The following is a 55437-nucleotide window of genomic DNA, read 5'->3' as shown; positions in this document are numbered from 1 at the left end:
CAGATGGCGTGGTAGAGCAGCTAAACGGTGCCGCCAGCCCTACGAGGCGGATTGGCGGGCAAGCCGTGCGGGATCCAACCGTTAGCGACGTGCATGCCAGTACGTGCAAACTCCTTGGGCACGGAAGGTTGCCCGTCGGGGGGCCAGTAGCAACATCAGGATCGTGGAGGTCCGTTGCCCATCCAGCCCGGAACACGGTCAACCTCCGCCAGGACCGGAGAACTGACCTGAGCCGAGTGCTGGGGCATCTCAACTTTTCACCGCCCGCGCCGGGGACTGACCGTCCCGGCTCTGTAACCCTCAGTGGGGCCCGGTGTTGTGCTAGTTGATCATCTCATCCTGTGCTGGCGGACGGTATGCGTACTCGGTTGGGAACAGATCGTCCGGGCTGATGGCCCAAGGCCACAACCACCGCCCTTTGCCACCTAACGCGATGACGCCGTTGTCATGGCTGATCCGAATCTCCGATGCGATAAAGAGCGCGTGCTCGGCCTCGCAGCCCGTTGCAGGTTCGGTGTGCCGCACCTCTTTTGGGGTGAGCACCACTTCGTCACCCAGCGACTGGGTACCCTTTACCTCGACGTGCAGCGTGTGCCCGTCCGGGTGTCGGCATTCGAGGTCGTAACCGCGGTTGTAGGTTCCTACGCGTTCGACCTTCCACCCGCGCCTGCGCAGGTCCGTTTCGGCCAGATCTTCGGCGCAGACCTCGATCGCCTTACGAACGACGGGGTCGAGTAGGCGTCCCTGCCGCAGTCGGGCCACGCCTCGGCCCGCTCTGGCGGTTGCATGGTAGGGGCCGGGTCCAGTGGGCCTCGTAGCTTCAGCGGCATGTTCGTTAACCGGCTCGTGGTAGAGGGACGCCAGCAGGGGCAGCAAGTCGACGATGTCCTGAAGGAGTTGGCTGTCGGATGGCAGTTTCCGACTGACATAGGGGAGAGCCACCACAGTGCCGTCCTCATAGTTGCGAATGCGCTTGCGGCTCTCCGTACCAGACGACAGCTTCCTCCAAGCCAGATCGATTCCGCCGCCGTCCACTTCGTCGACTAACGTTCCCGCGACGTTTCGCAGCAGGCTCCGTGCTTCCGCCGAGCGCGCGACGAGCACTTTGCTGTCCGCGACTGGGCGAAGCTTCCCGGCACGGAACTCGCTTGTCCCTTGCATCAGGGAGAGGTAGGCCCGTGAGCCATCAGCCGCGAACAGGTACACCAGGTAGAAGCCCTCGTGCGCTCTCGGGGCATGATGCCTTGAGAAAATCCGCACCCAGGGGACAGGACCGTAGCTTCCATGGCGGCCTCCAAGCTCGACGTCAAGGTCTAGGTGCTCAAGACCTAGGGACGATGCGACCGACCGGAGTAGGGCCTTCAGAGCCTCAGCGATTTCTTTCGTTGCCCTGTCCCTGGCTTGCATCGCAGGACAGCTATCGCGCGAGTACTGGTAGGCCAAGTCCAAGACCTCTTGGAGCAGGTGCCGCAGTCCGTGCTCGTCCTCCGTCATGCCGGAGTCGGCGTCGAGGTCATGCGGGAGAGACATGACCGAGAGCATAGAGATCCTCCGCAAGCGCCAAGACCTAGCAGCTTTTCCCCGACCGCCCGCCCTCGCTAAGGCAGACATCCCAGCCGTCTTCCTGCAGCACCTCGATCAGCTCGCCAATGCCCAGCACAGCGAGACCAGCGCAGACGACCAGAGACAACGCTCCCGGCTGAGTCGTACCAGCAGCCTGACTTGCTTGGCCGGCCGTCAGGCGGTTCCATTGGCGGCTTGCCCTAAGGCAGTCCGGGCGGTGCCTAAGCCGTCGGGCGGATCACTGAACGACCTCTACCGTCGAAGCCGCCTTCCGGTAGGCAGCGAGCACAGCCCCGGCGAGCGCAGGCGTTGCTGCGAGCGTCACGGCGGAGTTGACGTCGTGGTAGGCACCGTCTTGATCGATAACAGCGGCTCCCGATTCCCGCGCAATGACGACCCCGGCCGCCATGTCCCACGCATGGTTGGACAAGGTCAGCGCCGCGTCGAGCCGGCCCTCCGCCAGCCACGCCAAATCGAGTGCGGCGCTCCCAGTCATGCGTACGCGCTGCACCTCGGCGGCGAGCTGGGCGGTCAGGGCGAGGCGCAACCGGTTTCTTGCCTCGGCGTCCGGACCTACGGCGTAGTCCCCGATGGCAACGATCGCCATGCCAAGATCCCTGGTGCTGCTGGCTCTGATCTCCTGTCCGTTCGCGGCGGCGCCATCGCCCTTGGCCGCGGTGTACCGCGATGCCAGGAAGGGTAAGTCGATAACGCCGAGTACGGCCTCGCTCCTGTGGACGAGCGCAAGCGAGACGGCGCACAAGGGCAGACGCCGAACGAAGTTCGCCGTGCCGTCGATCGGATCGAGGATCCACTGCATCTCGGCCGAGCCGGTGCGCCCTTCCTCCTCGCCGAGGAATCCGATGTCAGGCGTTTCGGCGCTGAGGAACGCCCGCATGTCGCGTTCGATCGCGTAGTCCAGCTCCGAGGCGAAGTCGCGGTCACCCTTCACCGTCAACGCGCCTGGGAACCTGTGCCGCATCGCCTCCGCGGCGCGGTTCACGGCCTCGACTGCGATCGGCAGCAGCTCCCGGTATTCGCTCACAGCCGCCGCCCGCGCTGCCATTGCGACTCGAAGACCTGCTCGAATACCGGGTACAGCCCCCTGCCTCGCGGGTCTCGGTGGATGACGAAGGCGGGAGAGTCCACTCCACGGCTCTCCGTCAGATACGGCTGCGCCACACACAGATCGTCCACGAGCATGATGTTGAAGCGAAGCGTCTCGTCGTACGTCGCCAGCCCCATGCTGTCCCGCAGGTCGGCGGGAAGCCGGTCGCGGACCCGAAACAGCGTCTCGATATTGACTTTGGTCAGCGCCGACAGTTGTCCGGGCGCGAAGCCTTCCTCCACCTCCCGAGCTTGGATAGCCGAGCCGGCGGGGTCGAGGAACAGGCAGCGAACCTGAGCGCCGTTCTGCAGGAGACCGTTCCAGCGCCGGTCGGCGTAGTCCTGGCAGAGCATGTTGAGGGACAGGCCAACCGCCCGAATATCCAGGGCACCGTCGAGGAGCTGGTCGGCCGGAAGGCGGGCGGAGAGCTGAGACCGGCTGGGGTAGACCGCCGTCAGGCCAGCGAGGCCATCAGAGGATGGCGGGACTGGGCCTTGGCCCAGCGCCTCGAGCGCGAGCATGACGTCCCCCGGTGGCGTCTCGCTGGTCTCCCAACGCAGCACCGCCTCGGCGCTGGGTCGCCAGCCGAGGTGCGAGGCCAGCACATCGGCGAAGCTGTCAGGGGTCAGCCCGGCAGCGGCGCGGACGGCAGCCACTCGCTGACGCGCGATCGCCCCCAGATCCGACCGAGTCGCGCCGGCCGGTGGCAGTGCCTCGCCGATGTGGAGCGCCGCGACGAACCGGTCGCGAACGTCGGTGCCCGCCTTGACTAGCGCCGTGTCGAGTGCGGCCTGCATCTCCGGACGCGGACGAACGCCATCCTGCCCGGCCTCCCACTTGGACACGGTCCGCTCAGCAACGCCCAGGTGCGCCGAGAAGTCCCGAATACTCATCCGTAGGGCTTGGCGCAGCGCTCGCGTTTCCCGGCCGGTCCACCGGTGCACGGTCGTCATCGTGCCGCCTTCGATCACGTCGAGATCGGTCATCGGGCAGCCTAGCGCCAGTGGGTGCAGCGCAGTTACCGACAAGGTGCATTGCGTAGTCATGTTCCCGCGTCGAGAGCCTGACCAGGGTGGATGCATGGCCCGGGGCGGGTGCCGGGCTCCGGCCGCGTCGACCCGAACGACGACGACCGTCCCCTCCCGCCCCGGCGCCACTCCACGCACCACGACGCCGGAGGCGCCCACCCATGTCCGCCGTACTAGCCGATTTCCCCGTCCTCACCCCGGTCACCGACGAGGACCTGGTCCTCGCCGCACGGGCGGTCCGCGTCCACGTCCCGGAGAGCTGGCCACACGGCCTGCTCTGCCGCAGCGAACGCGTCCCGTACCCGTGCCGCCTGGCCCGCTGGGGCCGCGCCACTCTCGCCGCCGCCGGCCTCACCGAGGAGGAGATGGCGTGACCGAGCCGGAGGTACGCGAGGCGGTCACCCATTGGTTGAGCCTGCTGGCGGCGGACGCGGAGCTGTCCCCGTACCTGATCGGGGTGGACCGGGACCGGCTGACGGCGCACCTGGCGCGGACGCTCACCACCGCGCCCGGCGGCGGAGCTCTGCTCGACGGGTGGGGCGGCCTGGGCTGGTCCGAGGCGCAGCACCGGCGGGCAGTCAACTACCTAGCCCGGGTGTTGGAAGCGCGTGGCCAGCCGGCAGCCGCAACCCGGGCCGCAAGCGCCGACCAGTTCTGGGAGGCGGTGGAGGACCGCTGTCCGGGCCTGCTGCCGGAGCGGGAGGCACCCCTGGTCCACGCCGCGCTGGACCGCCTCATGACCGGTGGCGACGACCGCGCCGGGCGGTTGGCGCTGCTGGCAGTGCTCGGCCGCGCGTACCGTCGTTACGGCCTGCGGCCGACGCACGCCGCCACCCTCCAAGAGGCGTTGGGAACCAGCAAAGGGTGGAGAAGGGCGTGGCGGCTGGTCGAGTGGGCCGCCGGGCGGGTGGGCGACGGCCCGGCCTGGTGGCCGGCCGAGGTGCTCGACCACGACCGGGCCTGCGACGGCCTCGCCATCCTCACGGTACGGCCCTGGCGGCGGCTGCCCTACCAGCCCGGCCAGGCGGTGCCGGTATCCACGCCGCGCCTGCCCGGCCGGTGGCGCTGGTACTGCCCGGCGAACGCGCCGCGCCCGGACGGCACCGTCGAGCTGCACGTCCGCTCGGTCCCCGCTGGCGCCGTCTCCACCAGCCTGGTCCACGAGGTACGCCCCGGCGAGCTGCTCCACCTCGGCCCGCCCATCGACACCGGCCTGTACCTGGGCGACGAGCGGGAGCTGCTGCTGGTGGCCGGCGGCACCGGCCTGGCCCCGCTTCGCGCCCTGGTCGAGCAGGTCGCCGCCGCCCCGGACGGCCGGCGGGTGACCCTGGTCGTCGGGACCCGCACGGTGGCCGACCTGTACGACGCGGTCAGCCTCGACAAGCTCGCGTGCGCCCACGACTGGCTGCGGATCGTGCCCGTGTTCTCCCACGATTCCCTCGCGGAACCGGGGGAACGGGGCGACGCCCTCACCGTCGCCCTCGACCACCTGCGCCCCGACCAGGAGGTGTACGTGTGCGGGCCGCCGGCGATGCTGGCCGGGTCGCGGCTGCGGCTGCTCGCCGCCGGGGTGCCCGCCGAGCGGATCCACCTGCCGGATCGGCTCTCCTGGCGATGACCGTCCACCGCAGCCGCCAAGCCCTGCGCGGTCCGTTCACCCCTGACCGGATCACCACTGTGCCGCTGCCGCTGACCAGGCGCGGGCGGCGTGGCTACCGCGACGTCGACGCGCTGCTGCACCGGCTCGCCTTCGAGCTGGGAAAGCGGTCCCGCCAACTCGAAGACGTACGCGCCGAGAACCAGCGCATCAAGCGGGCCCTGCGCACCTGGCAGTCCGATCACGTCGCCTGCGCTATCCGCAGTGAGGAGTGACGGCCGCAGCGGGGTGGCCTGCGATATACGACGCGGTCAACCTTGACGGCGGGGGACCCGCCGCGATGGCCGTCCAGGGTGCGCTGGTCAACCGCCCGAGCGGGACGGAGCGGGCCGTCGGTGACGCGCTCGTATTCGTGGATGGCCCGTACCGCAGCGGGAACTGACCGCCGCTACCGACGAGAGCCGTAGCAGCGGCACGTCCGTACTCAACACCGGGTGCGGCCGGCTCCACACGATGGGCGCCGGCCGCACCCCCCCGGCGGCAGTCGATCAAGACTTCGGGTTACGGGTGGCGCACGGGTCGATGTCAGTGGTGCCGGGGCGGGCGATGCCCCGCTGGTTGATGACCCGCTCCAGCCGCCTCTGCCGGTAGTGTCGACCGTCATGCGGATGGTCTACACCTCGGCACCGGACCAGATCTTCATCTCCGCCCGCGACCGGCTGGTGCGGCGGTTCGACCGTTGGGCGCGGCGGCACCGCCGGCCGGTCGACGCGTTCGTCGTCGAGTCGCTGCTCGACCACCGCTGGGCCGACGGTGACGGCCTTCTCGGACGGTGGCAACCCGAGGACCTGGACGAGGCGCTGCTCGACTGGTTCCCCCGCCAGGTGACGTTGCCGCCGGAGCAGTGGGACTCCGTCACGCCGACCGCACGCGCCTTCGTCGACTTCCTATTCGACCAGGACCTCGCCGACCGACGCTGCGCCGACCGGCACCTGCTGCACGTCGCCTTGGACAAGCTCGCCGCGCCGTTCGCCGACGCGATGGCGGACCAGAGCCGGTACGGGCTCGCGAAGTTCTGGACCAGCCGGATGCTGCACGAGGGCGTCGACCTCACCGATCAGGCGGCCGCCGAGCGGTTCATCGCGGATCTGCACGCCGGCCGGATCGCCGTCGACGAGGACCTGCTCAACCAGGTGATGGCCAACCACGTGCTCGGCGCGAATTCCGACCCTCATCCGCCGCTGCCGCTGGTGGCCGTGCCCGACGACGACACCCTCCGCGGACTGGCCGCCGAGTCGGTTGTCGTAGGCCGGCTGCGGGAGCTGCTGCGGTGGCTCGGTGACGGGCGGACCCTCACCACCACCGGCCGGCTGCGGCTGGCCGACGCGCGGGAACTCGTGGCGCTGCTGGAAACCGGCGACGTCATCGACCCCGCGATCGGCGACCGGGTCTTCAAGACCCGCAGCAGCGATGAGCTGTACGAGCTCAGCGTGCTGGTGGCCTGGGCCCGGGCGGCCCGCGTCGTACGGGCGGTGAAGGGACGGCTGGTGCCGGTCAAGAGCGCGGCGAAGGTGCTGGCGGACCCGCTCGCGCTGGCCCGGCGGGCCTTCACCGCACTGTTCGAGCTCGGCGAGGCGGTCTGCGGGAGCGGGTGGGTTGAGTCGGTGCTGCGGTGGCGGTTCGACGATGCGGTGTTCGCCGTGACCATGGCCCTGTACATCGCGCCGGAGCCTGTGGCGATCGACGAGTTGCGGCAGCTCGCTTACCAGGCGGCATGCGACGGACTGGGGCTCGACCCCGGAAGCGAGGAGCAGGAGCGGGGCTGGCGCCAGCTCGCCGACAATGACACCGATCGACTGCTCGACCAGCTGGCCATGCTCGGGGCGATCGACAAGGATGCGGCTGCCGCCGTACTGACGCCCTTGGGTGTCGGTCTGCTCGCCGGGCACCTGCGGGAGCTGGGCGTGACCGTGCCGACCCTCGACCAGATGCTGGAGGAGACAGCGGAGGTGGTGGTCGCCACCGCCACCGGGAGCCCGCCGGAAACCGCCGCCGCCCTCATGCACGCCTGGTGCGCACACCACCCCGACACCGCCTCGGGCGAGTTGCGGGCCCTGGCCGAGCGCACCGACGACCCCGAACACCGCAGCCTCGCCCTGGCATATGCCTGAACTGGCCAGCGCGCTAACGCCCTGGCCGTGCCGCTCTGTCGACCGCTGTGCCGCGTCAGGCTCCGCCCGTAGCGGGGCGGGGTCAGACGCCGTCGCTGACCGCGCTGTTCGACGGGTTCCAGCCCGTCGCGGAACGCTGCGAAACGCTCTTCGCCTCGTCGGGTTCCACCTTGGCTGGCCGCAGCGGACCTCCCCCTGCTCAGGGTCACTCTCGACCGGTCGCTGCTCTTCGACGGTGCCCGGTGGCTCCAGCTGCTGGTGCGCTGCCGGACGGAGCGGATCGAGCCGCCGGTGGCCGGGCGGATCGACCGGATCGTGCGCTCCGCGCTGCACCGGGTCGAGCAAGCGCTGACCGTCCGGGTCGTGGACCGGTTGCCCGTCGATGTCGACAGCCGGCTGCGGGCTCTGGTCGCGGCAGAGGTGCCGGGCGACGACGCCGGGTCCGTGTATCGCGGACGTATCCAAAATCGCATACGCCACCGCAACGGCCCTCCGTTTCTAATGGCGGCATGAACCACAGCGCATCCCTGTCAGCACCGCCTCGCCGCACGCGCAGGACCGTGCTTGTCAGCCTGGCGATCCTGGGCGTGGCGAGCGTCGCGTTCGCCGTGCGGCGGCCGCTCATGATGTCCGCTCCGAGGTGCATGGCCGGGAGGTGGCACGGCTGCTTCGATACGTTCAACGGGGTGCTGCTCATGGTGCTGGTTGCGCTGCCGTTGGCCGCTCTGGTGGTGTGGGCTTTGGCGCGCCGTCGGCGTGCCGCCGGCGTCACATGGGCGTGGCGGATGTCGCTGGCCGAGGTGGGCATGGTCCACGGGACGGTGCCGTTCGTTTGGATGACCATGATGCCGGGCCTTGGGGCCGGCATCGTCCCCGGTCGGGTGAGTCTGGTCCCGCTGCGGGACCTGGTCACGATGGGGCCGGTCGGGATCGTCGGCAACCTGCTGATCTTCGCGGCGCTGGGGTTCTTCGCTCCGATGCGGTTCGCGGCGCTGGCGTCCGTGCCGCGGATCCTGGCGCTCGGGGCAGGCTGCTCGGTCCTGGTCGAAACCGCACAGTACGTCCTGCGGCTGGACCGGGTGTCCTCCGTGGATGACGTACTGGTCAACGCCGCCGGCGCCGTGCTGGCCGCGCTGGCGTCGCGCCACTGGTGGCGCACGATGGCGGAGGTGCCGTCGGACCAGCCTCTCCCCGCGCCGGCATCGGCAGGCTGAGGAGCGTGTCCGGTATGCGCACGTCGGCGGTAGTTTTTGCTGACAATAGGCTTCCGGCATGCGCGTACTGATCGTGGAGGACGAGCCCTACCTGGCCGAAGCCGTTCGTGACGGTCTGCGGCTGGAGGCGATTGCCGCCGACATCGCCGGCGACGGCGACTCCGCCTTGGAACTGCTCAGCGTCAACTCCTACGACCTCGCGGTCCTCGACCGCGACATCCCCGGCCCCTCCGGCGACGAGGTCGCCCGGCGCATCGTCGCCTCCGGTAGCGGCATCCCGATCCTCATGCTCACCGCTGCCGACCGGATCGACGACAAGGCTTCGGGCTTTGAGCTCGGCGCCGACGACTACCTCACCAAACCGTTCGAGCTGCGGGAGCTCGTCCTGCGGCTGAGGGCGCTCGACCGCAGACGCGCGTACGCCCGGCCGCCGGTCCGCGAGATCGCGGGCCTGCGGCTCGACCCCTTCCGCCGGGAGGTCTTCCGCGACGAACGCTACATCGCGCTCACCCGCAAGCAGTTCGCCGTGCTGGAGGTCCTCGTCGCCGCCGAGGGCGGGGTCGTCAGCGCCGAGGAGCTGCTGGAACGGGCCTGGGACGAGAACGCCAACCCCCTCACCAACGCCGTGCGCATCACCGTCTCCGCACTGCGCAAACGGCTCGGCGAGCCATGGATCATCGCCACCGTGCCCGGCGTCGGCTACCGGATCGACAACGGCGCGGACACCACCGACCCCGACGCCGCCCGACCCGGCAGTACGCATGCATAGAAGCCGAGGGCTCAGCGCCCGATTGAAACTCACCCTCAGCTATGCCGGGTTCCTCGCCGTCGCCGTCGCTCTCCTGCTGGCCGTGGTGTGGGTGTTCCTGCTGCGCTACGTACCCGACACCTCCCAGGGCCTTCTCGGGATCTCGCCCAACCGCTACCTCCTTATACACACCTTCGCCCCCGCCGCGGCCGTGGCGATGGTCTTCCTGCTCGTGTTCGGGCTCGTCGGGGGATGGATCCTCGCCGGCCGGATGCTCGCACCACTCACACGGATCACGGATGCGGCACGGATGGCCGGGAGGGGGTCGCTGTCCCACCGGATTCGCATGAAGGGCCGCCAGGACGAATTCCGTGAACTCTCCGACGCGTTCGACTCGATGCTCGAACAACTCGAGTCCCACGTCGCCGAGCAGCAGAGGTTCGCCGCGAACGCCTCCCACGAACTGCGCACCCCGCTGGCGATCTCGCGGACACTGCTCGACGTCGCCCGCAAGGATCCCACGCGAGTCCGGGGCGAACTCATCGAACGCCTGCACGCCGTCAATCAGCGGGCGATCGACCTCACCGAGGCCCTCCTGCTGCTCAGCCGCGGCGACCGCGGAAACTTCACCCGCGAGAGCGTCGACCTCTCCCTCATCGCCGAAGAAGCCGCCGAAACGCTGCTTTCCCTTGCCGAACAGCGCCGGATCACGCTGGACGTCACCGGCGAAGCGGCCCAGACCAGCGGCTCCGCCGAACTCCTGTCGCGGATGGTGACGAACCTCGTCCAGAACGCCATCGTCCACAACCTCCCCGCCGGCGGCACCGTGACGGTCCACACCGAGGCGCACGGCGACACGAGCGTGCTGCGGGTCGAGAACACGGGTCGTCGGCTCCCACCGGAACTGGTACCGACCCTCACCGAACCCTTCCAGCGCGGAACAGAACGCGTACGCACCGACGAACACGCCGGCGTCGGCCTCGGCCTGGCCATCGTGCACAGCATCGTCCGCGCCCACGACGGGGCCCTCGACCTCGTCCCCAGCCCCGTCGGCGGTCTCCTCGTCACGGTCCGGCTTCCCGGCACGCCGTAGGCATCGTCCCCGAGCGGGGGCCCCGTTCGGTCTGGCGCCGTTCTTGGCGATCAGGTCGGGCGCCGGCATCGACCTCCAGAGTGACGCCCCGGAGCCGGAGCACCGCCGGCGGGCTCGTGCCCGCCAACGCCGCGGTCGCCGTGGTCGTCAATCATGTCGCTTTCTTGCGATGGGTTGTGGAGCGGCGTGGATCGTCGGGCGGGTCAGCCGGGGCGGCGAGCACCGCTGTACGGCATATTCGCCAGCTGGGCCATTCGGACCACGTCCCCGGTGTGCGGGGCGTGGACGATCAGCCCGTTGCCGACGTAGATACCCATGTGATGGTGATCGGAGTAGAAGAAGACGAGGTCACCCGTGCGAAGGTTTGCTCTGCTCACCGCCACACCTGAGGTCCATTGAGAACCTGTGTAATGGTCCAGCTGCACGCCGGCAGAAGCCCACGCGTACTGGGTCAGGCCGGAGCAGTCGAACGAGTCGGGACCGTTGGCCGCCCACACGTACGGCTCCCCGATCTGATTGCACGCGGTTTTCGCCGCGACGCCGCCGCTGCCCGTGCTGGGGACGGCGGGACACTTCCCACCGATGAACAGCGAACTGGTCGACGTGATGGGTGAGGTGCTGCTCGTGGTAGCGGCTGTCTGCGCGGTGGCTGCGGCTCTGGCCGCTGCGGCGTCCGCGGCCGCCTTGGCCGCTGCGGCCTTCTCCGTGGCGGCGATCTGGCTGTGTAGCGCATCCAGCCGCTTGATCTCGGCGTCGATGGCCTTCTTGCGAGCCGCCAACTGGGCCTGCTGGCGCTGCTGTATCGCGATCAGCGCGTCGACCTTCTCCTTGTCGGCGTCGTAGCTCGCCTGCTGCGCCGACAGCCCGGTGATCTGTCGCTGCTCCGAATCTGCCACCTGATTCACGAGCGCGAGCTGATCCCCCAACGCTGTCGGCGACGAGCGGCGGGACAGCAGGGCGTTGAATGTGGAAAGCGACCTTTCCCGCTTGTAGTACCCCGCCACAATCTCCTGGACCTGGGTCCTGCTGACCTCCACCGACTTGGCGAGCGGCTCGATCCTCCGGCTCAGTTCGGCCGATCTCCGCTGGTTCGCGGCCAGTTCCGACCGGACCTTGTTGTACTGCTCGATGACGGGTTCGAGCTTTTGCCACGCCGCTTCGATCTGCTGCTGTACATCGGCGGCCGACGGTGCGGCGTGTGCGGGGGCCGCTGGCCCGACGGCCACCATGGCCGCCGCCGCGACGGCGAGGATTCTGGTGAACAGACGCGATCCGGCGGGGCGGGTGCGCACGGGTGGCAACGGTTCGGCTCCTTCCACTCGAGGCCGACGCACGTCACGGTGCACCGACCTCGACCGCCTACCGGGTTAGCTGACGGGTTCGGGCGTGGAAGGCGCCCTACCGCTGATGCGGATTCACCCCGAAACCTGCGGTGGTTCCCCGGCTCGCCTGGCGACGCCAGTGACGTCCAGCGACTCGGCGGTGGCCGTCCCGGGGTGCTCCAGGTGGAGACCGACATCCGGAACGGACGCTGACCAACATTAGTGAGGACGGCCCAAAGAAATCAACGAGCCGGCGACGCCAATTCACTGCGCTGTCAGGCGGGCACATTGGGTGCCGGAATTATGCGGACCTAAGGCTCTGCTAATCGAATTCTTAATCTTCCCTAATCTTTACCCTCAACCTGAGCGCTGTTTTTCTACAACAACCCTCAGGTGACGCTTAACCGATTTCCCGACGTCGTGGCGGCTCCATCGTCCCGTAAGTGAGCCACCCGCCGCCGGGGCTGGCCGAAACCACTTCCCGTGGGGGTCGGACGCGTTGAGGGTCTCGACGAACTGGTCGTAGTCGCCTCGCGCTTCGGCGTAGCGGAGGAACTTCACGCGCTCGACCAAGGTCGGCGGAACAGTTGCCGGTAGTGTGCGGGGCGCTGGAAGGAGGGGCCGATGCTGGGGCTGGAGGTGCCACCCGCCGTCGAAGCGGAGCGCGTCATCACCGCCGTGCTGGCAGACCTGCGCTCCGGCACCCACCGCGGCGTGGTGGTCGACTCGCCACCCGGCGCCGGCAAGTCGACCCTCGTCGTCCGCGCCGCCGTCGAGCTCGCCGCCGCCGGCGAGCCGCTGATCATCATCGCCCAGACCAACGAGCAGGTCGACGACCTCATCGACCGCCTCGCCCGCAAGGCCCCCGAGCTGCGCATCGGCCGCCTCTCCGCCGCCGACTACCGGCCGTCCGACCGGGTGAAGGCGCACGAGACGGTCAAGGTCGCCGCGAAGGTCGCCGACCTCGGCGGCCCGGCCGTCATCATCGGTACGGCTGCCAAGTGGGCCACCGTCACCGGGGGTTCCTGGCCGTGGGCGATCGTCGACGAGGCGTACCAGATGCGCTCGGACGCCCTGCTGCGCGTGGCCGGCCGGTTCGAGCGGGCGCTGTTCGTGGGCGACCCGGGCCAGCTCGACCCGTTCTCCACCGTCGAGACCGCGCGCTGGACCGGCCTGACCTGGGATCCGATGCAGTCGGCGGTGGCGGTGCTGTTGCGGCACAACCCCGAGCTGCCCGTCCACCGTCTGCCCGTGTCGTGGCGGCTGCCGGCGTCGGCGGCGCCGGTGGTCGCGGCGGCGTTCTACCCGTTCACCGGCTTCCGCGCGGGCACCGGCCCCGACGACCGGGCGTTGTCGTTCACCGAGCCCGGACCGGGGGACGCGCTCGACGCGGCGGTCGAGTTGGCCGCCACCACCGGGTGGGCGCTGCACGAACTGCCGGCCCGGCACACCCTGCGCACCGACGCGGAGGCGGCCTCGGCGTGCGCCGCGCTGGCGCTGCGGGTGTTGCGGCGGGGAGCTGTCGCCGTCTCCGAGCACGCGCCGGCCGGCGCGCCGGTCACCGCCGACCGGATCGCCGTCGGGGCCGCGCACCGCGACCAGGTCGCGGCCATCCGTGCCCACCTCGGCGAGGCCGGGGCGGGCGTCACCGTCGACACCGCCAACCGGCTCCAGGGCCGCGAGTACGACGTGACGATCGTGCTGCACCCGCTCTCCGGGCGGCGGGACGCCAAGGCCTTCCACCTGGAGTCGGGGCGACTCTGCGTGCTGGCGTCCCGCCATCGGCACGCCTGCGTCGTGGTGGCGCGGGCGGGCATCGGCGAGCTGCTGGACGCCCACCCCTCGACCGAGTCGGTGCACCTCGACGTTCCAGTCAAGTTCCCGGACGGCTGGGCCGCGAACCAGACGATGCTGGCGCACCTGGGAGCGTCGTAGTCCGCCAGGGGCGGCGATCCTCACGGCGGAGGCCGCCGACCAAATCGCCCGGCGGAGGACAAGGGAACGGAACTGGGCCACAGTCGGTGGATGACCAGCCCTGAAGGCAGGCGGCGGGGCTGCCGGACGGCGCCTTCCTCGCTACCGTCCGGGGATGACCGAGATCGCGTACGGCGACCTGCTCGCCGGCTTCACGCCTGCCCTGCCGTACACGATGGACACGGCGGAGGGCGCCCCCCGCGCGGCCGGTGTCCACGTGGTGCTCGCGGGCGACACCGTCCTCTACGTCGGCCGCACCGGGAACCTGCGGGACCGGCTGCGCCAGCACCTGACTGGCAACCGGGGTTCGTCGGTGCTGCACGACCAGATCGGCCAGGAACTCGACCGGACCGGGCCGGTGGCGACGGCCAGCGACATCGCCCACTGGCTGAACCGGTGCGTCGTCCGCTGGAAGGAGACCGAGAACCCGGAGGCGGAGAAGGAGGCCCTGGTGCTCGCCCTCACGCCGCGCTTCAACCGGCAGGTGCCCCGGCCCCGCCCGGCTACCGGCCAGAACGGCTGACTCCTGCGCGGCGGCGATGCTGAATCGTTTACGTCATCAGCTCTGTAGCGACCGCGACCAGCCACCACCGCCGGCGGCGCGGGCGCTATCAGACGAAGCCCTCCTCGACCAGGATCACCTCTTTCGCGGTGATCTCGTGCCGCTGACCGGAACCGCCGACCACCCGCATCCAGCTCTCGGTCGTCAGCTTCGCCCGATCGTCCTCGACGGTGAGGGTGAAGGTGAAGCCGCCGTACATGCCGGGGACGGAGAAGTGCGCTCCGTCGCGGGGCCTCTCCAGCAGCACCTCCAGCTCCGGCAGGCGCAGCCGGTGCTCGTCGACCAGGTTGCCGACGCGAGCGCGGATCAGCCCGTGGAAGTGCTCCTGGACCGCGCGCAGCTCGTGGTCCGGTACGTCGATGAGGCGGGGCGGGGTCAGGACCTCCCGCAGATGCTCATGGCTCAGGCGGACGGCGATGTCCAATGGGCGTTCCCCGTCGGCGGTGCGCAGCGCCCGCCAGGCGCCCAGCTCGACCAGGCGTCGCACCACCTCGACGGGCGCGCCGGCGTTGGCGGCCTGGTGCAGCGGGGCGTACCACGAGGTGCCATCGAGGCGGGCGGCGTTCATCCAGTCGGCGTTGCGGGGCTCGGCGAGCACCGCGAAGACGGCGTCCCAGTCGTACGCGCGGGCGCGGTCGGCCAGCTCGTGCCGGGCCTTCACCGCCCACGCTGACAGCGACTCGCTGCGGGTGATTCCGTCCCACCGATGCGTCATGAAGATCATTGTGTCGTGATGGCTCGTGACCCCGGACCGTCGGTAGGGGTTGCTTCAATGGGCGCGCATGGCGAACGGGGGGGACGGATGACCGAGGTGCGCATCGCGCGGTGGGACGAGGACGATCTGGACCTGCTGCGTCGCCTCAACACGCCGGAGGTCCGGCACCACACCGGCGGCCCGGAGACCGACGAGCAGGTGCTCGCCCGGCACGAGCGGTACCTGCAGGGGCCCGGTCCCCGCAGCGGCTGCATGTTCACCGTGGCGCTCCCCGACGGCGTGAAGGTCGGCAGCGTCGGCTACTGGGAACGCGTCTGGCACGACGAGCCGGTCTACGAGATGGGCTGGGCGATTCTCCCCGAGCACCAGGGGCGGGGCCTGGCCACCGCCGCCGTACGCGCCGTGGTGGCCGAGGCCCGCGCCCACGGCCGGCACCGGTGGGCGCACGCCTACCCGTCGGTGGACCATCCGGCCTCGAACGCGGTCTGCCGCAAGGCCGGGTTCACCCTGCTCGGCGAGACCGAGTTCGAGTATCCGCCCGGGCACCTGATGCGCTCCAACGACTGGCGGCTCGACCTGAAGGCCTGACGAGGTCGGTCAGCGCGCGGCGTCCAGTCGTTCCCGTTGCGCGGCGGTCAGCTCCAGCTCCACCGCTTCGAGGCTCTCGTCGAGCTGGGCCACCGAGGAGGCGCCGACCAGCGGGATCGACGGGGTCTCGCCGCCCATCAGCCAGGCCAGCACCACCTGGTTGACCGTCGCGCCCGTCTCGGCGGCCACCTCCCGCAGCGCGGCCAGCCGGCCCGGCGCGCTCGGCAGGTCGTACTCCGGGCCCAGCGGCTTGTCCGGCCGGCTGTAGCCGCCCTTCACCAGCGGCGAGTACGCGACCAGCGTCAGCGCCGGCTCCGCCCGCAGGTAGCTGGCCAGGTCACCGCCGACCGAGCCCGGGTCGCCGTCCGGGTCCAGCTCGCTGGGCAGGTCGGTGCGCCGCTGGAGGTAGGTGTGGTGGTACTGGAGCACCTCGTACCCGGGCAGGCCGGCGGCGGCGGCCACCGCGCGGGCCCGCTCCACCCGCCACGCCCGGTGGTTGCTCGCCCCCAGCAGCCCGACGGCGCCCTCGGCGACCAGCTCGCCGAAGGCCGCCACCGTCTCCTCCAGGGGCACCGTGCGGTCCTCGATGTGCGCGTACAGCAGGTCCAGCTTCGCCATGCCGAGCCGTTCCCGGCTGCGCTCCGCCGACTCCCGGATCACCTTGGCCGACAGCCCCTCGGCGTTGTCGGTGTAGCTGGTGCCGGGGGCGAGCGGACGCGCCCCCAGCTTGGTCGCGACGACGATCTCGTCCCCGACGCCCCGGCTGCGCCGCCAGCGGCCGAGCAGCTCCTCGCTCTCGCCGCCCTGCCCGCCGCTCATCCAGAACGCGTAGTTGTCCGAGGTGTCGACGAAGGTGCCACCGGCCTCGACGTACCGGTCGAGGATGGCGTACGAGGTGGCCTCGTCGGTGGCGGTGCCGAAGAGCATCGCGCCGAGGCTGAGCACGCTCACCTCGCGCCGGGTCCGCGGGTCCGTGCCGATCGTGCGGTACCGCATGAGGTCTCCCGTTCGACGTGGGGCCTCCACCCTGGACGTTCGAGCGCGCTCGAAGTCAAGGGCTCACCAGCGGACCGCCGGGAGCGCGAGGATCAGTTGACCCCGGTCGGTCGACGCTCCGCGGCGTGGGCGGCGGTCGTGCCGACGGTGCGGGCCGGCACGGTCGGGGCGTCCCGGCCGGTGCCCCGCCGCCCGTCGCCGCCCTTGTCGTTGCTCTGCTCGTGGTAGTCCTGCTCGACGTTGACCGTCCAGACGTCGTGGCCGGCGCCGTGGGCGATGTTCTCGGCGGTCAGCATGGCGGTCAGCATGGAGTGGTCCTGGTTGTTGTAGCGGTGCATCCCGTTACGCCCGACGGGGTGCACGTTGGGCAGCTCCCGTGCCAGCCACGCCCGGATGGTGTCGACGTTGTGCTGGTAGCGGTCGTCGTACACGGGGTAGGCCTTCGGCATCCGCACCACGTACCCGCTCTCCACCGCGCCGGGCCGCACCAGGCCGAGCTGCTCCAGCTCGGTGGTGGCCCGGGCGACGAGGTCGGCGTCGGAGGTCCGCCAGGTCTCGTCGTCCTCGAACACGAAGTACTCCAGCCCCAGGCAGGTGCGGCCGTCCTTGACCAGGTACGGCGACCAGGAGCCGAAGTTCTGGATCCGGCCCACGTTCACCGCCGGGTCGTGCACGTAGATCCAGTTGTCCGGGAAGGAGAACTCCTCCGGCACCACCAGCGCCACCGTCAGGAAGTCCCGGTAGCGCAGGTCGGCGGCGCATTCGAGCACCTCGGGCGGGGCGGCCGGGTGCACCGCGGCCACCAGCTCGGAGATCGGCATGGACGAGATGACGTGGTCGGCGGGCACCCGGCGTTCCCCGCCCGGCCCGTCGACGGTGACCGCCACGGCCCGCCGGCCCTCGTGGTGCACGGCCTTCACCCAGGTGCCGGTGGTGACCTCGCCGCCGCGCTTGCGGACCTCCTCGGTGCAGCGCTCCCACATCATGCCGGGGCCGAACTTCGGGTACTGGAACTCCTCGATCAGGCTGGTCACGTCCTTGCGGTTGCGGCGGGGCAGCAGCGCGTTGAGCACCGCGCGGGCCAGCGACAGGTTCTTGATCCGCTGGGCGGCCCAGTCGGCCTGCAACTGGTCGGCCGGCATCCCCCAGACCTTCTCGGTGTAGGTCTTGAAGAAGATCGAGTAGAGCCGCCAGCCGAAGCGCGCCGACACCCAGCCCTCGAAGTGCGACTGGTCCTTCGGCGGGCGCAGCCGCGCCCGCGCGTACGAGCCCATGCAGCGGGCCGCCTCCCGGACACCGAGGTTGCGCAGGGCGTTGCCGGCGTTGAGCGGGTAGTCGTAGAGCGCGCCCCGGTAGAAGATGCGGCTCATCCGGGGCCGGAGCAGGAACTCCTCGTCGGGCAGGATCTCGTGCCAGAACTCCTCGACCCGGCCCACCTTGGTGAAGAACCGGTGCCCGCCGATGTCGAAGCGCCAGCCGTCCCGCTCGACGGTACGGCTGATCCCGCCGACCACGTCGTCGGCCTCGAACACCCGTACCGTCTCGCCGTGCCGGAGCAACTCGTACGCGGCGGTCAGACCCGCCGGGCCCGCGCCGATGACCACCGTGCCGTGACGCTCGTCCATCCTCACGCCGCTCCCTGCCCTCGGGTCCTGTCGGACAGGCGCGGGTACCCGTTCTCTGCGCTGTCTCACATCCGCCGGCCCGGAACTCCTGATCATCCCGCTCGGGGCCGGGCGGTGGGGGGCGGAGAGGTGTCAGCCGGCGTAGGCGGGGGATGCCCGGCCGGCAGGTTCGCGGCCGCCGTGGGTGGGTCGCGGGTCGGACCGACTCCGTGAGGACGCGCCAGATGACCGACGGGCCGCGGGACACCGCAGCGGACGGCCGCGCGCCCGCGACCGGTCTCCCGGCGCGCTGGGACCGCCTGCTCGGCCACGCCGGCGACCTCGTCGTCCGGGTGCCGGAGCGCTGGCGGTACGTCCTCGCGGTGTTCGTCGGCGCGAAGGTCGTCCTCGGCCTGGTCGGGGTGATCGCCCTGACCGCCTGGGAGGGGGCGCCCGCCGCGCCCCCGGCCGACGAGATCAACACGCGCCTCGAGCAGGCGGCGATCTCGCCGCACCGCTGGATTTCGATGTGGTTCGCCTGGGACGCGCTGATCTACGACCACCTGAGCCGGCAGCCGCTCACCGGCGAGTGGAAGGGGGGCTTCGGCTTCCCCCTGCTCTACCCGTTCCTGGGCCGGGTGGTGGCGGTGCCGCTGGGCGGCAACACCGCCATGGCGCTGCTGCTGATCAGCAACGTCGCGTTCCTGCTGCTGCTCTACTACGCCCTGCGGCTGGGCGAGACGCTGCTCGGCGACGACGCCGCGGCGCGGCGGTTCACCCGGTACCTGGTGCTGCTGCCGACCGCGTTCCTGTTCCAGGCGGCGCTGACCGAGTCGCTGTTCCTCTGCCTGGCGCTGGCCACCTTCCACTACGCCGAGCGGGGGCGGTGGGTGACGGTGGGCGTGCTGGGCTACTTCCTCGGGCTCAGCCGCTCGGTGGGGTTCCTGGTGGCCGTCCCGCTCGCCCTGGTCCTGCTCCGCCAGCACCGCTACCGCCTCGACCCGCGCAGTCTCTGGACGTACGTCCGGACCGGTTGGCCGCTGCTGCTCGTCCCGGCCGGCTGGCTCACCTTCATGGCGTTCTGCCGGTGGAAGGGCGGGGGCTGGTTCGCCTACCAGCGCGCCCAGGAGAAGGGCTGGGGCATCCGGGTGCAGAATCCGCTGCCGGTGATCTGGAACGGTCTCACCGGCGACACCCGGGACGCCGTACGGGTCTGGTTCGCCGTCGCCGTGCTGGCGATCGTGGTCGCCGGCGTCCGCCGGATCGGGTTGCCCTACCTCGTCTACACCGTGCTGATGGTGCTGGCGCCGCTGTCGATGGGGCCACCGGTGTACAAGAGCCTGCTGCGCTACCTGATCGCCGCGTTCCCGGTCGGCCTGGTCCTGGCCCGGTGGGCTCGCAACGCCACGGCCGACGCCTGGCTGAGCGCCGCGCTGGGGCTGGTGCAGGGTGCGCTGTTCGTGGTGTGGCTGGCCTACTGGACGCACTTCATCATCTGACGGGTCGCTACGTCGCCTCGCGGAACGGGTCGACGGCGACCCGGTGCAGCCGGGTCAGCAGCTTCGCGGACTTCTCCAGGTCGCCGGCCTCGGCGGCGTTGAGTTCCAGCACGTAACTGCCCCGCGACACCAGCACGGTGCAGAGGTAGGAGGTGTCGTCGTTGACCAGCCGCTCGCACCAGGAGACGGTGTCGGCGTCCGCCGGCACCAGCGGCGCCTTGGGGCGTACGACGGTGGTGGTGGTGACGCCGTCCGGCTCCTGGTAGGTGCGGCACTTGGCCAGCGCCGAGCGGAGCTCGCCGGTCAGCTTGCGTCCCGGCACGGTGAGGTAGCCGACGACGTACTGCCGGATCCAGACCTGCTCGCCCTTCCACTGCCGCTCCCGGTACGCGGTCCGTTTCCGGTCCGACGGGAGGCTGTCGCGGCAGGGGTGCGCCAGCTTGAACCCCTCGGTGGTCTCCGACGTGACGTCCGTGATGGCCGGGTGGAAGTCGGTCAGGTCCACCAGCGCGGCCTTGACCTGACCGCGCACCTCGGCGGTCGACGTCGGGGTGGGCCGGGGCGGTGGCGGCGGGGTCGGTGCGGCGGAGACCGGCGCCGACCAGCGCGCCGGGGACGCCTCCTCGGCGGGGCCGCAGGCAGCCGCGCCGAGGGCGACCAGCATCGACAACAGGAGTGCGGGGGTACGGCGGTGCGACATCGCGCGGACGCGGTCCTCTCGTATGTGAAAGAAGGGGCCCGGTCCGGAGCCCCTTCTTTCGTGCGCCGTGCCGCCGCGCCGCGTTACACCCGTCAGCTCGGCAGGTAGTCGAACTCGTCCGGGTTGGGGCCCTGCCGGCCGGCCTCGCCCCGGTCCAGCCCGCTGATCCGCTCCATCGCCGCGTCGTCCAGCTCGAAGTCGAAGATCTGGAAGTTCTCCGCGATCCGCTGCGGGGTGATCGACTTGGGGAAGACGATGTCGTCGCGCTGCACGTGCCAGCGCAGCACCACCTGGGCCGGGGTACGGCCGACCTGCTCGGCGACGTCGACCACGGTCGGGTCGTCGAGCACCTTGCCCTGGGCGATCGGCGACCACGCCTGGGTGATGACGTTGTGCTGCCGGTCGTACGCGCGCACGTCCTCGTTGCCGAGGTACGGGTGCACCTCGATCTGGTTGACCGCGGGCACCACGTCCGCCTCGGCGGCGAGCCGCTCCAGGTGCGGCACCTGGAAGTTCGACACGCCGATCGACTTCGCCCGGCCGTCGCGCCGGAACTCCTCCAGCGTCTTCCAGGTGGAGACGAAGTCACCGTCGTAGCGGGTGGGCAGCGGCCAGTGGATCAGGAACAGGTCGATGTAGTCCATCTTCAGCGCGGACAGCGTCGACTCGAACGCCCGGCGGGCATCCTCCGGCCGGTGGAACGCGTTGTTGAGCTTGCTGGTCACGAAGACCTCGGCGCGGTCCAGGCCGGAGGTGCGGACCGCCTCGCCGACCTCGGCCTCGTTGCCGTACATCTCGGCGGTGTCGATGTGCCGGTAGCCGATCTCCAGCGCCCGGCCCACGGCCTCGGCGGTGTCCTTCGGCTCGATCTGGAAGACCCCGAAGCCGAGCTGCGGGATCGTGTTGCCGTCGTTGAGGGGGATGTCGGGAATCGTGTTCGCCATCCGGCTCTCTCTCCCATCGTCAGGGGCACCCGGCCGGGCGCCGGAAGCGCTTCCACGGCGTCGGCCGCAGGGTGCCACCCGCCTGTCCTACCCGGTCGGGCCGCTCCCTCACGGGCCCGCCCGGGTGATCTGCGACAAGCCCACCACTCCTCAGTCGGACGTGGCGTCGAACAGCACCGGCCAGGGCCGGGCCGACGGCGCCACCGCCGCCGGCGGCGCGGGCTCGACAGTGGCCAGCACCTCGGCCGCGAACTGGCCGAACATCGGCGCCGCGGGGTGCGGCGCGCGGTCCGGCCAGGCCGCCGCCGTCCGCTTCACCAGCGGTCGCCCGGCCAGCGGGCGCCAGGCGATCCGGGGCTCCCGGCGGGCCAGCGACTCCGGCTCCAGCGCCACCGCGCCGCCGGCCAGCAGCAGACCGAAGATGAACTCCGGATTGCGGGCCGGCCGCACCCGGCCCGGCGTGAAGCCGTGCCGGCGGCAGACGTCAAGCACGTGGTCGTACCAGCCGGGGGCGGTGGACCGGGGCGCGGCGACGAGGTCCAGCCCGGCCAGGTCGGCCAGCGCCACCTCGCGCGGCCGGGCCAGCGGCGAGGCCCGGGGCAGCAGCACCCCCACCGGTACGGTCACCGGCGGGCCGAAACGCAACCCGGCCGGCTCCTCCGGATACTGCAGCAGCCCGGCGTCCAGCCGCCGCTCGGCGAGCATCCGCACCTGCTCGGCGCTGGTCAGCTCGTGCAGGTCGACGTCGAGCCCCGGCGCGGCGGCGGCCAGCCGGTCCAGCAGGGCGCGCAGCGTCACCGCCGGCGTCTCCGGGGGCACGCCGGCCCGGAACACGCCCAGCGCGCCGTCGCGGACCTGACGCATCAGGTGGCGGACCCGAAGCTCGCCGGCCAGCAGCTCCTCGGCCTCGCCGAGCAGCAGCTGCCCGGCGGTGGTCAGCCGTACCTGCCGCCGGGACCGGTCGAACAGTTCCACCGCCAGCTCGCGTTCCAGGCGCTGGATCGACTGGCTCAGCGGGGGCTGCGCCATGCCCAGCGCCTCGGCCGCCCGGCCGAAGTGCAGCTCGCGGGCGACCACCACGAAGTGCCGCAGGTGGCGGAGCAGATCCACGCCCGGACCCTACGGCAGCCACCGGTTACCGTGCCGGGGTGGCAGCGGAGCAGCGCGTCGAGGAGATCTTCGCCCGGGTCGGCATCACCGGCAGCCTGCACGTCGTACCCGTGGACGGTCCGGCCGGGCGGGAGGTCGCCGTGCGGGCGGACGAGCAGACCCCGATCGCCTCCGTGTTCAAGATCCTGCTGGTGCTGGAGTTCGCCCGGCAGGTCGCCGCCGGGCAGCTCGACGCGAGCGAGCGGGTGCTGGTCCGGGCCGGTGACCGGCTCGGCGGGTGGGGGGTGGCGGGCTGCGCCGACGACGTCGAGGTGTCCCTGCGCGACCTCGCGTACTTCGCCATGTCGGTCAGCGACAACACCGCCGCCGACCTGCTGCTGCGCCGGGTCGGCGCGGACGTGCTGCCGATGCTCGCCGCCGAGCTGCACCTGCCGCGTACCCGGATCCTCGGTGGACCCAGGCAGCTGGTGGAGCTGATGCTCGCGGACGTGGGCGCCCACACCGAGGCGGACTTCGCCCGGATCTTCCCGACCCTGCCCGAGGAGCGGGTCCGGGCGATGCGGGTCTTCGACCCCGCGCACACCACGTCGAGCACGGCCCGGGAGATCACCCGGCTGCTCGGCCTGATCTGGCGGGACGAGGCGGGCCCCGCCGCGGCCTGCGCCACCGTCCGGGAGCTGATGTCGCGGCAGCTCTTCTGGACCCGGCTGGCCTCCGGCTTCCCGGCGGGGGTACGCGTCGCCGCGAAGACCGGCACCCTGCCCGGGCTGCACCTGGAAGCCGGGGTGGCGGAGTACCCGGACGGCAGCCGGTACGCGATGGCGGTCTTCGCCCGCACCGACCGGCTCGCCACCCGCCGGATCGACGTCGACCTGGCCATGGGGGAGGCCGCCCGGACGGCGGTGGAGGCGTTGCGGGCGGCCTGACTTTTCCGCACACCGACCCGCACCTTCGGCGGCGGTGAGCTGCACCGATATTACTGCGGATATCGCCCACGCCGGCCTTCGATCTTGGACGTGGCGGCGGGCGCGGTGGTGGGGTGGAAACCGACCGCGCACACCGCAGACGGGGAGGATCCACCATGTCCGCACGCCCGCTAGACCGCCGCCGCTTCCTGAGCGCCACCGCCGCCGGGGCCGCCGTGGTGACCGCTGGCGGACTCGCCACCGGGACGCCGGCACAGGCCGCGCCGACCGCCACCGCTGGCCGCGCCCGCCAGGGTGCGGTGAGCTTCCGCTGGTGGGGCACCTCCGGCTGGCGGATCGACATCGGCGACCGCACCGTCCTGGTCGACCCGTATCTGAGCCGCTACGACACCGGTCTGTTCCGGGGCGCCTTCGACCCGGCCACCCCGCTGACCGTCGACACCGCCGTCGTCGACTCCCTCGTGGACCGGGCCAGCACCGTGCTGGTCACCCACACCCACTGGGACCACTACAACGACGTGCCGCACATCGCGAAGAAGACCGGCGCCCGGGTCTTCGGCACGCTGACCGCGTACCACCTCGGGCTGGCGTACGGGCTGCCGGCGAGCCAGCTCAGCCCGGTCAAGGGCGGGGAGGTGCTCGACTTCGGCGACCACACCGTCGAGGTGGTCAGCTCCCTGCACAGCCGCAACGCCGGCTGGTCGATGGCCTTCCCCGGCGTACGGGTCTGCCAGCCCACCCGGCCCGCCGCCATCGCCGACCTGCCGGAGGGGGACACGCTGGCGTACCAGGTGCGCGTCGACGGCGGTCCGTCGGTGTTCTTCATGGGTGCCAGCGACTTCGCCGAGCGTAACCTCACCGGGCTGGCCCCGGACGTGGCGATGGTGGCGTTGCAGTCCACCACCGCGACCGCCGACTACGTGCCCCGGCTGATGGCCGCGCTGGACCACCCGAAGGTCGTGGTGCCGGTGCACTGGGACAACTTCGAGACCCCGCTGACCAACCCGCCGGTCGTCGGCCCCGCCGACCGGCGGCGGCTGGACGACCTGGTCGCCGCCGTCCGCCGGGCCTCACCCCGCACCCGCGTGCTGGTGCCGGAGTACGGGACGGCGTACCACTTCTAGGCGGGGACGCGGCGGGGCCGGGATCGCGAGGATCCCGGCCCCGCCGGCGTACGCCCGGTATTACTTGGCGAGCGGCTGGCCCTGCTTGTCCTTGAAGGAGCCGACCAGGATCATGATGAAGTCGATCAGGGTCCAGATCCCGAGGCCACCGAAGGTGACCAGCTGGAGGACGCCGGTGCCGACCTTGCCGACGTAGAAGCGGTGCACGCCGAGGAAACCGACGAAGAAGCAGAGCAGCAGGGCGACGACCCAGGACTTCTGGGTGCCGACGGTAACGGGAGCAGTCACTGCGGTCCTTTCTCAGGTGAGATAGCCGCGGGAGCGTATCGAGGGGCACCGACCCGAGGCAAGATCGTAAAATCGCCGATCAGCCGGATGGACGAGCAGTTCCGGACCGATCTGGTGGCCCGGGCCGCTCCGGTCAGGACGCGGTCAGGTCCCGCAGGGCCCGCACCGACTTCCAGTTGCGGGTCGTGGCCACCACACCGAGCTGCTTCTCCAGGTAGGCGTTGGTGAACTTCGACCGGCCGTACCCGCCGTCGGGGAAGTGCAGGTGGACCTCACGACCGGCCACGGTGAACTCGACGTTCTCGTTGCCGGGCACGGTCAGCGCCGCGACCTTCGCCTTCGTCGGGGCTTTGGCCAGGAAGGCGACCAGCAACCGGGTCGGGTCGTCCTGCCGGTCGGCGTACGGGCTGCCGTCGATCACCGCCGCCAGCTCCGCGCCGCTGCGGACCAGCACCGGCACGGTCAACCCCAGCTCGCCGGCGAGCGCCTGCTCGATGCCCTTCGCCAGCCGGGCGGCGTCGCCGGAGGTGCTGCCGAACACGACGTTGCCCGACTGGAGATAGGTCTTCACGTCGGCGTGCCCCAGGTCGGCGACCAGGCGACGCAGGTCCGCCATGGCCAGCCGGGTGGTGCCGACGTTCACGCCGCGCAGCAGCCCCACGTACCGGATCATGCCGGCTCCCCGGCGGCGCTCAGGTGCCGGTCGAAGAAGGCGACGATGCGGCGCCGGGCCTGGGTCGCCGACGGCTCGTGCGGCCCGCCACCGACGCGGGCCACCACCTGCTGCATCCGGGGCAGCTCGCCCGGCCGATGGTGGTTGAGGAAGCCGTGCCGCGCCTGCGGGTAGACGGTGACCTCGTGCGGGACCTCATTGGTGGTCAACGCCGACTCCAGTCTGGCCGGGGCCGACCGGAGGGCGACGTCCTTTCCAGCGAAGCTGCCGATCACGGGGCACGCCTCGGCCAGCAGCCGTTCGGCGGCCTTTGACACCTGCCCGTAGTTGATGCTCGCGGCGGCGAACCCGTGCCCGGGCGCGAGTTGCAGGGCGAAGCCGCCGCCCATGCAGAAGCCGATGACTCCGATCCGGCCGGTGCAGCCCGGCCGTCCGGCGAGCCAGGCGCGGGTCGCGTCCAGCTCGTCGAACGCGCGGCCGGTGCCGCTGAGCAGCGCGCGGATGGTCGCGCGCACGCAGCGGCCCCGCTTGTCCCACGAGTAGAGGTCGGGGGCCACCGCCAGGAAACCCGCGCCCGCCAGCCAGTCCGCCTGACGGCGGACGTCCGGCGTCAGGCCGAAGGCGTCGTGGACGACGACCACGCCGGGCCGCGGCCGGTCACCCTCCGGTTCACTCAGGTACGCGGGCAGCGTCCCCTGAGCGATCGGGATCTCCACGTCGGCCACGGAACCTCCTCACCTGTCGAAGTCCGTACCGCCCAGCCTAGGCAGACTCTCCCCCCACGTGAAGGCGCGAAGCGCCCGGGCGCCGGGTCTACCTCAGGGTCGGCGGCGGCGGGATCCCGGGAAGCCGCCGCCGGTCGAGCGCGGGTGCCCCGTTTGTGATGTTTCGCGTCCGGCGCAGCGGTCCCCACGGCTGCCCGCTTGACCGCTGCTGACCCCGTCGTTTACATGAGCCAATGTGGACCTTCCCGCGGCTGCTCGCCGCCGCCAGTTCGCTTCTCGCCCTGGTCGGGGCAACGCCCGCTCCGGCGGCGCCCGTGGAAGGGCCGCGTTCGAGTAGTGCCCCCGCCACCGTCGGCAGTTCGATCAGGACCGTTGAATTGCCGGCGCAGACCGACACCTGGGTGATGAATCGCACCTACACCTCGTCACAGTCCGGTTCGACCCACCTCGGCGTCGGGACGTACGACGGATCCCACGTCGCGCGTTCCTTCGTGCACTTCACCACCGCGCAGTTCACCGGCCGGCGGATCGCGTCGGCGCGGCTGCGGTTGCACAACTACGAGTCGCTGACCTGCGCCGGGAGCGCGATCCGCGTCGCGCCGGCCCAGGCATCCTGGTCCTCCTCCACCCTGACCTGGGCCAACCAGCCGGCGGTCGACAACACGCGCAGCGTGGCAACCACGGCCGCGTACGGCTACACCGGCTGTTCCAGCGCTTATGTCTACTTCGACGTGACCTCGACGGTGCAACGCTGGGCGGACGGATATCCGAACTACGGGCTCCGGATCGCCGCGGACGAAGAGACCACCACGACGAGCTGGCGACGGTACCGGTCCGCGAACTACGCCAGCGGCGACGTCGCCCTGGAACCGCACCTCGAGGTCACCTACCTGCCCATCAGCTCCTCGGCGACCCAGTTCCAGATCAACCCCGGGCACAGCGCGGCGCAGACGGGCGAGAGCATCGCCCCGCCGCTGCGCCTGCTCTGGCACCGGCAGAACAACCTGCAGCCGTACGCGGGCAGCAGTCAGGGGCAGGCGCCGCTCATCGTCGGCGACCTGGTGTTCAGCCTTGAGCTGCAATACCAGGCAACGGTTCTCAGTGCCCGCCGGTTGGCCGACGGCAGCTCGCTGTGGCAGCGGGTCTTCCCGCTCGACGGTTACGGCTGGGGAAGCCTCGCCTACGCGGGCGGACGACTCTTCGCCCTGCACCAGTCCCGGGTGACGGCGGTGTCGCCGGACACCGGGTCGGTGCTGTGGAACTCCGGCGTCTATCTGAGCACGGGCGGCCTGGGTGCGGCGACGGCGAGCATCGTCGTGACGGGCAGTCAGGCGTTCGATGCCGCCACCGGACGCGAGCTCCGCCGGGCCTCGATCGGCGATCAGTGGGTCTACGGCGGCACGCTCCTCGACGACGCCTGGTACGTGCGATCGACCGAGCACACCCGCCGCTACTCGCTGAGCACGGGTGAGGTGGTCTGGGAACAGCCCCCGGCGCCGCTGTCCAGCAGCGAGGATCCGGTGGTGGCGAACGGGTCCTACGCCATCCACACCGAGTACGCCAACGACGTGAACAGGATGTACGTCCGGCGGTCCGCGGACGGGGTCCTGGTCCGGACGTTGTCGGGCTCGGTCCCGCCCGCCCTGATGAACACCACGGCATTCATCGGCGATGGGCGGTCGGTGTCCGCGGTCGACCTGACCACGGGCGCCAAGCGGTGGTCCCGAACCGACCTGCCCGAGGCGCTCGCCATGTCCCCGGTGGTCGCCAACGGCCACGTCTACGTCGCCACCGGCGAATGGGACAGCGGGCCGTCTCATCTCTATGTGCTGCGCGAGGACACCGGGGCGGTGGCCTGGAGCACCGCAGCGCCGGTACCGGGCTGCGGGTTCAGCCTCTTCTTCTCCTACGGGAACCGCCTACCATCCATCGCCGTCGCCGGTCGACGCGTCATCGTGCCCATGCAGTGCGGCATCGCCGTGTACGGGCCCGCCTGACGCCGGGAAGGCACCGACTGCGCTTACCCCGGTTTCCGAACCGAAGTGCCGCATTCACCGACAGGGGCGGGCCGGCCGACCGGAGAGGCACGGTGGCGCTTGCGGCTGACGTCCACCGTCGCCGACGGTGTCCCGTATTCGTGACACATCTGTTATGTGACGGGACTTCGCATTGACCGTCGCAAGTGGTCTGCTGAGGCTCTATTCCCTGGTCAGCTGCGGTGTGGGCGCAGCGTCGCAGGAGTCGAAAGTGTTACACGCAAGGACCGGGTGGAACCCGTCCGCCCGGCCCCCACCGGCAGGAGGCAACCGCGTGCGAATGAGACGACCGAGCCGGATCGCGGCCGCGGTGGCGGGCGTGACGGCGCTCGCCTTCACGGTCTCGGCCCCGGCCGAGGCGAACGATCACGAGAACCTTCCCGGCGAACCGACCATCACGCTGCCGATCAACGACAGCGCGGCGGGCGGCACGTACAACCAGGACTTCACCCGGGTGTACGCCAACACCACTCCCGACGGCACCCCGGTCTACATCTACGTCCCGGCAGGCACCCCGCTCAACGGCACCGCCCCGACCGGGGTGAGCAGCCTCGACCCGCAGTTCGACCACAACCCGGCCGACGAGTTCACCCCCTGCGCCACCGCCACGGCGGCGCAGTTCACCCTCACCCAGGCGCAGATCGACTACATCGGCGACAAGCTCGCCGACCAGATCGTGGCCGTGGACGAGGAACACTTCGGCGAGATGGAAGCCGCCGACCCGGACGAGCCGGCCAGCGACTCCCTCGTCATGGTCATCTACAACATCCAGGACGACGCGTACTACGACTGCGCGGTCACCTCGTACACCGCCGGCTACTTCGCGCCGGACTTCATCGACAGCAACGGCATGAACGTGATCGTGGTCGACGCCCTCGACTGGGCGAACCGGGTCGGCCCCAACACCTCGCCGTGGCGCGACGCCAACCCGGCCAACGACCGGCCCGAGCTGTACGAGGGCACCGTCGCCCACGAGTTCGAGCACCTGCTGCACAACTACAGCGACCCCGGCGAGCTGTCCTGGGTCGACGAGGGCCTGGCCGACTTCGCCATCTTCCTCAACGGCCTCGACGCCGGCGGCTCGCACCTGAGCAACCACCAGGTGTTCTACGAGGAGACCTCGCTGACCCGCTGGGGCGGCACGCTCGCCAACTACGGCGCCTCCTTCACCTACTTCCAGTACCTCTGGGAGCAGGCCGGCGGCAACGGCGACGGCACCTACACCCCGGACAAGCAGTACGACGGCAGGGCCGGTGACCTGCTGATCAAGATGATCTTCGAGGAGCAGGCCGACGGCATGGTCGGTGTGCAGAACGCGATCGACGACTTCAACGCGGCCACCGGCGCCAACCTGCGCAGCGCGGCGGACCTGTTCCGGGACTGGTCGGTGGCGGTCTACCTGGACGACGAGCGCTCCCCGATCTACGACATCAAGGCCTTCAACTTCGGTGACCCGGCCGACACGTCCTGGACCATCGACATCGCCGACGACGTCTTCTGGAGCGGCCGGGGCAGCTACGACGGGGCCACCCCCGAGGCGAAGTGGGCGCGGCTGAAGAACCGCCCGGACACCACCGCCGTGCCGTTCGGCATGGCGGTCGAGCGGTTCCGCAACCCCGGCCCGACCGTCTCGCTGGCCTTCGCCGGCGACGCGCAGACCGTCATCGCCCCGCACACCGGCACCACCCACTGGTACGCCGGCTACGAGAGCCAGTCCGACAACATCCTCGACGTCGCCACCTCCGGCACGGTCCGCTCGCTGGACTTCTGGAGCTGGTACTTCATCGAGGAGGGCTGGGACTTCGGCTTCGTCGAGGCCCAGGTCGGCGGCAACTGGGTCACCGTGCCGCTGAAGAACGACGCCGGACAGGTCGTCACCACCAACGAGGACCCGCACGGCAACAACACCGAAGGCAACGGCCTGACCGGCACCTCCGGCGGCGAGTACTTCGTGGACGACCCGGTCTACGTCCACCTCACCGCCGCGTTGCCGGCCGGTGCCACCGACGTCCGGTTCCGCTACTCCACCGACGCCGCGTACCTGGACACCGGCTGGTTCGTCGACGACGTACGGGTCAACGACGCCGCCGCGACCCTCACCTCGCCGGCCGGGGACTGGTTCCAGACCACCGGCACCCAGGACAACAACTGGACCGTGCAGATCGTCTCCCACTGCGACCTGACCCCGGGCGCCACGACGGCGGGGGAGACCACCGACGGCGTCGGGAACTGGGTCTACCGGTTCACCGGGGACAAGGTCGACGTCGCGAACCTGAAGACGAAGTGCGCCAGCGGCAACCAGGACGACTTCGCCGTCCTGATCTCCAACCTGCCGACCGGCGACCTCACCTTCCTGGACGCCGACTACACCTTCCGGGTGACCAACACCGGCAACCGGAAGTAGGGGCGTACCACCATCGGGTGGGCCCGCGCCGCAGGTCGGCGCGGGCCCACCGCCCTGTCACGGGTCGCCCGCGCCGTCGCCGGCGGCTACCGTGCCGGCATGAGATGGGTACGCCTCGTCGGCCTCGCACTCGCCGGTGCGGCCGCGGTGCTCTGGGCGGTCGGCATGACGGTGCTGCAACCGCTCGCCGAGCCGCTCGGGCCATGGTCCGAACAGCTTCCCGGCAGCGCGACCTACTGGCCGCGGGACGTGCGTTTCCTGGCGATCGCCGGGGTCGTCCTCGGGCTCGTGCTGGCCGGTGCGGGAGACCGCCGGTGGACCGGCCGGGCGGTGCTGCTCGGCGCCGGTTGGGTGGCCGCCGATGTCGCGCTCGACCGCGCCGACGTCACCGGCGTCACCGCGACCGTGCTGCTGTGCGTCGTGGGGTGGACGGTCATCGGTCTGCTCGCCGGGATTCCGGCGACCGGGCAGGGGTGGCCGGGCCGGCCGGCGCACTGGCGCCGGCGGCGCGCCCTGGGTGTGGCGGCGGCTGTCGCCGCGACGCTGGTGCTGGTCGCCGGGCTGCTGGACGCGCCGCCGGGCCAGGCGTCGCGGCTGGACCGGGCCGCCGTCCCGGCCGGCCTGCTTCTGCTCACCGCGGCGGTCGGCTGCGCACTGGCCGCGGCGCCCTCGACGCGGGGGCGACGAGGCTGGGCTGCCGCGACGGCGACCGTCGGCGCGGTCGGTCTGGTCGCGCTCCGCCTCCTGCCGCCCGATCGGCGCACGCTGCCGCTGCTCGCGCTCGGCGCGCTGCTGCTCACCGGTACGACGCTGCTCTCCTGGGACCGGCCGGGCGGGCGTCCGGCCTGGCGACGGCACGCCCTCGCGGGGGCCGGGGCGCTCGTCGGCCTGCCGATGGCGGGGTTCGCGTCGCTGGTGGTGACGAGCGTGCCGGTGGGTGCCGTGCTGACCGACTGGGCCGGCAACCTCCCGCTCGCCGACCTGGACCGGCCCCTGTCGCTGCTCGGCCTGCTCACCGGGCTGCTGCTCGGGCTCGTGCTGGCCTGGCCGAACGCGCTCGGCTATCGCCCCGAGCCGACCGCTCCCACCGGGCCCGCCGACCCTTCCGGTCCCGCCGGGCCTGCGGGGGCGCCCGACCCTTCCGGCCCCGCCGGCGCCGCCGAGGCGGCCGACGCGCCGGGTTCGGCGGCGCCCTGATGCCCCTGCTCGCCTCCGCTCAGCTTCGGCGGGCCAGCGCCGAGCGGCGGTAGCCGTACAGGGCGTAGACGACCGCGCCGATCACGAACCAGACCGCGAACCGCAGCCAGGTCACCGGGGCCAGGAAAGTGATCAGCCAGACCGAGAAGAGCGCGCCGACCGCCGGCACCACCGGCATGCCCGGCAGCCGGAACGTACGCGGCGCGTCGGGGCGGCGGTAGCGCAGCACGATCACCGCGATGCAGACCACCACGAAGGCCAGCAGGATGCCGATGTTGGTCAGCTCCGCCGCCTGCCGGATCGGCAGGAAGCCGGCGATCAGCGCCGAGCCCACGCCGACGATCCAGGTGACCCGGATCGGCACCCGGCGCACCGGGTGCACCTTGGCGAACCAGGCCGGCAGCAGTCCGTCCCGGCTCATCGAGAACCACACCCGGGTCACTCCGAGCATGAAGGTGAACATCACGGTGAGGATGCCGATGATCGCGCCGACCGCGATCACGCTGGCCAGGCCGGAGAGGCCGACCGAGGCGAACGCCGAGGAGAAGCCGCTCTCCGGGTCGATCTCCCGGTAGTTCTGCATGCCGGTGAGCACCAGCGTGGCCAGCACGTACAGCACCATCGAGATGAGCAGCGAGTAGATGATCGCCTTGGGCATGTGCCGGCGGGCGTCCCGGGACTCCTCGGCGGCGGTGCTCATCGCGTCGTACCCGAAGACGGCGAAGAAGACGGTGGCCGCGCCGGTGAACGCCCCGCTGATGCCGAACGGGAAGAACGGCGAGTAGTTCGCCGTCCGGATGTGGAAGAAGCCGACCACGATGACCAGCAGCACCACGGCGACCTTCAGCCCGACCACCAACGTCTCGAAGCGGGCCGCCGTCTTGATGCCCAGGGTGAGCAGGAACGCGATCAACAGGCAGAGCACCACGGCGAACAGGTCGACCACGTGCCCTTCGCCGGTGCCCGGCGCGCCGAGCATCCAGGCCGGCAGGTCCGCGCCCAGTTCGCCGACGAGGAAGCTGAAGTAACCGGAGATGCCGATCGCGACCACCGCCACGATCGCGGTGTACTCCAGCAGCAGGTCCCAGCCGATGAACCAGCCGACCGCCTCGCCGAGCACTGCGTAGCCGTAGGTGTAGGCCGAGCCGGCCTTCGGGATCATGCCGGCGAACTCCGCGTACGACAGCGCGGCCGCCGCGCTGGCCAGGCCGGCGATCAGGAACGACACCAGCACGGCCGGGCCGGCGGTCTCGCTGGCGACCGCCCCGGCCAGGGCGAAGATGCCGGCGCCGATGATCCCGCCGATGCCGATCGCGGTGAGCTGCCACAGCCCCAGCGAGCGGGACAGCTGCTCAGTCGTGTCGGCGATCTCCTCGACCGGCTTGCGGCGGAAGATGCCGGTGCCGTTGCCTGCGGAGCTCATCGTCGTCCCCTTCACCCTCAGTGTCGAGTCCCGCCGGGGGACGTACGCCCCAACGACGCGACCCGGGCCCCGGTCACTCGACGACCGGGAGCACGACCTCGTTGCGGCGCAGGAACCAGGGCTTCCATGGTGGGTCGAAGCGGGCGTACCGGATCGCGCCGGTGGGGCTCAGCCCCGCCGCGGTGACCGCCCGGCCCAGCGCGGTGGCCCGCTGTTCGAACGCCTTCTGGCTCCACCGGCCGGAGAACCGGATGGCGGCGGCGAGCTGTGCGGGGACCTCCCGGACGGTGATCCGGGGATCCTCCGGCTCGGGCGCGGTGGCGGCGGTGAGCGCGGCCGGCAGCACGAAGCGCACCACCCAGCAGCCGGGTCGCTCACCCTCCTCCTGCACCACCGGCGCCGTCCGCGCGATCTGCTCCGAGCCGGCGGACTCCTGCACGACCGGGGCGGTCATGCCGACCTTGCGCCGGGACCGGTTCGCCCCGGAGATGTACGCGGCCAGCGGCCGGAACCCCACGTTGCCCGCCTCGAGGAACGACCCGTCGACGCGCAGCTCGGCGACCAGGTGGGCGGGGTACCGGCGCAGCTCGAACCCGGGGTGCCTGGCCACCACCCGGTACGGCTGCTGCTCGGTCATGGGCCACGCTCCCGGCCGTCAGGGCTCCTCCACAGCCACGCTACCGTCCGTTACCGGTCTCTTCCCGGTGAAGCGGCCGGACCAGCCGCCAGTACTGCCGCTTGTCCTCGTCGCGTACCACCACCCCGATCCGGGCCAGTTCCCGGCGCAGGTCCCGCGCGTCGTCGCGGCGGTGCGCGTCGACCGCGCGCTGCCGGGCTCGCAGCAGCGCGTCCGTGCCGGCCGGCAGCCCCGGCAGCCCTTCCACCCACCGCCGGTACGCGTCCCGGTGCGGGTCGGCCTCCTGCCACGGCCAGCCCTGCCCGGTGAACGCGGCGCGCAGTCGATCCCCGCTCAGGTCCGACTTCTCGCGGGCCAGTTCGGCGCCGTCGGAGTCGAGCAGCACCAGCGCCTTGCCGTCGACGAAGACGCAGGCGACCGAGGCGCGGGCGACGTCCCGGCCGTGGCCGTCGCGGTGCAGCCGCACCGCCGTCCGGTCGACCGTCACGGTGAGCCGTTCCCGCGTCCCGACGTACGCGACGAGCAGGCCGGCCAGCGCCGGGCAGCGCCGTACCGCCGGCCAACGCCTGCCGCTCGGGCAGCCCGGCCAGCAGCTCGAACCACCCCTGAAACGGCACCCACGGCAGGTCGGCGAGCCAGCCGGACACGGCGGTCAGCGCCGCGCCCAGCCCCGCGCCGAGCAGCGGGAACCCGCCCCACATCAGCACCAGCTCCCCGACGCCGCCGTCGACGATGCTGGCCTGCTCCTCGGCGCGCATGCTCACGCCACCTCGCGGCGCAGCGTGCGGACCAGGCCGGCGGCGAGCGGTGCCACCATCCAGACCAGCAGGGACATCGCGAGCCGCCCCCACTGCCCGGCGGTCACCTGGGGGCCGAACAGCGGCTCCATGGTCACCGAGGTGTCCAGCCAGCGGGCCGGTCCGCGCAGCGCCGCGATCATCATGGCGAGGATGCTCCACACGGTGGGCAGCAGCAGGTAGGTCACGATCGCCAGCGGGGTGTTCAGCAGCAGCAGGCCGAAGGCGGCACCCATCAGCACGCTGGTGACCTGGAGCACGGCCGCGTGCCCCAGCTGGGACCAGTCGAAGGTCCAGCTGCCCGCCCCGCCGGTGGCCCGGGCGGCCAGCGTGCCGGCGGTGGCCACCGCCAGGCTGACCGCCACCGAGGCCAGCGCGGCCAGCACCACCGCGGCGAGCTTCGCGACCACCACCCGTTCCCGGCGCGGCACCAGCGCGAAGGTGGTCAGCGCGGTGCGCTGCGACCACTCGGCGGTGATCGACAGGATGCCCAGCACCGGCAGCAGCAGCCCGACCGGCAGCAGCGACGCGGTGAAGAACGCGGTGAAGGTCTGCGCGGCCTCGTCGAGGACGAAGAGCTGCACGGTGGCGATGGCGGCGGCGATCAGCCCGATGGTGGCCAGCAGCCAGCTGCCGGCCCGGGTGTCGGCGAGCTTGCGCAGCTCGACCTCGGTCAGCCGGACCAGCGACGGTCCGGGCGGCGCGGGACGGACGGCGACGGCGGGTGCGGCGGTGGTGGCGGTCATTTCACGGCTTCCTTCGTCGACGTGCCGGCGGTGAGGGTGAGGAAGAGCTGTTCGAGGCCGCCGCTGCCGGCGGGCCGCAGCTCGGTCAGGACGAGACCGGCGTCCGCGGCGGCCTGCCCCACCGCCTCGGCCTCGGCCCGCACCAGGAGCCCGCCGTCGGTGCCGGCGTCGGCGGGCAGGCCGGCCCGGTCCAGGGTCAGCCGCAGCGCCCGCGGGTCCCGGGCGCGGACCAGGGTGCCGGTGCCGGCGAGCAGTTCGTCCTTGCCGCCCTGCGCGACCACCCGGCCGCCGCCGATCACCACCAGGCGGTCGGCGACGGCCTCCACCTCGCGCAGCAGGTGCGAGGAGAGCAGCACGGTGCCGCCCCGGTCGGCGAAGTCGCGCAGCAGGCCGCGCATCCAGAAGATCCCCTCCGGGTCGAGGCCGTTGGCCGGCTCGTCCAGGACCAGCACCCGGGGGTCGCCCAGCAGCGCCAGCGCTAGGCCGAGCCGCTGCCGCATCCCCAGCGAGTACGCCCCGACCCGCCGCTTCGCCGCCGCCGCGTTCAGCCCGACCAGGTCGAGCTTGGCGGCGACCTGCCGCCGGTCGACGCCCAGGGTCCGGGCGGCCAGGGCGAGCGCCTCCCGCCCGGTGCGCCCCGCGTGCTGGGCCGAGGCGTCGAGCAGGACGCCGACCTCCCGCCCCGGGTTGGGCAGCTGCCGGTAGGGGCGCCCGGCGACGGTGGCCCCGCCGGACGTCGGCGGGGTCAGCCCGCAGATCATCCGCATGGTGGTGGACTTGCCGGCGCCGTTCGGGCCGAGGAAGCCGGTGACGGTTCCCGGCTCGCAGCGGAACGACACTTCGTCCACGACGGCGTGCGGCCCGTACCGCTTGGTGAGGTGTTCGACCGTGATCATGCCGTCGAGCCTGTCGGGGCCACCCGGTGTCGCGCTGCGGCCGGCGGTCGAGCGCCGGGTACACCTGTGGCCACGGCGGTCGTCGACTTTGGTAGCTGTCGCCGACGCCGGACGGCTACCTACCATTGGCGGGTGAGCAGTGCCGTCGTACCCGAATTCCCCTGGCTGTTGCCGGGAGCCCTGACCCGCGCGACCCCGGTGGCCCGCACCACGCGGGACTGGCTGGTCGACGGGCTCGCCTTCCTGCTCGCGCTGGGCTGGGTGCTGCTGGCCTTCGGGGACTCGGTCGGGCCGACGCCGGAGTTCGCGCTCAACGCCGGGCCGTCCTGGCTCAACGAGGCCGACCTGGTGGTCGGCTTGCTCAGCACGGCGGCCCTCTGGCTGCGCCGGCGCTGGCCGGTCGCGCTGGCCGTGGTCAGCCTGCCGCTGGCGGTCTTCTCGGTCACCGCGGCGGTGGCGCTGCTGATCATCCTGTTCACCGTGGCGGTGCACCGGCCGTTCCCGGTGGCGGCCGCGCTGGTCGGCGCGCACCTGCTGGTCACGCCCGTCTACAACAGCCTCCGGCCCGACCCGGCCCTGCCGTTCTGGGCCGCGACGGTCTGGACGGCGTCGTTCCTCGGCGGGGTGCTGGCCTGGGGGATGTTCGTCCGGGCGCGCCGCCAGCTGGTGACCTCGCTGCGGGAGCGCGCGCACCGGGCCGAGACCGAGCAGCAGCTCCGGGTCGCCCAGGCGCGCCAGCTGGAACGCACCCGGATCGCCCGGGAGATGCACGACGTGCTCGCCCACCGGATCTCCCTGCTCAGCCTGCACGCCGGAGCCCTGGAGTTCCGGCCGGACGCGCCCCCGGAGGAGGTGGCCCGGGCGGCCGGGGTGATCCGCGCGAGCGCCCACGCCGCCCTGCAGGACCTGCGCGAGGTGATCGGAGTGCTGCGCGCGGAGGTCAGCGGGGAGGAGGAGACGCCGGAACGCCCCCAACCCACCCTCGCCGACGTACCGGCGCTGATCGGCGAGTGCCGGGCGGCCGGCGTACGGGTGAGCACCGAGGACCTGGTCGTCGAGCCGGCGACGGTGCCCGCCGCGGTCGGGCGCAGCGCGTACCGGATCGTGCAGGAGGGGCTGACCAACGCCCGCAAGCACGCCCCCGGCGCGGTGGTCCGGGTCCGGTTGGCCGGCCGGCCGGGCGACGGGCTGACCGTGGAGATCCGCAACCCGTGGCCGGTGGGGGAGCCGCCCGAGCCGGCCATCCCGGGGGCCGGCACCGGCCTGGTGGGCATCGCCGAGCGGGTCACCCTGGCCGGTGGCCGGCTGGCGTACGGGCGGGACCCGGCGGGCGACTTCCGGCTCGCCGCCTGGCTGCCGTGGCCGGCGTGACGGGGGATGGCGCACCGATCCGGGTGCTGATCGTCGACGACGACGCGCTGGTCCGCGCCGGGCTGTCGATGATCCTCGGCGGGGTGCCCGACGTCCGGGTGGTCGGCGAGGCCGCCGACGGCGCCGAAGTGCCGGCCGCCGTCGAGGCGTACGCGCCCGACGTGGTGCTGATGGACATCCGGATGCCCCGGGTGGACGGGCTGGCGGCGACCGAGGCGCTGCGGGCGCTGCCCCGGCCGCCGGAGGTGCTGGTGCTGACCACCTTCGACGCCGACGACCAGGTGCTGCGGGCGCTGCGCGCCGGGGCGGGCGGCTTCCTGCTCAAGGACACCCCGCCCGCCGAGATCGTCCAAGCGGTGCGCCGGGTGGCGGCCGGGGAGGCGACGCTCTCCCCGACCGTCACCCGCAAGCTGATCACCCACGTCACCGCCGGCGGGCCGGCCGGCCCGGATCCCCGCCGGGAGCGGGCGCTGCGGCTGCTCGACGGGCTGACCGGGCGGGAACGGGAGGTGGCCGTCGCGCTGGGTCGGGGCCGGACGAACGCGGAGATCTCCGCCGACCTGTACATGAGCGTGGCGACGGTCAAGGCGTACGTGTCGCGGCTGCTGACGAAGCTGGAGCTGAACAACCGGGTGCAGGTGGCGCTGCTGGTGCACGACGCGGGCCTGGTCTGACGACGACAGCCACCGCGTGGCGCGATTGAACTTTCGTCCGGTTCGGGCCGTACCACTGGCCGAGGATGCGCTGCGGCGATCAGCCGCAATCGCTGCCGAGCTGCGGGAGGCCTGCCGTGCGAGTTGGTGAGCAGTCGACGGATCCCATCGATCAGATCCTGGGCGAGGTGCCGGTGCCGGCGCCGCTGACACCCGAGGACGTCCGGCTCGCGGTCCGGGCGGTGGTGGTGCACGCCGCCGAGGAGTGGCCCAACGGGCCGCTGTGCCGCAACGACGGCGCGTCGTACCCGTGCCGCCTGCACCGCTGGGGCCGGCGCGTGCTGGAGGCGCACGGGCTCAACGAGCGTCAGATCGACGCGCTGATCCGGCACGGCAACCCCTTCGTGCACGTGCCGTTCCCGTTCACCTTCACCGGTCCGGCCGCCGCCCGGGCCGACCGGCCGGCCCCGGTCCACCCGGGCCGTACCCCGACCGACCGGCCGGCTCACGGCCATCCGACGCGCGGCCAGACCGGCCGGGTCACCGCACCGGGAGTCCGGCCCGTCGTCCGGTCCGGTGGGCCCGGCCGGCCGGTGGCACCCCCCGCCGCCGCGCCGCGCTGGCCCCGGGCGAGCTGAGCGGAGGTACGACCGCCCGCATCGCCCGGGTGCCACCTCGCCGGCCGGCCCGACGGTCCCCTACCCCGGGCCGGCCGGCGACGTGCTCGCCGACCGGTGTGTGCGCGACGTGGCGGCGTCCCAGGGAGGGGACACCGCCACGTCGGGTGGATCGTTCGGCTCAGTCGCCGCTGCCCACCCCGCAGTTGGGGGCGGACCAGGAGGTGGTGTTCGCCGTCCGGTCGCTGTTGTTCTCCCGCCGGGAGTCCACGTGCACGTGGGTGCTGTGGCCGGGGTACCCGGGACCGAGGATCCCGCTGAACCCGTGGTTGCGCGAGGCCCGGGCGAGTTCGCACAGCGACCTGTTCCGCGAGGTCAGGTCGGCGGCGTTGCCGTAGAGGTGCTGGCTGTCCGACGCGCCGCCGACCTGGTTGTTGCAGGCGGTGCTGCGGAAGCCGCTGGTGACGTTGATCGGCTGGTCGCCCAGCCCCCGGCGCAGCGCCTCCAGCTTCCACATGGTCCGCACCGCGTTGGCCCGGGTCCGGTCCGCCGACAGCGGGCCCCCGCTCCACCCGCCGCGGCCGCAGCCGTTGTCCAGCTCGGAGTAGCTGAAGTGCGCCGGGGTGCAGTCGTTGTCCTGCAACTGGTAGAGCTTGTTGAAGGTCTGCGGCCCGGCGATGCCGTCGCTGCGCAGCCCGTACGCCGTCTGGAACCGCCTGACCGCGGCGGCGGTCTCCGGTCCGTAGCGGCCGTCGATGCGGACGATCCCGCCGGCGCCGGCCCAGCCGGCGACCCGGATCTGCAACTGCCGCACGTCGTTGCCGGAGCTACCGGCGGAGAGGGTGCGTTGCCAGGTGTAACAGCCGTCGGCGTGGGCCGCTGGAGCCGCGACCACCGAGGCGATCGCGGCGCCCGGCAGCGCCAGGGCGAACGCGACAGCAGCTCGCTTCAAGGTGTTCACGCGCACAGAAGTCCTCCCGATAGGAGAGCGATTGAGATGACCCGTCAGGACATCGACCGGAACGTCCCGCGCTTTTCACCCTGACAGTTCCGCTGCCGGTTGGTGGCGATTAATGAGAATTGTCCTCACGATCGGCCTTGGCTGGGCATTGCCTGTGAATTGGGGTGAATTGCGAAACACCCATTCGGAACAGGCGAGGTGCGACCGGAATGGACGACCCGGCAGGGCGGCAAGGTGACGCCAGGCGTCGGCCGGCACACGCCGGGTGATGTCGCCGCCGGGTCCGGGACCGGTAACGTCAGGCGCGGCGGTGTGACGGGGGAGGTGGACGTGGCACGCGGTGGCGTCTTCTGCGTCGAGGGGCAGTGGCACCGGGACCTCAACGAGCGCGGCTCCGTGCTGCCCACCCTGGAACTGCTGGAACGGCTCGGCCGGATCCGCTTCATCCACAAGGACGCCGCCACCCGGGACGAGCTCTTCTACTTCCTCGACCGCTGGCTGCTCAAGCAGTACGCCGACTACCGGGTCGGGTTCTTCGCCATGCACGGCGAGCCGAGCCGGCTCTGCCTCACCGACTGGGATTCGGTGGAGCTGACCGACGTGGCGCAGCGGATGGCCGGCCGGTGCGAGGGACGCCGGCTCTATTTCGGCAGCTGTTCGGTGCTGCGGGCCTCCGACGCCGTGCTGCGCGACTTCCTCGAGGTCACCGGCGCGGCCCTGATCTGCGGTTTCACCCGCGACGTCGACTGGGTCGAATCGGCCGCCTTCGAAACCGTGCTGCTCGACGTGCTCGCGAACGGCCAGCGGCACAACGCCGCCGAGCTGCGGATGGGCTCGGCGCACTGGGCGCCGCTCGCGGCGTACCTCGGTTTCCGGGTGATCTACGCCAACGGCCGCGCCTGGCGCCCGGCGGCCCGGCCCCGGGTCCCCACCCAGGCGGCTCCCGGCGGGGTCGCCGACCGGGCCCGCTGACCGGGCCCGGCCCGCGGCCGGAGCCCGCCGGCCCGCGCCTGGTAGAACCGACGCATGGCACGCACCATCGCGAGCAACACCCGGGTCGACCGGAACGCCCTGATCGAGTTCATCCGCCCCCGACACCGGGTCCTGCTGATGACCACCCGGTCCGACGGCCGGCCGCAGTCCTCGCCGGTCTCCTGCGGCGTCGACGCCGAGGGCCGGCTGATGATCTCCACCTACCCGGAGCGGGCGAAGGCGGCCAACATCCGCCGCGATCCGCGCGTCTCCGCGTGCGTGCTCTCCGACGACTGGGACGGCCCCTGGGTGCAGGTCGACGGCACCGCCGAGGTGCTCGACCTGCCGGACGCCCTGGAGCCGCTGGTGGAGTACTTCCGCAGCATCTCCGGCGAGCACCCGGACTGGGACGAGTACCGGCAGGCGATGGTCCGCCAGGGCAAGTCCCTGATCCGGGTCACCATCGACAGCTGGGGGCCGATCGCCACCGGCGGCTTCCCGGCCCGGCTGGCGGACTAGGTCCTAAGCCTCAGTACGCGGCGGTGAACCGCATGTTCTCGAAGCGCGGGTTCTCGATCTCGTCGACGACGGCGACCGCCATGTCCTCGTAGGTCAGCACCGAACGGCCGCCCTCGTCGACCACCGGGTGCTCGGTGCCGGTGCGGTAGCGGCCGGTCCGCTCGCCCGGGTGGAACTCCATCGGCGGCGGGGAGAGGTACGTCCAGGTCAGCCCGTCGGCCGAGGACCGGTAGAGGGCGAGGGCGTCGGCCTGGCCCAGCGCCGCGTCCCGGTACTCGTCGGGGAAGTCCGGCTCGTCGAGGATCGGCGTGTCGTTCGGCGTCAGCAGGGTCGCCCCGCCGCCGACGTGGATCAGCCGGGGCGGATTGGGCACGTCCCGCAGGACGGTGACCAGGTTCTCCGCCGCGTCGCGCCAGAGCGGCCGCTCCCCGCCGCCGATCGCCACGACGATGACGTCGGCGTCGGTGGCCAGCTCCCGGACGCTCTGCGCCGAGGTGGCGTCCCCGGTCACCACCTTCACCCCGTCGGGTAGCCAGGTGAGCGCCTCCGGGCGGCGGACCGCCGCCGTGACCCGGTGCCCCCGATCGGCCGCCTCCGTGACGATCCGCGAGCCCGCGGTGCCACCGGCGCCGTACACCACGACGTTGCTCATGCCGGCACTCCGCTGCGCTGCGTGCCGCCATGAGGCACCCTCGCGCTGAGCCTGATGATTCGCTCGCTGCGCTCGCTCATGCCGTCCAGGCTATGGACCGGTCCGGCCGCCCGTCGGCGGAACGGCTCAGTCGACCAGGGCGGAGTAGACCAGCTGGCGCAGCTGCGAGCGCAGCGGGTAGGTGCTCGACGGCATCAGCTGGGTGAACAGCAGCGCGGTGACCTCCTCCACCGGGTCGACCCAGAAGGCCGTGCTGGCCAGGCCGCCCCAGTAGTACTCGCCGACGCTGCTGGGCACCCGGGCGGGCACCGGGTCCTGCACCACGGCGAAGCCCAGGCCGAAGCCGATGCCGTCCAGCACCGTCTCGGCGAACCCCTCGGGCTCGAAGGACGCCAGGTCGCCCCCGCCGGGCAGGTGGTTGCGGGTCATGTAGCGCACCGTGCGGGGCGCGAGCAGGCGTACGCCGTCCAGCTCGCCGCCGCGCAGCAGCAGCTGCGTGAACCGGTGGTAGTCGGCGGCCGTGGAGACCAGCCCGCCGCCGCCGGAGAGGCAGTCGGGGCGGTTCAGCGCGGCGGCCCCGATCCGGTCGACGCGGACCGCCTGCCCGGTGCCGGGGTGCGGGGTGTAGAGGGCGGCGAGCCGCTTGGCGTCCGGCTCGTCGACCCACCAGCGGGTGTCGGTCATGCCCAGCGGGGTGAGGATCCGCTCGGTGAAGAACGCGTCCAGGCTCTGCCCGGAGACCACCTCGACCAGCCGGCCCAGCACGTCGGTGGAGACGCCGTAGTTCCAGCCGGTGCCGGGCTGGAACATCAGCGGCAGCCGGGCCATCCCGGCCGAGGCGCCGGCCAGGTCCAGCCCGGCCGGCACGCCCAGGTCGTAGCCGGCGGCGCGGTAGAGGGCGTCGACCACCGAGCTCTGCGCGAAGCCGTACGTCAGGCCGGAGGTGTGGGTGAGCAGGTGCCAGACCCGGATCGGCTCGATCGCCGGCACCGTGTACGGCTTGAGCGCCGAACCCTTGTCGAAGACCCGGACGTCGGCGAACTCCGGCAGCCAGCGGCTGATCGGGTCGTTCAGTTCGAAGTGGCCCTCCTCCCAGAGCATCATCGCCGCGACGGAGGTGATCGGCTTGGTCATCGAGTAGATGCGCCAGAGGGTGTCCCGCTCCACGGGCGCGCCGGCCTCCACGTCCCGCATGCCGTACGTCGAGGAGTGGGCGATCTCGCCGCGGCGGGTGACCACGATCTGCCAGCCGGCGAGCCGGCCGTCGTCGACGTACCGGCCGAAGTGTTGGTCGATGCGCGCGAGTCGCGCCGGGTCGAAGCCGATGAGGTCCGGGTCGGTAGTACGGTCCACGCTCACGTCGCCGAACCTACTAGCCGGTACGGCGGCGGCGGAAGGCCCACGGCCGCTGTCGGTGCCCCCGCATAGGGTGGTGCGATGCCCGAGCCGACCGAGGACGTCACGTTCCGCCACGAAGACTGGTACGCCGAGGAGCTGGTCGACCGGCACTTCGTGAACTGCGTCTTCCACGACGTCGACCTCACCGAGGCGGTCAGCCAGGGGGCCTCCTTCACCGGATGCACCTTCGGCAACGTGCGGTTCAACTCCTCCCGGCACGTCGACTCGGCCTTCACCCGCTGCGTGTTCAAGCGGTGCAACTTCTTCGAGGCCGAGTTCACCGGCTGCAAGCTGGTGGGGAGCACGTTCGACCAGTGCGACCTGCGGCCGTTGCGGGTCGCCGGCGGCGACTGGTCGTTCGTCGCGCTCCCCGGGGCGGACCTGCGCGGGGTGAGCTTCACCGACGTGCGGATGCGGGAGACGGACCTGACCGGGGCCGACCTGACCGGGGCGACGGTGACCGGTGTCGACCTCTCCGCCGCGCAGCTGCACGCCGTGCGGCTGGGCCGGGCGGACCTGCGCGGCAGCGACCTCACCGCGCTGGACGCCACGGCGGTCGAGCGGGCCGGCGCCGTGATCGACTCGGAGCAGGCGCTGGTGCTGGCCCAGGCGCTGGGCTTCGAGATCCGCTGATTCCCGGTGGACCTGGCTGGCCCGAACCGGACGGTGCGGCTATAACTGACAGGAAGGTTTCCATTACTACCGCTTGGTAACGAACTGGAAACTTCCATGCCCGCGTAGGTGGCGCAAGAGGCCGTTCGGATGAAAACGTGAGGCGGCTCACGCCGCGACCCGCGACCGCCGCGCCGGCGCGACCGTGGGTGGGGAGAGCGGAGAAGCGGTGACGGACGACGAGCTGAGACGGACGGGCGTTGGCCGGGGCCTGAGCACGGCCCGTCGGATCGCCCGGCACCGGCACCGTCGTCGGTGGACCGTCGAGGCGCTGACCGCCGTCGTCTGCCTCGCCGCGCTGGTGGCGTACCTCAGCATCGATCCGGAGCCCGAGCCGCGCGGCGAGGGCGCGGCGCTGCCCGGCGCGGCCTCGACGCCGGCCGGCCGCCCGACCGGCCTGCCCGGCCAGGTGACCGAGGCCGGGGTCGCGTCGCCCGGGCTGCGGCCCCGGCAGCGCCCGCCCACGCCCCCACCGTCGCCCTCGCTGACCCCGACGCCGGCGCCGCAGCCGACGACGCCGCTGCTCAGCGTGGACCGGGCCGACGTGCCGGCCATCGTGGACCTGACCCACCTCGGCACTCGGGACTGGGTGCACTGGGGGCTGCGCGGCCCGGACTCCGTGGTCCGCAAGCGCGAGGGCTCGGGCGAGATCCGGGACGAGGGCGGGCCGGGCGCGCGGAGCAGCTACGACACCGACCCGGAGCTGTTCGGCTGGCGCGACGGCGCCCCGGTGCAGGGCGAGGGTGGCACCTCGACCGGCATCCACACCTGTGGCGTCGGCAACGGGTTCCGCCTCGCCGTGCTCGGCAGCGGCGAGTTGCGCACCGTGCACCTCTTCGCCGGGCTCTGGATGGCCCGCGGCCGGCTCGACGTGCGGCTCTCCACCGGCGGCCCGACCAGCACCCTGCGCCTGGAGGATCCGCACACCAACCACAGCGCCCAGTTCGTCGTCCGGTTCCGGGTCGCCCCGGGGCAGAAGCTGCTGATCTCCTGGACCACCGAGGAGACCTTCAACGACTGCGGCAACGTCGCCCTGCGCGCGGTCGCCCTGCGCTGATCCGGTTCGCCGGCTCTGCGCGGCGGGCCGGAGTAGCGTGGGCGCGACGACGGCGACGAGGCGCGGGAGGCAGGCTGTGACGGCGAGCGAGCAGGTGCTGGACAGCCCCGAGGGCTGGGTGGCCGACCACATCCGACGGTACGTCGAGACCGGCGGCGAGCAGGGGCACGAGTGGCGGCCGGGCGTCTTCACCCTGCTGCTGACCACCCGTGGCCGCCGCAGCGGCAAGCTGCGCCGGACCGCGCTGATCTACGGCCGCGACGGCGACGACTACCTGGTCGTGGGCTCGCAGGGCGGCGCGCCCCAGCATCCGGCCTGGTACCTGAATCTGCTCGCCGATCCCGAGGCCGAGGTGCAGGTGGGCGCGGAGACGTTCGCGGCGCGGGCGCGGACCGCCGGGCCCGAGGAGAAGCCCCGGATGTGGCGGACGATGACCGACATCTGGCCGGCGTACGACGACTATCAGACCAGGACCGACCGGGAGATCCCGGTGGTGGTGCTGGAGCGGGTCTGACCCTTGTCCGCGAGGTGAGCCGGGCGGTGCGGGGCCCCGTCCCGGCGGGGCCCCGCACCCGTTCTCAGCAGGCGATCGGCTTCACCCAGGAGCACTCCAGCCCCTCCGGCACGTGTGGCGCGTCGGGCGCCACCGGCGGCGCCACCCGCGCGGTGGTCACGCTCTTCTCGGTGTACGACGCCAGCGCGATGGCGACCTGGTCCTCCAGCCCCTTCACCGACGAGGCCAGGTAGTTGTTGAGCACCACGGAGAAGGCCAGCACCCGGCCGTCGGCGTCGGTGACGTAGCCGGAGAGGCCGGAGACCCCGGTCAGGCTCCCGGTCTTGGCGTGCACGTTGTTCGCCGCCGGCGTGTTGCGCATCCGGCTGCGCAGCGTCCCGCCGACGAATCGGTCGGCGTTGCCGGCGATCGGCAGGGCGGCGTACCAGTCGGCGAACCAGGGCTCGGCGCGGACCGCGGCGAGCAGGGCGACGAACTCGGCCGGCGGGATGAGGTTGCGCCGGGACAGGCCGGAGCCGTCGCGCTGGCGCAGGGTGCCGGTGTCCATGCCGGTGTCGGCGACGTACTCGCTGATCGCGGTCAGCCCCGCCGACCAGGTGCCCGAGCCGGAGATGACCCGCCCGACCTCCTTGGTCAGCACCTCGGCGTGCCCGTTGTTGGACAGCTTCAGGAACGGCACCATCAGCGCGGCCAGGGTCATCGAGTCGTGCCGGGCCACCGGTGCCGCGTCGTCCGGGGTGGCCCGGCCGAGCACGGTACGCCCGAGCACCCGTACGCCGTGGCGGCGCAGCGCGGCCCGGAAGACGTCGGCGGCGTACCCGGTCGGCTCCCAGACGGTCATCCAGTCGCTGGCCGGCGCGTCGCCGACGGCGATCTGGCCGGTGACCACCACGGTGTTGGTGCCGTGCTCCCGTTCGAAGCTGATCGTGGTCTCGCCCTCGGCGACCGTCTCGGCCCGGTTGTCGATCCGCACGTAGCCGTTGGGGGGCGTCATGGTGACCGTCGGCGGCGCGCCCGCGCTCGCGGCCGGGGCGGCGTGCACGATCACGTTGCCGGCGTCGTAGTCGGTGTCCGGGGCGACGGTCAGCGCCGAGACCTGCGCGGCGTAGTAGTACGACTCGTCGTCCCACGTCCAGTCCGGACCGAGCCGGGTGCGGTCGTAGCGGGTGTCGTCGGCGACCAGGTTGCCGGTCACCACCCGTACGCCGTCCGCGGCCACCTCGGCGGCGAGCGCGTCGTAGTCGGCGGCGAGCATCGTCGGGTCGCCGCCGCCGCGCAGGTAAAGGTCGCCGGAGACCAGCCCGGCCCGGCGCTGCCCGGTGCTGTGCACGTCGGTGGTGAACCGGTGCCCCGGGCCGAGCAGTTCCAGCGCCGCGGTCGAGGTGAGCAGCTTGGTGTTGGAGGCGGGGATCAGCCGGCGGTCACCGTTGCGGTCGTACAGGGTCTGCCCGGTGGCGGTGTCCACCACGACCACGCCGGCCTGCGCCCCGGTGAGCCGGGCGTCGGCGAGGATCGCGTCGATGGTGGCGTGCAGCCGGGTGGCCGCCGGGGTCGGTGACTCGGCGGTGGCGGGGAGGGCGCCGGCGGCGGCCACGGTGGCGGCGAGCGTCGCCAGCGCCAGACTCCGGGTAAAGAGACGACGATGCATGCGTCGACGCTGTCATGGAGATTTCCGCCAGGCAAGACTCCCCGCCGAAAGTTTTTTCCGGATCTCGGTCCGGGTGCGGCGGGACGGCGGCTGACCGGCCCCGGCCACCTCGGTCCCAGCGTACGGCGACAGCGAGGCTGAGGAGCGGAAACGCGGCAGGCGCGGGGGCGCTCCCACAGACCGCGCTCTATTTGACGGACGCCCGTTCAGGGGGCACGGTGGGGGTGAGGGGGCCATGCGATGCGCCCCGATTCGCCGGGCGACGACAGGTTCGCCATCAGGTGCGCGCTTCGCCACTCCGCGCGAGGCCCCGCTGCCGAGAACCCATGAGGAGTTCCGACATGCTCAAGATGACCGACAACGCCGTGATGGTGATCCGCGACCTCGCCCTCCAGCAGGACGTCGCCGAGGACGGCGGGCTGCGCATCGCGGCCGACACCGACGCCGGCTCGCTCAGCATCGAGCTGGTGCCGGAGCCGGCGCAGGGCGACAAGGTGGTCGACAACCAGGGGGCCCGTATCTTCCTCGACGAGGACGCCGCCGAACTGCTCGAAGACACCTCCGTCGACGCGACCGTCGACGACGAGGGCATCGTGCAGTTCGGCTTCACCGAGAAGGGGTGACTCAGCCGGCCCGGCGCGCCTCGCCGCCCCGGTGCGGCCGGGTGGAACGTCCGCGTTCCTCCTCGCCGCGCCACGGGTCGGGGCGCTGGTCCCGGGCCGGCCGGGTCAGCGTGGCCAGCACGTGCGCCAGGTGGTGCGACGTGCTCCACGCCGTCCAGTTGGTCGGCGAGCCCGCACCGGCCACCCGCCGGGCGCGGCGCAGCAGCTCGTGGTCGCCCCAGGAGAAGCCGGCCCCGGCCGGCGGCCAGTGCGGCGCCGCCACCAGCGTGCGGCACAGGTCGGCAAAGCGCTCGTCGCCCCGGCCACCCCGCCGCGACCAGCGGTAGACCCACCAGGCGCCGTCCGCCGTGTACCGCACCGTGGGGAACCGGTCACCCGGCCCCTCCCCGGCGGGCGACGCGGCGGCGACGCCGTAGTCGCCGTACCCGACGCCGAGTTCGGCGAGGCGTAACCAGAGCAGCCAGTCCCAGCGGTCCAGGCGTACCGGCTCGTCGGTGGGCAGGCGGGACAGCGTCGGTGGCATCCCGCCGGCCGCGACGGTCACCGTGCGCCAGGCGTGCCGGCGCGCCCAGTCCACCAACCGCCGCACCCGCGGCTCGGTCACCCGCAGGTCGGCCGGGCAGCAGACGTCGCCGGCGTCGATGAGCAGGTCGCACTGCTCCGGCACCAGCCGGCCGTACCGCCAGATCCGCTCCGCCGCGGCGGTGGTCGCGTCCGGCCCGGCCCGGTCCTGGCCGGCCCGCAGCCGGACCACGGCCCGCCGGGCGTACGCCTGCGCCGCGACCCCGTGCGCCACCAGCCGGCGGTCGCTGTCGGCCAACCCGATCACCGGCACCACCGGTACGCCCCAGCGGGCCAGCTCGGTCTCCGGCACCTCGGGCAGGGCGGAGACGTCGACCGCCGGGACGAGCCCGGCCGGCAGTCGGCCGATCAGGTCGAGCGCGACCGGGTCGACTGTGGAGAGTTCGAGGACCGGAGCGAGCAGTGGAGCCACGGCGCCGTCCAGATGGGACAGCGCCTCCAGCTCGCCCCGCCGGCTGGCGAGGATGGGGCGGTAGACCGGTTCCGCCACCCGACCCCGGTGGGCGGGCACCATACCTCAGCCTAGCCAGACATTCGCCTTCGTCACAGGGTCGAACGGCCGGTGATGACCGGAAACCCTTGCGGGCGACCACCGGTCGACCCGGCCGAAGTCAGGGGTGGGCCGGCCGGTCGGGCCGTGCTTGACTGGCCGGTGCCGCCGACGGTGAGGAGCAGCCGATGCCGCAGGACGCCCGGATCCTGCTCGTCCCGGGGAGCACCCGGGCCGGGTCCACCAACACCGCCGCCCTGCGTACCGCACACACCCTGGCCGTGCCGGGGGTGAGCACCACGCTGTACGAGGCACTGCGGGAGCTGCCCGCCTTCGACCCGGACCAGGTCGACGAACCGCCCGCGCCGGTGGTGGCGCTGCGCGCCGCGCTCGCCGACGCCGACGCGGTGCTCTTCTGCACCCCCGAGTACGCCGGCACCCTGCCGGGCAGCTTCAAGAACCTGCTCGACTGGACGGTCGGCAACGGAGACCTGTACGGCAAGCCGGTGGCCTGGGTGACCGTGGCCGCGCCCGGCCGTGGCGCCGGGGCGGAGCAGACCCTGCGGATGGTGCTGGGCTACCTCGGCGCCGACATCGTCGAGCCCGCCTGCGTACGCCTGCCGGTGCCCCGCGCCGGGGTCGGCGCGGACGGACTGCTGGCCGACGCGGAGCTGCGGACCGGCCTGGCCGACGTGCTGGGCCACCTCGGCGCGCACCCCGATCGGGCCGCCGCCGTGCCGGCCTCCGGTCCGCCCGCCCGCCCCTGACCGGGCGCCGGCGGGCGGGCCGGCTCCGCTGCCGCGCTCAGTCGTCGTCCCCGTGCCGGTCGCCCCCGTGGTCGTCGCCGCCCCGGTCGTCCCCGCCGTGCCGCCGGTCGTCGGCTGTGTCGTCGCTGTCGTCCGCGCCGTCCCGGCGGTCGCCGCCCCGGTCGTCCGTGCCGGCCGCGTCGTGGCCCCGGTCGTCCGCGCCGGTCGCGTCGTCCGTCCGCCGACCGTCCGGGGTCGTCCGGTCGTCGCCGCTCTCCGGCCGGACGCGCAGCACCGCACCGGTGTCCCGGTCGACGTGGACGTCCCAGCCGGCGACGCCGGTCATCACCTCGACGCTCCACACCGGACGGCCGTGCTCCCGCTCGGCCTCGACGTCGACGACCCAGCCGCCGCCCACCGCGGCGAGGGCGAGCGCCCCGGCCCGATCGCGGTCGACCCCGGCCGGCGCCGCCCCGGCGGTGGCCGGGCTGTCGTCCGGCGTGAGGGTGTCGTCGACGCTCCTGGCGGCGAGGGCGGCGCGCGGGGCGTCGGCCTGCCGGTCGGCGGCCGTGACGCCGAGGGCCGCGCCGGTCACCGCCAGCACCGCCACGCCACCGGCCGAGGCCAGGATCAGAGAGGTACGCCGCATGATGTCCACCTTTCGTCGGTCCCGTTCGCTGTCCTGCCGAGCATCGACCGGAGGCGGATAGCGGCGCGCTGTCCCGACGCTAAACGGTGGTTATCCCGGCGGTGGGCCCAACCGCAGTGTCACCACGGCCCCGCCGCCCGGCCCGGTGCCGAGTTCCAGGTGCCCGCCGCCGGCCCGGGCCGCCCGGTCGGCGATGTCCAGGCCGAGGCCGGTCGACCCGGCCCCGCTGGACCCCCGCCGGGCCGCCCCGGCGGGCAGCCCGGGCCCCTCGTCGGCGACGGTGAGCAGCACCCCGTCGGTGTCCGCCGCCAGCCGCACGGCGAACGGGGTGCCGTCCGGGGTGTGCGCGAAGACGTTGCCCAGCAGGGCGTCCACCACCGCCGCCAGCTCGTCGGCGGCCACCCCGACGGGCAGCGGCCCCGGCGCCAGGTCCAGGGTCACCCGCCGACCGGTCTCCTCGGCCAGCACCGACCAGAACGCCACCCGCTCGCCGACCACCGCCGCCGCGTCGCTGACCACCCGGCCGGCGGCGGGCGAGCTGCGCCAGCGCGCCTCGCGGATCAGCCCGCTGACCGCCCGTTCCAGCCCGTCGACGGCGGCGGTGACCCGGGCCGCGTCGTCCGGGTCGCGCAGCGACTCCGCCTCCAGCCGCAGCGCGGTCAGCGGGGTACGCAGCCGGTGCGACAGGTCCGCCACCTGCTCCCGCTCCTCCCGCAGCAGCACCTGGATCCGGCCGGCCAGATGGTTGAGCGCGCCGGCCACCTCGCGCAGCTCCGCCGGCCCGGCCGGCTCGACGCGGGCGTCCAGTTCGGCGTTGGCCAGCCGGTGCGACACCGTGGACAGCTCGGTGATCGGACGGGTGAGCGCGCCGGCGAGCCGGTCGGCGACCACCAGGCCCACCACCACCAGCAGCGCGCCGAGCAGCGCCAGCACCGTCCACGCCCGGGTCACCCCGGCGGTCAGCTCGGCCCGGGGCACCACCGTGCGGATCACCGCCGCCCCCTCCGGCCGGCCCTGGACGGCGATGACGACCTCCCGCCCGCCGTCGAACTCCGCGGTCAGGCTCTGCCCCCGCGCGGCCAGCGCCACCGCCGGCGTACGCGGCGCGGGCGCGCCCAGCACCGTGCCGTCGGGCAGGAAGACGGTGACCGGCCGCCCGGACTCGGCGACGAGCTGCTCGACGGTGATCCGGACGGTCTCGAGCTCGGCGGTGCCGACCACCGGCACCAGGCTCTGCGCGTCGGCCGTCGCGCGCACGGTCGCCCGGTCCTCCGCGACGGTGCGGACCAGCAGCGCCAGCGGCACCAGGAAGGCGATCAGGGTGAGCACGCTGACCGACGCGATCAGCAGGGCCAGCCGTCGCCTCACCCGACGGTCCCGGCCGGCGGCGCCAGCCGCACGCCGACGCCCCGGACGGTGTGCAGGTAGCGGGGCTGCTGGGCGTTCTCGCCGAGCTTGCGGCGCAGCCAGGACAGGTGTACGTCGACGGTCTTGTCGGCGCCGCCGTACGGGATCCGCCACACCTCGGTGAGCAGCTCCCGCTTGGTCACCACCTGCCCGGGCCGGCCGGCCAGGTGGTGCAGCAGGTCGAACTCGCGCGGGGTCAGCTCCACCGGGACCCCGTCCAGGCTGACCTGGCGGGTACGCGGGTCGATCCGCAGTCCGCCGACCACCAGCGCCGGGTCGGCGTCCCGGTCCTCCGGGGCGGCCCGCCGCAGCACCGCGCGGGCCCGGGCGTCCAACTGCGCCGCGGTGAACGGCTTGACCACGTAGTCGTCCGCCCCGGCGTCGAGGATCCGGACGATCTCCCGCTCGTCGTCGCGCGCGGTGGCCACGATGACCGGCACGGAGCTGACCGCCCGGAGCATCCGCAGCAGCTCGGCACCGTCCAGGTCGGGCAGTCCCAGATCGAGCACGACCAGGTCCGGCCGGTCCTCGAGCGCGTCCCGCAGGCCGGTCAGGGCGGTGGAGGCGGCGGCCACGGCGTGCCCGCGCTCGCGCAGCGCGCGGATCAGCGGCGTACGGATGGTGAGATCGTCCTCGATCAGCAGCAGGCGGGCCACACCTGGCAGGCTAATCCGCGGCGCCGCTGCCGGCCGCCCGCCGCAACCCTCCCTTAACCCTGCCCTGGGCGCGCCGCAACCCGGCGTCCGGCAGACTCGGGGAATGCCCGGTCGCCCCCTGCTCGCCGTGCTCGGTTGGCTCGCCACCGCGGTCGCCGCGCTGCTCATCGGCCTGGCGGCGATCCGGCTGGTGGGGGAGAGCATCAGCGGCACCCCGGGTGGCGTCCGCAGCCAGGAGGAGGTGCGGCGGGCGCTCGCGACAGCGCCGCCGTCCGCCGCCGGGGTCACCCCGCCGACCACCGGCCCGACCCCCTCCGGCGTCGCCGTCACCTCGACCGCGGGCGCGCGTCGGGTGCTGGCCACGAACGGCGGGACGGCGGTGGCCGAGTGCGGGCCGTCGGGGGTACGGCTGGTCTCCTGGGCGCCGGCGCAGGGCTACCGGGTCCGCGACGTCGACCGGGGCCCGGACGAGCACGTCGAGGTCCGCTTCGCCGGCCCGGCGGGCGAGGACGAGCTGAAGGTGGTCTGCGTCGGCTCGCCGCCCGTGCCCCAACGCCGCCACTGAGGCACAACCGCAGGTCAGAGGCGTCCACTGTCGGCCGCCGGGCGTCCGAAGGCCCGGACACGGGCGCACGGCGCCGCCCGACCCCTGGGTCGTCACGTCGCCGCGCTCCGGCCGTCTCCCACCACCGCAGCCCTTCGGCGGTACGCCAGCGGGGACCTGGCTCAACAGCCGCCTACGCAGCCGTCAGTGTGGTCGATGCCCGTTGCGCGCGCCGGCAAACCTCCCGCGGGTGGGGAATTCCACCATCTGCCAGTCCCGGCGTGACGGAGGCCCGGGCCGGGTATGAGCGCGCCATGGAGCATTTCACGATCGCGACCGTGGCCCAGAAGAGCCCGGACTTCCGCCGGGTGCTCTGGACCGGTGAGAAGACCCAGCTTGTGATCATGACCATCCCGCCGGGCGGCGAGATCGGTGAGGAGGTGCACGACGGGATCGACCAGATCCTGACCTTCGTCAGCGGTACCGGCGAGGCGCGGGTGGCCGGGGAGACCAGGGAGGTCGTCCAGGGCGACCTGGTGGTGGTGCCGGCCGGCACCAAGCACAACTTCGTCAACACCGGGCCGAACCCGCTGGTGCTCTACACCGTCTACGGCCCGCCGGAGCACGCCGACCAGGTGGTGCACCGGACGAAGGAGGAGGCCGACGCGGCGGAGGCGGCCGGCGAGGACGAGCCGCCGACATCCTGACCGCCCCGGCGGCACGGTCCACCGGCCCCGCCGGCCGGCCCGCCCGGCCGGCCCGTCGACCGGCCTGAACCCGGTCGGTCCGGGTACCCGGGCCGGGTGGACCAGCCGCCGATCTCCGACTACGGGTTCCTCTCCGACTGTCGCTCCGGTGCGCTGGTCGGCCGGGACGGCTCGGTCGACTGGTGGTGCCCCGACCGGTTCGACGCGGCGTCGGTCTTCGGTCGGCTGCTCGACCCCGACGCCGGGTACTGGCGGCTGGCGCCGCTCGGGCCGTCCCGGGTGGAGCGCGCGTACCAGCCGGACACGCTGGTGCTGCGGACGGTCCACCACACCTCCGAGGGGAGCGTCGCGGTCACCGACGCGCTCGCCGCGGAGGCGGGCGCCCGCGGTCACCAACTGGGCATGAACTCCCCGGCGGTGCTGCTGCGGGTGGTCGAGGGGCTCGGCGGGCGGGTCCGGATGGGGCTGGACTTCGCGCCCCGCCCCGAGTACGGCCTGCTCACCCCGTACCTGCACGAGCAGCCCGACGGCGCGGTGGTGGCCGTCGCCGGCCCGGTGTCGCTGACCCTGCGCGGCAACGGGCCGGCGCTGCGCGCCGGGCGGGACCGGGTCCGCCAGGAGTTCGAGGTCACCGCCGGGCAGTGCGTCGGCTTCGAGCTGGCGTACGCGCCGGTGCACGGTGACCCGCCGGCCCGGGTGGACCCGTTGGCCGCGCTCGCCGAGACGGTGCGGGCGTGGCAGGCGTACCGGGGGCTGCACCACTACGACGGCCCGTACGCCGAGCAGGTGCGCCGGAGCGCGACCGTGCTCACCGGTCTGACGTACGCCCGCAGCGGCGCGGTCGCCGCCGCGCTGACCACGTCGCTGCCGGAGCGGTGCGGCGGCGACCGTAACTACGACTACCGCTACTCCTGGCTGCGCGACTTCGCGATGACGATGCGCGCGTTCTGGGTGGCCGCCTGCCCGACCGAGACGAACCGGCTCTTCGTCTGGGCGGCCCGCGCGATCGGCCGGATCGGCGAGGAGCCGGTCCCGGTGCTCTTCGGCCTGGAGGGGGAACGGGACATCTCCGAGCACGAGCTGGTGCACCTGCGCGGCTACGCGGGCAGCCTTCCGGTACGGGTGGGCAACGACGCCTGGCGACAGCGACAGCTGGACGTGCCCGGTGAGGTGATCTCGGCGGTCTGGCGGCTGCACGAGCATCTCGGCGAGACCTTCGACGAGGAGTTGCGCGAGATGGTCGTCGGGCTGGCCGAGCAGGTCGCCGCGACCTGGCGGTTGCCGGATCACGGGATGTGGGAGACCCGGGACGCCGAGCGGCACCACCTGTCGTCCAAGGTGCTCTGCTGGAGCGCCCTGCACCGGGCGGTCCAGGTGGCGCCACGACTGGGTGAGCGGGCCGATCCGCGGCGGTGGGCCGCGATCCGCGACGAGATCCGGGACACCGTGCTGCGCGACGGCTGGAACGACCGGGTCGGGGCGTTCACCGGGGCCTTCGGGTCGGCGGAGCTGGACGCCTCGGCGCTGCTGCTGCCGATGTCGCACTTCCTGCCCGCCACCCACCCCCGGATGCGCGCCACCATCGAGGCGA

Annotated in this window: 56 protein-coding genes, 2 pseudogenes and 1 riboswitch (1 of these 59 only partly in view); of the genes and pseudogenes, 31 read left to right on the top strand and 27 right to left on the bottom strand. The window is 72.6% G+C overall.

Translation table 11 applies throughout. The features are described 5' to 3' along the window. Positions 1-321: 321 nt before the first annotated feature. The 3 genes from GA0074696_RS27375 to GA0074696_RS27365 form a co-directional block, all read right to left on the bottom strand. Positions 322-1530, bottom strand: coding sequence for an MrcB family domain-containing protein (locus tag GA0074696_RS27375; protein WP_172894476.1), 1209 nt, complete (start codon positions 1528-1530; stop codon positions 322-324). 271 nt (positions 1531-1801) lie between these two features. Continuing rightward, entirely contained in the window at positions 1802-2608 is an 807-nt protein-coding gene (locus tag GA0074696_RS27370; protein ID WP_088964845.1) for an inositol monophosphatase family protein, read from the bottom strand. Continuing rightward, entirely contained in the window at positions 2605-3657 is a 1053-nt protein-coding gene (locus GA0074696_RS27365) for a DUF5919 domain-containing protein (RefSeq protein WP_088963741.1), read from the bottom strand. The genes GA0074696_RS27370 and GA0074696_RS27365 overlap by 4 nt, the downstream gene beginning before the upstream one ends. Before the next feature lie 203 nt (positions 3658-3860). Between GA0074696_RS27365 and GA0074696_RS27360 the strand changes: the two genes are divergently transcribed. The 9 genes and pseudogenes from GA0074696_RS27360 to GA0074696_RS27320 all read left to right on the top strand — a co-directional run bounded on the left by GA0074696_RS27360 (position 3861) and on the right by GA0074696_RS27320 (position 10522). Then, on the top strand, positions 3861-4073 hold the full coding sequence (locus tag GA0074696_RS27360) for a hypothetical protein (protein ID WP_088963740.1): 213 nt from the start codon (positions 3861-3863) through the stop codon (positions 4071-4073). After that, positions 4070-5317, top strand: a complete 1248-nt coding sequence (locus GA0074696_RS27355; protein ID WP_088963739.1) for an FAD-binding oxidoreductase — start codon at positions 4070-4072, stop codon at positions 5315-5317. Before GA0074696_RS27360 ends, GA0074696_RS27355 begins: the two co-directional genes overlap by 4 nt. Continuing rightward, positions 5314-5571 carry a hypothetical protein gene (locus GA0074696_RS27350; protein ID WP_231925169.1) on the top strand — a complete coding sequence of 86 codons (258 nt, stop codon included), beginning with the start codon at positions 5314-5316 and terminating at the stop codon, positions 5569-5571. Before GA0074696_RS27355 ends, GA0074696_RS27350 begins: the two co-directional genes overlap by 4 nt. Continuing rightward, positions 5568-5738 (top strand): annotated as a pseudogene (locus GA0074696_RS31015) (phosphodiester glycosidase family protein); the annotation flags it as partial. The gene GA0074696_RS27350 and the pseudogene GA0074696_RS31015, both read left to right, overlap by 4 nt. A 220-nt stretch (positions 5739-5958) precedes the next feature. Further along, positions 5959-7467, top strand: coding sequence for a hypothetical protein (locus GA0074696_RS27340; protein ID WP_157746126.1), 1509 nt, complete (start codon positions 5959-5961; stop codon positions 7465-7467). A gap of 291 nt (positions 7468-7758) precedes the next feature. Then, positions 7759-7980, top strand: coding sequence for a hypothetical protein (locus GA0074696_RS27335; protein WP_157746125.1), 222 nt, complete (start codon positions 7759-7761; stop codon positions 7978-7980). After that, a complete protein-coding gene (locus GA0074696_RS27330) occupies positions 7977-8681 on the top strand; it encodes a VanZ family protein (RefSeq protein WP_088963736.1) in 705 nt (234 codons plus the stop codon). The genes GA0074696_RS27335 and GA0074696_RS27330 overlap by 4 nt, the downstream gene beginning before the upstream one ends. Positions 8682-8739: 58 nt before the next feature. After that, the gene (locus GA0074696_RS27325) at positions 8740-9450 is read left to right on the top strand and encodes a response regulator transcription factor (RefSeq protein WP_088963735.1); all 711 of its coding nucleotides are present in this window, start codon (positions 8740-8742) and stop codon (positions 9448-9450) included. Positions 9451-9472: 22 nt separating this feature from the next. After that, a complete protein-coding gene (locus GA0074696_RS27320) occupies positions 9473-10522 on the top strand; it encodes a sensor histidine kinase (RefSeq protein ID WP_269458698.1) in 1050 nt (349 codons plus the stop codon). 203 nt (positions 10523-10725) lie between these two features. On the opposite strand, the gene GA0074696_RS27315 is transcribed toward GA0074696_RS27320, so the two are convergent. Next, positions 10726-11814 carry a C40 family peptidase gene (locus tag GA0074696_RS27315; RefSeq protein WP_088963733.1) on the bottom strand — a complete coding sequence of 363 codons (1089 nt, stop codon included), beginning with the start codon at positions 11812-11814 and terminating at the stop codon, positions 10726-10728. A 49-nt stretch (positions 11815-11863) separates the two neighbouring features. Next, positions 11864-12014, bottom strand: a riboswitch (cyclic di-AMP (ydaO/yuaA leader). A 454-nt stretch (positions 12015-12468) separates the two neighbouring features. Between GA0074696_RS27315 and GA0074696_RS27305 the strand changes: the two genes are divergently transcribed. After that, entirely contained in the window at positions 12469-13779 is a 1311-nt protein-coding gene (locus GA0074696_RS27305; RefSeq protein WP_088963731.1) for an AAA family ATPase, read from the top strand. A 154-nt stretch (positions 13780-13933) separates the two neighbouring features. Further along, positions 13934-14341, top strand: coding sequence for a GIY-YIG nuclease family protein (locus GA0074696_RS27300; protein WP_088963730.1), 408 nt, complete (start codon positions 13934-13936; stop codon positions 14339-14341). A gap of 88 nt (positions 14342-14429) precedes the next feature. Here GA0074696_RS27300 and GA0074696_RS27295 read toward each other — a convergent pair whose 3' ends face one another. Then, positions 14430-15095, bottom strand: coding sequence for an ankyrin repeat domain-containing protein (locus GA0074696_RS27295; protein ID WP_088964842.1), 666 nt, complete (start codon positions 15093-15095; stop codon positions 14430-14432). Positions 15096-15182: 87 nt separating this feature from the next. Here GA0074696_RS27295 and GA0074696_RS27290 point away from each other — a divergent pair, with 87 nt between their 5' ends. After that, positions 15183-15683: a GNAT family N-acetyltransferase gene (locus GA0074696_RS27290; protein ID WP_088963729.1), complete on the top strand. Its 501-nt coding sequence runs from the start codon at positions 15183-15185 to the stop codon at positions 15681-15683. 9 nt (positions 15684-15692) lie between these two features. On the opposite strand, the gene GA0074696_RS27285 is transcribed toward GA0074696_RS27290, so the two are convergent. Together GA0074696_RS27285 and GA0074696_RS27280 are read right to left on the bottom strand one after the other, a co-directional pair. Continuing rightward, the gene (locus GA0074696_RS27285) at positions 15693-16679 is read right to left on the bottom strand and encodes an aldo/keto reductase (protein ID WP_088963728.1); all 987 of its coding nucleotides are present in this window, start codon (positions 16677-16679) and stop codon (positions 15693-15695) included. A 92-nt stretch (positions 16680-16771) separates the two neighbouring features. After that, positions 16772-18304, bottom strand: coding sequence for an NAD(P)/FAD-dependent oxidoreductase (locus GA0074696_RS27280; RefSeq protein WP_088963727.1), 1533 nt, complete (start codon positions 18302-18304; stop codon positions 16772-16774). Positions 18305-18528: 224 nt separating this feature from the next. Here GA0074696_RS27280 and GA0074696_RS27275 point away from each other — a divergent pair, with 224 nt between their 5' ends. Next, entirely contained in the window at positions 18529-19782 is a 1254-nt protein-coding gene (locus tag GA0074696_RS27275) for a hypothetical protein (protein WP_231925168.1), read from the top strand. Positions 19783-19789: 7 nt separating this feature from the next. Here the strand turns inward: GA0074696_RS27275 and GA0074696_RS27270 are convergent, their stop codons facing one another. The 3 genes from GA0074696_RS27270 to GA0074696_RS27260 form a co-directional block, all read right to left on the bottom strand. Then, positions 19790-20482: a hypothetical protein gene (locus GA0074696_RS27270; protein WP_088963726.1), complete on the bottom strand. Its 693-nt coding sequence runs from the start codon at positions 20480-20482 to the stop codon at positions 19790-19792. Between the two features lie 92 nt (positions 20483-20574). Then, positions 20575-21426, bottom strand: a complete 852-nt coding sequence (locus GA0074696_RS27265) for an aldo/keto reductase (RefSeq protein ID WP_088963725.1) — start codon at positions 21424-21426, stop codon at positions 20575-20577. Between the two features lie 150 nt (positions 21427-21576). After that, complete coding sequence (locus tag GA0074696_RS27260; RefSeq protein WP_088963724.1) at positions 21577-22536, bottom strand: LysR family transcriptional regulator; 960 nt, start codon at positions 22534-22536, stop codon at positions 21577-21579. 38 nt (positions 22537-22574) lie between these two features. Between GA0074696_RS27260 and GA0074696_RS27255 the strand changes: the two genes are divergently transcribed. Together GA0074696_RS27255 and GA0074696_RS27250 are read left to right on the top strand one after the other, a co-directional pair. Then, positions 22575-23462 (top strand): serine hydrolase, encoded by an 888-nt coding sequence (locus GA0074696_RS27255; RefSeq protein WP_088963723.1) that lies wholly within the window; start codon positions 22575-22577, stop codon positions 23460-23462. Between the two features lie 155 nt (positions 23463-23617). Next, positions 23618-24586, top strand: coding sequence for an MBL fold metallo-hydrolase (locus tag GA0074696_RS27250; RefSeq protein WP_088963722.1), 969 nt, complete (start codon positions 23618-23620; stop codon positions 24584-24586). A 60-nt stretch (positions 24587-24646) separates the two neighbouring features. Here the strand turns inward: GA0074696_RS27250 and GA0074696_RS27245 are convergent, their stop codons facing one another. The 3 genes from GA0074696_RS27245 to GA0074696_RS27235 all read right to left on the bottom strand — a co-directional run bounded on the left by GA0074696_RS27245 (position 24647) and on the right by GA0074696_RS27235 (position 26272). Next, complete coding sequence (locus tag GA0074696_RS27245) at positions 24647-24874, bottom strand: TM2 domain-containing protein (protein ID WP_088963721.1); 228 nt, start codon at positions 24872-24874, stop codon at positions 24647-24649. Between the two features lie 133 nt (positions 24875-25007). Then, complete coding sequence (locus GA0074696_RS27240) at positions 25008-25547, bottom strand: DUF1697 domain-containing protein (protein WP_088963720.1); 540 nt, start codon at positions 25545-25547, stop codon at positions 25008-25010. Further along, a complete protein-coding gene (locus GA0074696_RS27235; protein WP_088963719.1) occupies positions 25544-26272 on the bottom strand; it encodes a dienelactone hydrolase family protein in 729 nt (242 codons plus the stop codon). The genes GA0074696_RS27240 and GA0074696_RS27235 overlap by 4 nt, the downstream gene beginning before the upstream one ends. Before the next feature lie 233 nt (positions 26273-26505). On the opposite strand from GA0074696_RS27235, the gene GA0074696_RS27230 reads away from it, so the two are divergent. From GA0074696_RS27230 to GA0074696_RS27220, 3 genes are all read left to right on the top strand, one after another. Continuing rightward, entirely contained in the window at positions 26506-28269 is a 1764-nt protein-coding gene (locus GA0074696_RS27230) for a DNRLRE domain-containing protein (protein ID WP_088963718.1), read from the top strand. Positions 28270-28588: 319 nt separating this feature from the next. Then, the gene (locus tag GA0074696_RS27225) at positions 28589-30712 is read left to right on the top strand and encodes a M6 family metallopeptidase (protein WP_088963717.1); all 2124 of its coding nucleotides are present in this window, start codon (positions 28589-28591) and stop codon (positions 30710-30712) included. A gap of 99 nt (positions 30713-30811) precedes the next feature. Continuing rightward, on the top strand, positions 30812-31909 hold the full coding sequence (locus GA0074696_RS27220; RefSeq protein WP_088963716.1) for a hypothetical protein: 1098 nt from the start codon (positions 30812-30814) through the stop codon (positions 31907-31909). Between the two features lie 19 nt (positions 31910-31928). On the opposite strand, the gene GA0074696_RS27215 is transcribed toward GA0074696_RS27220, so the two are convergent. From GA0074696_RS27215 to GA0074696_RS27195, 6 genes and pseudogenes are all read right to left on the bottom strand, one after another. Further along, positions 31929-33332: an amino acid permease gene (locus GA0074696_RS27215; RefSeq protein ID WP_088963715.1), complete on the bottom strand. Its 1404-nt coding sequence runs from the start codon at positions 33330-33332 to the stop codon at positions 31929-31931. Between the two features lie 73 nt (positions 33333-33405). After that, positions 33406-33969, bottom strand: coding sequence for an SOUL family heme-binding protein (locus tag GA0074696_RS27210; RefSeq protein ID WP_088963714.1), 564 nt, complete (start codon positions 33967-33969; stop codon positions 33406-33408). A gap of 40 nt (positions 33970-34009) precedes the next feature. Next, entirely contained in the window at positions 34010-34456 is a 447-nt protein-coding gene (locus tag GA0074696_RS32115; protein ID WP_231925167.1) for a YqeB family protein, read from the bottom strand. 115 nt (positions 34457-34571) lie between these two features. Continuing rightward, positions 34572-34670: pseudogene (locus GA0074696_RS32760) on the bottom strand (YqeB family protein); the annotation flags it as partial. Positions 34671-34729: 59 nt separating this feature from the next. Next, entirely contained in the window at positions 34730-35512 is a 783-nt protein-coding gene (locus GA0074696_RS27200) for an ABC transporter permease (RefSeq protein ID WP_088963713.1), read from the bottom strand. Beyond that, complete coding sequence (locus tag GA0074696_RS27195) at positions 35509-36408, bottom strand: ABC transporter ATP-binding protein (protein ID WP_088963712.1); 900 nt, start codon at positions 36406-36408, stop codon at positions 35509-35511. The genes GA0074696_RS27200 and GA0074696_RS27195 overlap by 4 nt, the downstream gene beginning before the upstream one ends. 132 nt (positions 36409-36540) lie before the next feature. On the opposite strand from GA0074696_RS27195, the gene GA0074696_RS32110 reads away from it, so the two are divergent. From GA0074696_RS32110 to GA0074696_RS27180, 3 genes are all read left to right on the top strand, one after another. Then, positions 36541-37779, top strand: coding sequence for a sensor histidine kinase (locus tag GA0074696_RS32110; RefSeq protein WP_088963711.1), 1239 nt, complete (start codon positions 36541-36543; stop codon positions 37777-37779). Next, the gene (locus GA0074696_RS27185) at positions 37767-38453 is read left to right on the top strand and encodes a response regulator (protein WP_269458697.1); all 687 of its coding nucleotides are present in this window, start codon (positions 37767-37769) and stop codon (positions 38451-38453) included. The genes GA0074696_RS32110 and GA0074696_RS27185 overlap by 13 nt, the downstream gene beginning before the upstream one ends. A 116-nt stretch (positions 38454-38569) precedes the next feature. Continuing rightward, positions 38570-39070 (top strand): hypothetical protein, encoded by a 501-nt coding sequence (locus tag GA0074696_RS27180; RefSeq protein WP_088963710.1) that lies wholly within the window; start codon positions 38570-38572, stop codon positions 39068-39070. Between the two features lie 160 nt (positions 39071-39230). On the opposite strand, the gene GA0074696_RS27175 is transcribed toward GA0074696_RS27180, so the two are convergent. Then, positions 39231-40016: a D-Ala-D-Ala carboxypeptidase family metallohydrolase gene (locus GA0074696_RS27175; protein WP_088963709.1), complete on the bottom strand. Its 786-nt coding sequence runs from the start codon at positions 40014-40016 to the stop codon at positions 39231-39233. 324 nt (positions 40017-40340) lie between these two features. Here GA0074696_RS27175 and GA0074696_RS27170 point away from each other — a divergent pair, with 324 nt between their 5' ends. Together GA0074696_RS27170 and GA0074696_RS27165 are read left to right on the top strand one after the other, a co-directional pair. Continuing rightward, positions 40341-40982 carry a DUF6642 family protein gene (locus GA0074696_RS27170; RefSeq protein WP_088964839.1) on the top strand — a complete coding sequence of 214 codons (642 nt, stop codon included), beginning with the start codon at positions 40341-40343 and terminating at the stop codon, positions 40980-40982. 54 nt (positions 40983-41036) lie between these two features. After that, on the top strand, positions 41037-41501 hold the full coding sequence (locus GA0074696_RS27165; RefSeq protein WP_088963708.1) for a PPOX class F420-dependent oxidoreductase: 465 nt from the start codon (positions 41037-41039) through the stop codon (positions 41499-41501). 10 nt (positions 41502-41511) lie between these two features. Here the strand turns inward: GA0074696_RS27165 and GA0074696_RS27160 are convergent, their stop codons facing one another. Then, positions 41512-42153 (bottom strand): NAD(P)-dependent oxidoreductase, encoded by a 642-nt coding sequence (locus tag GA0074696_RS27160; RefSeq protein WP_088963707.1) that lies wholly within the window; start codon positions 42151-42153, stop codon positions 41512-41514. A gap of 126 nt (positions 42154-42279) precedes the next feature. Next, complete coding sequence (locus GA0074696_RS27155; protein WP_088963706.1) at positions 42280-43512, bottom strand: serine hydrolase domain-containing protein; 1233 nt, start codon at positions 43510-43512, stop codon at positions 42280-42282. A gap of 78 nt (positions 43513-43590) precedes the next feature. Here GA0074696_RS27155 and GA0074696_RS27150 point away from each other — a divergent pair, with 78 nt between their 5' ends. The 3 genes from GA0074696_RS27150 (at position 43591) to GA0074696_RS27140 (ending at position 45794) form a co-directional block, all read left to right on the top strand. Further along, the gene (locus GA0074696_RS27150) at positions 43591-44184 is read left to right on the top strand and encodes a pentapeptide repeat-containing protein (RefSeq protein ID WP_088963705.1); all 594 of its coding nucleotides are present in this window, start codon (positions 43591-43593) and stop codon (positions 44182-44184) included. Between the two features lie 208 nt (positions 44185-44392). Next, on the top strand, positions 44393-45280 hold the full coding sequence (locus GA0074696_RS27145; protein ID WP_231925166.1) for a hypothetical protein: 888 nt from the start codon (positions 44393-44395) through the stop codon (positions 45278-45280). A gap of 76 nt (positions 45281-45356) precedes the next feature. Beyond that, the gene (locus GA0074696_RS27140) at positions 45357-45794 is read left to right on the top strand and encodes a nitroreductase family deazaflavin-dependent oxidoreductase (protein ID WP_088963704.1); all 438 of its coding nucleotides are present in this window, start codon (positions 45357-45359) and stop codon (positions 45792-45794) included. 64 nt (positions 45795-45858) lie between these two features. Here GA0074696_RS27140 and dacB read toward each other — a convergent pair whose 3' ends face one another. Next, the gene (gene dacB / locus GA0074696_RS27135; RefSeq protein ID WP_088963703.1) at positions 45859-47442 is read right to left on the bottom strand and encodes a D-alanyl-D-alanine carboxypeptidase/D-alanyl-D-alanine endopeptidase; all 1584 of its coding nucleotides are present in this window, start codon (positions 47440-47442) and stop codon (positions 45859-45861) included. Between the two features lie 341 nt (positions 47443-47783). On the opposite strand from dacB, the gene GA0074696_RS27130 reads away from it, so the two are divergent. Continuing rightward, positions 47784-48065 carry an iron-sulfur cluster biosynthesis family protein gene (locus GA0074696_RS27130; RefSeq protein ID WP_088963702.1) on the top strand — a complete coding sequence of 94 codons (282 nt, stop codon included), beginning with the start codon at positions 47784-47786 and terminating at the stop codon, positions 48063-48065. A 1-nt stretch (position 48066) separates the two neighbouring features. Here GA0074696_RS27130 and GA0074696_RS27125 read toward each other — a convergent pair whose 3' ends face one another. Next, on the bottom strand, positions 48067-49161 hold the full coding sequence (locus GA0074696_RS27125) for a beta family protein (RefSeq protein ID WP_172894469.1): 1095 nt from the start codon (positions 49159-49161) through the stop codon (positions 48067-48069). A gap of 164 nt (positions 49162-49325) precedes the next feature. Here GA0074696_RS27125 and GA0074696_RS27120 point away from each other — a divergent pair, with 164 nt between their 5' ends. Further along, positions 49326-49904: an NADPH-dependent FMN reductase gene (locus GA0074696_RS27120; protein ID WP_088963701.1), complete on the top strand. Its 579-nt coding sequence runs from the start codon at positions 49326-49328 to the stop codon at positions 49902-49904. 37 nt (positions 49905-49941) lie between these two features. Here GA0074696_RS27120 and GA0074696_RS27115 read toward each other — a convergent pair whose 3' ends face one another. The 3 genes from GA0074696_RS27115 to GA0074696_RS27105 all read right to left on the bottom strand — a co-directional run bounded on the left by GA0074696_RS27115 (position 49942) and on the right by GA0074696_RS27105 (position 52595). Further along, the gene (locus tag GA0074696_RS27115) at positions 49942-50532 is read right to left on the bottom strand and encodes a PepSY domain-containing protein (RefSeq protein WP_088964836.1); all 591 of its coding nucleotides are present in this window, start codon (positions 50530-50532) and stop codon (positions 49942-49944) included. 90 nt (positions 50533-50622) lie between these two features. Further along, entirely contained in the window at positions 50623-51900 is a 1278-nt protein-coding gene (locus GA0074696_RS27110; RefSeq protein WP_088963700.1) for a sensor histidine kinase, read from the bottom strand. Beyond that, entirely contained in the window at positions 51897-52595 is a 699-nt protein-coding gene (locus GA0074696_RS27105) for a response regulator transcription factor (protein ID WP_088963699.1), read from the bottom strand. Before GA0074696_RS27105 ends, GA0074696_RS27110 begins: the two co-directional genes overlap by 4 nt. A 103-nt stretch (positions 52596-52698) precedes the next feature. Between GA0074696_RS27105 and GA0074696_RS27100 the strand changes: the two genes are divergently transcribed. The 3 genes from GA0074696_RS27100 to GA0074696_RS27090 all read left to right on the top strand — a co-directional run. Then, positions 52699-53160 (top strand): septum formation initiator, encoded by a 462-nt coding sequence (locus GA0074696_RS27100; RefSeq protein ID WP_088963698.1) that lies wholly within the window; start codon positions 52699-52701, stop codon positions 53158-53160. Positions 53161-53453: 293 nt separating this feature from the next. Beyond that, on the top strand, positions 53454-53846 hold the full coding sequence (locus GA0074696_RS27095) for a cupin domain-containing protein (RefSeq protein ID WP_088963697.1): 393 nt from the start codon (positions 53454-53456) through the stop codon (positions 53844-53846). A gap of 96 nt (positions 53847-53942) precedes the next feature. Next, on the top strand, positions 53943-55437 hold the 5' portion of the coding sequence (locus GA0074696_RS27090) for a glycoside hydrolase family 15 protein (protein WP_088963696.1). It continues 290 nt past the right edge of the window; the window shows 1495 of its 1785 coding nt (coding positions 1-1495); it begins with the start codon at positions 53943-53945; its stop codon lies off the right edge, out of view.

The sequence above is a fragment of the Micromonospora purpureochromogenes genome, from assembly GCF_900091515.1.
GTDB classification, from domain to species: domain Bacteria; phylum Actinomycetota; class Actinomycetes; order Mycobacteriales; family Micromonosporaceae; genus Micromonospora; species Micromonospora purpureochromogenes.
The sequence above is the reverse complement of the archived record's forward strand: the minus strand, read 5'-3'. Positions and strand labels throughout refer to the sequence as shown.

Coding starts and splice junctions, on each gene's coding strand:
- dacB (WP_088963703.1), bottom strand. CDS start 47,442: ATGCATCGTCGTCTCTTTACCCGGAGTCTGGCGCTGGCGACGCTCGCC.
- GA0074696_RS27330 (WP_088963736.1), top strand. CDS start 7,977: ATGAACCACAGCGCATCCCTGTCAGCACCGCCTCGCCGCACGCGCAGG.
- GA0074696_RS27115 (WP_088964836.1), bottom strand. CDS start 50,532: ATGCGGCGTACCTCTCTGATCCTGGCCTCGGCCGGTGGCGTGGCGGTG.
- GA0074696_RS27275 (WP_231925168.1), top strand. CDS start 18,529: ATGACCGACGGGCCGCGGGACACCGCAGCGGACGGCCGCGCGCCCGCG.
- GA0074696_RS27220 (WP_088963716.1), top strand. CDS start 30,812: ATGAGATGGGTACGCCTCGTCGGCCTCGCACTCGCCGGTGCGGCCGCG.
- GA0074696_RS27100 (WP_088963698.1), top strand. CDS start 52,699: ATGCCCGGTCGCCCCCTGCTCGCCGTGCTCGGTTGGCTCGCCACCGCG.
- GA0074696_RS27130 (WP_088963702.1), top strand. CDS start 47,784: ATGCTCAAGATGACCGACAACGCCGTGATGGTGATCCGCGACCTCGCC.
- GA0074696_RS27200 (WP_088963713.1), bottom strand. CDS start 35,512: ATGACCGCCACCACCGCCGCACCCGCCGTCGCCGTCCGTCCCGCGCCG.
- GA0074696_RS27365 (WP_088963741.1), bottom strand. CDS start 3,657: ATGACCGATCTCGACGTGATCGAAGGCGGCACGATGACGACCGTGCAC.
- GA0074696_RS27215 (WP_088963715.1), bottom strand. CDS start 33,332: ATGAGCTCCGCAGGCAACGGCACCGGCATCTTCCGCCGCAAGCCGGTC.
- GA0074696_RS27270 (WP_088963726.1), bottom strand. CDS start 20,482: ATGTCGCACCGCCGTACCCCCGCACTCCTGTTGTCGATGCTGGTCGCC.
- GA0074696_RS27240 (WP_088963720.1), bottom strand. CDS start 25,547: ATGATCCGGTACGTGGGGCTGCTGCGCGGCGTGAACGTCGGCACCACC.
- GA0074696_RS27280 (WP_088963727.1), bottom strand. CDS start 18,304: ATGGACGAGCGTCACGGCACGGTGGTCATCGGCGCGGGCCCGGCGGGT.
- GA0074696_RS27300 (WP_088963730.1), top strand. CDS start 13,934: ATGACCGAGATCGCGTACGGCGACCTGCTCGCCGGCTTCACGCCTGCC.
- GA0074696_RS27290 (WP_088963729.1), top strand. CDS start 15,183: ATGACCGAGGTGCGCATCGCGCGGTGGGACGAGGACGATCTGGACCTG.
- GA0074696_RS27165 (WP_088963708.1), top strand. CDS start 41,037: ATGGCACGCACCATCGCGAGCAACACCCGGGTCGACCGGAACGCCCTG.
- GA0074696_RS27160 (WP_088963707.1), bottom strand. CDS start 42,153: ATGAGCAACGTCGTGGTGTACGGCGCCGGTGGCACCGCGGGCTCGCGG.
- GA0074696_RS27350 (WP_231925169.1), top strand. CDS start 5,314: ATGACCGTCCACCGCAGCCGCCAAGCCCTGCGCGGTCCGTTCACCCCT.
- GA0074696_RS27250 (WP_088963722.1), top strand. CDS start 23,618: ATGTCCGCACGCCCGCTAGACCGCCGCCGCTTCCTGAGCGCCACCGCC.
- GA0074696_RS27295 (WP_088964842.1), bottom strand. CDS start 15,095: ATGACGCATCGGTGGGACGGAATCACCCGCAGCGAGTCGCTGTCAGCG.
- GA0074696_RS27095 (WP_088963697.1), top strand. CDS start 53,454: ATGGAGCATTTCACGATCGCGACCGTGGCCCAGAAGAGCCCGGACTTC.
- GA0074696_RS27325 (WP_088963735.1), top strand. CDS start 8,740: ATGCGCGTACTGATCGTGGAGGACGAGCCCTACCTGGCCGAAGCCGTT.
- GA0074696_RS27210 (WP_088963714.1), bottom strand. CDS start 33,969: ATGACCGAGCAGCAGCCGTACCGGGTGGTGGCCAGGCACCCCGGGTTC.
- GA0074696_RS27125 (WP_172894469.1), bottom strand. CDS start 49,161: ATGGTGCCCGCCCACCGGGGTCGGGTGGCGGAACCGGTCTACCGCCCC.
- GA0074696_RS27120 (WP_088963701.1), top strand. CDS start 49,326: ATGCCGCAGGACGCCCGGATCCTGCTCGTCCCGGGGAGCACCCGGGCC.
- GA0074696_RS27150 (WP_088963705.1), top strand. CDS start 43,591: ATGCCCGAGCCGACCGAGGACGTCACGTTCCGCCACGAAGACTGGTAC.
- GA0074696_RS27305 (WP_088963731.1), top strand. CDS start 12,469: ATGCTGGGGCTGGAGGTGCCACCCGCCGTCGAAGCGGAGCGCGTCATC.
- GA0074696_RS27340 (WP_157746126.1), top strand. CDS start 5,959: ATGCGGATGGTCTACACCTCGGCACCGGACCAGATCTTCATCTCCGCC.
- GA0074696_RS27360 (WP_088963740.1), top strand. CDS start 3,861: ATGTCCGCCGTACTAGCCGATTTCCCCGTCCTCACCCCGGTCACCGAC.
- GA0074696_RS27285 (WP_088963728.1), bottom strand. CDS start 16,679: ATGCGGTACCGCACGATCGGCACGGACCCGCGGACCCGGCGCGAGGTG.
- GA0074696_RS27265 (WP_088963725.1), bottom strand. CDS start 21,426: ATGGCGAACACGATTCCCGACATCCCCCTCAACGACGGCAACACGATC.
- GA0074696_RS27195 (WP_088963712.1), bottom strand. CDS start 36,408: ATGATCACGGTCGAACACCTCACCAAGCGGTACGGGCCGCACGCCGTC.
- GA0074696_RS27230 (WP_088963718.1), top strand. CDS start 26,506: ATGTGGACCTTCCCGCGGCTGCTCGCCGCCGCCAGTTCGCTTCTCGCC.
- GA0074696_RS27375 (WP_172894476.1), bottom strand. CDS start 1,530: ATGTCTCTCCCGCATGACCTCGACGCCGACTCCGGCATGACGGAGGAC.
- GA0074696_RS27225 (WP_088963717.1), top strand. CDS start 28,589: ATGAGACGACCGAGCCGGATCGCGGCCGCGGTGGCGGGCGTGACGGCG.